We start from the raw sequence: 49,304 nt of genomic DNA, 5'->3' as shown, positions 1-49,304 counted from the left end.
AACACCGCAATCAACTCAGGCGACCGCTCCAACACCACCCCAACCCGATCACCCCGACCCACCCCCACCCCAGCCAGATACGCCGCCCACCGCCCCGACGCCTCCCACAACTCCCCATACGACAACCCACGTTCACCGCCCACGACCGCCAGCGCATCCGATCCCGAAACCACCCGCCCACGGATCAACTCCGGCACCGGCCGAAAGGGCCGGAGTCCCTCGGGGGCCGGGGGCTGGGGCACAGTGGAATCCGCCTGGCCCATCATCGTTCTCCCTTCAGTCGGCGGCCCGGATGCGGGCCACCGCCGCCCAGTACAGGTCCCCCGCCCAGGCCCGGGCCCCCGCCCAGGCCCCCGCCGAGCACGGGTCCGCCGCCCAGTACGGGGCCACCGCCGACGACCGGCCCCCGGAGGACGGGTTCTTCGCTGGGGGCGTCGGCGCCCGAGCCGTTCATCCCGGCCCTGTTGAACTGGGTGTGGTACAGCTCGGCGTAGAGCCCGCCGGCCGCGAGGAGTTCCTCGTGCGTGCCGCGCTCGCGTACCCGGCCCCCGTCGACGACCAGGATCTGGTCAGCTTCGCGGATGGTGGACAGACGGTGGGCGATCACCACGGAGGTCCGGTCGCGCAGCGCGGTCTTCAGCGCGCGTTGGATGGCGACTTCGGACTCGGAGTCCAGGTGCGCGGTGGCTTCGTCGAGCACCACGACCGACGGGGCCTTCAGCAGCAGCCTGGCGAGGGCGAGCCGTTGCTTCTCGCCGCCCGAGAGGCGGTAGCCGCGGTCGCCGACCACCGTGTCGAGGCCGCTGGGCAACGAGCGGATCAGCTCGCCGATCTGGGCGGCGTCACAGGCTTCGAGCAGTTGTGGCTCGGTGGCTTCCGGGAGTGCGTACAGCAGGTTCGCGCGGATCGTGTCGTGGTAGAAGTGCGCGTCCTGACTGACCACGCCGACGACTTGGCGCAGTGAGTCGAGGGTGACGTCGCGCAGATCGTGACCGTCGATGCGTACGCTCCCCGAGGCCGGGTCGTAGAGGCGGGACACCAGATGGGTGGCGGTCGTCTTGCCGCCACCCGACGGTCCGACGAGGGCGGTGAGCTCGCCGGACGGAACCCGGAAGCTCATGTCGTGCAGGACCTCCGGGGTCCCCTTGGCCCGTTCGGCCGGGGAGAGCACATTGGACTCCAGGGAGGCCAGGGACACCTCGCTGGCGCGCGGATAGCTGAAGGACACGTTGTCGAACTGGATCTCGGGCGCGGGGCCGCTGCCCGGAACGGGCAGTGCCGTCGCGTCCGGCCGTTCGGTGATGAGGGGCTTGAGATCGAGCACCTCGAAGATCCGGTCGAAACTCACCAGCGCGGTCAGCGCGTTGGACTGGAGGCTGGACAGCTGCGTGATGGGTCCGTACAGCCGGCCGAGCAGGGTGGCCAGCGCCACCAGGGTGCCGATGCGGAAGACGTCGTTGAGGACCATGCTGCCGCCGACGCCATACACGAGCGCGGTGGTGAGGGAGGCGAGCAGCGCCATGATGATGAACGAGAGCCTGCTGTACACCGTCCAGACGACGCCGATCTGCCGCACTTCACCTGCGCGTGCCTCGAATGCGGCGGCCTCCTGGTCCGGGCGCCCGAAGAGTTTGGCGAGCATGGCTCCGCCGACGTTGAAGCGTTCGTGGATGATGCCGCCCAGTTCGCCGTTGGCCTGCATCTGCTCGCGTGAGTAGTGCTGCAGGCGCCGGCCGACGTAGATGCCGGGCACGATGAACAGCGGCAGCGTGAGCACGGCGATCAGGCTGATGAGCCAGGACAGGTAGAACATCTCGGCGAGGACCAGGGCCACGGTCAGCACGCTGGTCGCCGATGCGAGGAGTGTGGTGAGGGCCTGCTGGGCGAGCATGACGTCGCCGTTCAGACGGCTGGAGAGCAGTCCCGTCTGGGTGCGGGTGAAGAAGGCCATCGGCTGCCGCTGCACGTGCTTGAACGCCTGGACGCGCAGATCGTGGCTGATGCCCTGCCCTATTCGGCCGGAGTAATAGCTCTGCACGAGTTGCGTGAACGCGTCGAGAACGGCGAGCCCGGCGACGACAAGGGAAATCGCGGTGACAACTCCCGCATCGTCCTTGAGTATTCCGTCATCGATGATCTTCTTGAGGAGCAAAGGTGTGGAGACGACGATGAGGGAATCCACCACGGTAAGCAGCAGAAGAAGGAGAAGCGCGTTCTTGTGCGCCTTCATATAGGTGAGGGAGCGGCGCGGAGTGCCTGGCCGAAGGGCCTGCTTTCGGGACCCTGACTGCGGCCCTCCGAGGGTAGGCCCGCCAGGACCTTGGGTGATCAACATGCGACGGAAACCTCCTGCGCTCGAACAATTGCGGCGACTCCGCTCACTCCGCTGACGATACCGGCGATCAATTCCCGTCAACCAGGGCGGAGTTGGGCAGCACAATGCCCGAAAATGGGAATGCTTGCCCGCGCGCGTCGACATCGCACACGCGGGCAGCTGATTCAGTCCCCGCCGTCCAACTGGCCGAATTGCCCACTTGGACGCGGGGGCGTTCATGACACCGCTTCACGAAACCGCCCGACGGGCCTCTTGGCGCTCCGACGGGGCCGCTTCATGAAACCGCCTCATCAGACTGCTTCATGAGGCCGTTTCATGAGGACGTTGTTCATAAGGACGTTGCATAAGGACGTTCCATGAGGCTGCCCTACAGTGCGGACAAAAGCCCTTACGCCGTTTCGGCGACCTTGCGCTGCACGCGCAGCGCGGCGTCCGCCCACATCTGGGCACAGTCGTTGGCCAGACAGGCCACGATCTCTCCGCAGTGCGGCGGCACCTTGTCGATGATCTTGTCCCACTCCGCCATGCTGATCGTGTGCATGGCGAGCAGGCGCAGCAGGGTGCGTCCGGTCTCGCTGAACCGCAGTGCCGGGTCCGCTTTCAGGCGCTTCACGATCGCCGCACGGTCCTCAGCGGGTTCTCGGTCGGGTACGACCGTGGGGCCCCGGCTGCCGTGCGGGGCGGCCGGGGGCTCGTCGTGGCCCGCCTGCCTGCCGCGCTGCGGCAGCGGGTCCTCACCCCGCCGCATCCGGTTGCGTACGTCACGCACGGTCTCCGGAGAGATGGCCGCGACGCGAGCGATCTGCCGGAGTGACAGGTTGGGGTTCTCGCTGATGAGCTGACTGGCGACCCGGCGCCCCTCGTTGCCGTTCAGCGGACGCGCCCGCCCGTCGTGGCCGATCCTGCTCTCCCCGGCGGGCCGGCCGCCCGGGGCCCGTCTGCGGATCTCCGCGACCGTCCCGGGAGCGATGCCGCTCACCGAGGCGATCACCCGGTCCGACCACTGCGGGTGCGAGGCGATGATGCGTGCCGCCGCGTGTTTGCGGTCCGCCGTCGTCAGCGGCATACCGTGCGTGACATTGGACTCGACGGCCAGCACGAAGGCGTCGGCCGCGTCCCCGTCGAAGTACTGCACCGCGATCTTGCGTTGTCCCCGGATTTCGGCGGCCCGCAGTCGGTGCAGGCCGTCTATGACACGCCCGGTCGAGCGGTGCACGGTGATGGGCGGTAGTGGGTTCTGTGCCACCGCGAGTGCTTCGACGTGCTCCGGATCGACTCCGGAGATGCGTGGTGAGTCGCCCGTCGACAGCGATGCGATATCCACTTCGACGACCATGAGATGGTTTGTTTGCGCGTGCCCCTGTGTTGTCAACAACATTTCCCCCTAGTGATCCGACACCGTCCGGGCACGGAGAAGAAGCCGGTCTGCTCGAACCGGTGAACCGTGCTCTTGTGGACAGCGCCGCCCGGCCCGCCGAGTTCCTGTACTCCAGGGCCGAGTGAACGTGACTGCGCTGCGCAGAAAGGCGTGTCCCCCGTACGCCCTCGTCTGCCGTCCTGAAACGATCGGTCCATCAGCCGTGCGGAATCCGAACCGCGCATCCCGTCGATCGCGTAGTTCGTTCCGCGTGCGGCATCGAAATTCCCCCGTCGGGAATCTGTCTTCCAGCACGCTCAAGGGGATCTGCGCCCCCGCTGATCGAGCACGCTCACCCTAACAAGGCGTATTCACGGCAGGTACCCCTCAACCAGCGGAGCGGAACAGCCCTTTCCACCCCTACTAAGCCCTGCTGGTGCCCCTTAATGGGCGTGATCCCCACCCCTACGGGCTGTCCAGTACCGGATCAGCGGACCGCCGCATGCCCCCGTGGGGCCGGCTGGGCGAGAGTACGTCCCATCAGCGGCGACAGGATGGCGATGGCGTCGGCGAGCTCGGGAATCCCGGACGGGGGCACGGCCTGGTCACCGTCGCACAGTGCCGTTCCCGGGTCGGGGTGTACATCGATCAGGACACCGTCCGCGCCGACCGCGAGGGCGGCCCGGGTGAGGGGCAGCACCAGATCGCGGCGTCCGCCCGAGTGGGAGGGGTCCACGATCACCGGCAGGTGGGACAGCCGCTGCACCACGGGTACGGCGCTGATGTCGAGGGTGTTGCGGGTGGCGGTCTCGAAGGTACGGATGCCACGCTCGCACAGCACGATGTCGAGGTTGCCGCGCTGCGCGATGTACTCCGCGGCCATCAGCCACTCCTCGATGGTCGCCGCGAAGCCGCGCTTGAGCAGGACGGGCCGCCCGGCCGCGCCCACTGCCTGGAGCAGCGCGAAGTTGTGCATGTTGCGGGTGCCGATCTGCAGCATGTCCGCGTAGCCGGCGACCAGTTCGACGGTGCCTGGGTCGATGACCTCGGTAATCACCGGAAGCCCGGTCTCCTCCCGCACCTCAGCGAGGATCCGCAGTCCGTCTTCGCCGAGTCCCTGATACGCATACGGGGAGGTGCGCGGCTTGAACGCCCCGCCGCGCAGCAGCGCGGCCCCCGCCTGCTGGGCCATCCGTGCGGCGGCCAGGGTCTGTTCCGGGGTCTCCACCGCGCACGGTCCCGCGATCACGGTCAGTGTGTCGGGCCCGAGGGGCACGCCGCCGACCCTGATCACGGAACGGTCGGGATGGTGTTCGCGGCTGACCAGCTTGTACGGCACGGAGATCCGCACGACGTCGAGGACGCCGCGCCGGTTGGACAGGTTGAGGGCATCGAACGCGTCGACATCTCCGACGAGGCCGACGATCGTGCGGGACACTCCGCGGCTGACGAACGCGTCCCCGCCGGCCGCGCGTACCGACCGGACGACCGCGTCCACGTCCTCCTCAGTGGCCTCGGGGGCCATCACCACCACCATGGAACTACTCCCGTCACTTGGGCCGACAGCGGACGACCAGGTGCTGATCGTGAAGAGGTGCGGGCTTTCCGGCAGACGCGGTTCCGGCGACTCCCGGAACGGGGCGCGCGGTTGTCGGCGGTCTTGCCGCTCACATCCACCGGGCCGGGAAACGAGATGACCGACCGCGGCGCGTCACGTCAACGGTAGAAGTGTCGGGGTCTTTCCTCAACGGCCCCCCGCCGCAGTGTCCAACTGCGCAGTATCCGTACGGCTCCGGTGCGTCGCGGCGGGGGCCGGCGCCAGAAGGGGGATGCCGTGCCGGCCGGGTCGTTCCGTGCGGGCGAGGAACGCGACCTCCACCGCGAGTCCGCCGTCCGGCCGGGCCCGTGCGACGATCACCGCGTTGTGGGCGCCGGCGATCGCGCGGACGATCGACAGACCGAGACCGTGGTGGCCGCCGCTGGCCGTGCGGCCGAGCCGCTGGAAGGGCTCGAACAGCCGCTCGACGTGTGCCGGCGGCACCGTGGGCCCTGTGTTGGACACGGAGACGACAGCGCGTCCGGCGTCGGTGCGCGTCGTGATCTCCACCTGCCCTTCGGGAATGTTGTAGCCCATCGCATTGTCGACGAGATTGGCCACCAGGCGCTGGACCAGGGCGGAGTCGCCCGAGGTGGGGGCGGGAGCGATCGTGGTCTTGAGCCGCAGTCCGCGCCTGGTCGCCTCCGGACGCGAGGTCCGTACGATCTGCTCTACGACGACGGACAGCTCCAGGGGTTCGTGGTGGTCCAGGCCGCGTTCGCTGCTGGACAGGGTGAGCAGCGATTCCAGGAGGCGTGCCTGTTGTTTGCTGATCTCCAGAAGCCGCTCGAAGTTCGACCTGAACGACTCTCGGGTGGCGTGCCGGTCGATGAGCGCCTCCTCCAGCAGCGCGTGCTCCAGGGTGAGCGGGGTGCGTAGTTCGTGTGCTGCGTTGGCGACGAACCGTTTGTGGGAGTCGAGGGCGCTCTCCAGGCGGCCGAGGAGTCCGTCGACCGTGTCGGCGAGCCCCTTCAGTTCATCGTCGGGCCCGGCGACAGCCAGCCGTTCGTGCATGTTGCTCGCGGAGATGCGCCGGATGCTGTCGGTCATCGAGCGCAGCGGATGCAGCACCCGTCCGGCGACGAGCCAGCCGAGCACCATCGAGATCACTGCCATGATGCCCAGGGCGATCCCCGACTGGACCAGCAGATGGTGCACTTCGGCCTCGTGCTGCCGCAGGGCCTGCTGGCGCAGTTCCTGGGTGAAGTCGGCGAGCTGCGCGGAGCCGCTGGGGTCCGGCCCCAGGTAGAGGTTGCCCTGACTGTCCGGTGTCACCACGGGGTTGCCGGCGCCGCTGTCGACGAGGACCAGGCTCGCCGGGGAACCGGTGACGAGCAGATAGGTGATCGCGAGGAGGACCCCGCCCGAGACGACAAACAGCGCCCCGTACAACAGGGTCAGGCGCAGGCGCACCCGTCGGGGCATCAGACGGCGGGCGCAGGCGGAAATCGTGGTGATGAGCGGGGACAGACGCATGGCTGCCTCAAATCCGGTAGCCGCCCCGAGGAACGGTCTCTATGACGGGTGGGTCGCCGAGCTTCGGGCGCAGCCGGTTGATCGTCGCTTTGACGGTGGTGGTGAACGGGTCGGCCGCCTCGTCCCACACCCGTTCCAGGAGTTCCTCGGCCGACACCGCCCGGCCCTGGGCTGCGAGCAGGTACTCCAGGACCGCGAACTCCTTCGGGGTGAGCGCGAGTCGCACACCGGCCCGCGACGCGATCCGCTGGGCGGGGTCGAGCCGCAGATCGCCGTGGACCAGCACTGGAGGGAGCGCCGGCTGGGAACGCCGGGCGAGCGCCCGGATACGGGCGACCAGTTCGGCGTACGCGAAGGGCTTGGGCAGGTAGTCGTCCGCGCCGAGGCTGAACCCCTCCACACGGTGCGCGATCGTCCCGGACGCGGTGAGCATCAGGACGCGGGCGTGCACGGGCTGGCTGGCGAGCGCGCTGCAGACGTCGTCGCCGTGCACGCCTGGCAGGTCCCGGTCGAGGACGACCACGTCGTAGTCGACCACGGTCGTGCGGTCGAGGGCGTCCGAGCCGTCGTAGACGACGTCGACGGCCATTCCCTCCCGACGCAGTACCCTCGCCACCGAATGCGCCAGCTCGGCGTGGTCCTCGACGACCAGTATCCTCATCGCCCACCCCTAGCGGGGCACGTGATCGCTGGGGCAAGGACAGTGCGGCTGAGGCTGCTCATGGGGTGTCACGTTGCCCGACCACACGTCACACACCGGTCACAGCTCCGGTCGCGGCCCCCCGTCGACGCGCCTTCACGTTCGATCCCCTGGTGTCGGAAGGGTACCGCCCGGCTCCGCGCCGCGGTCACAGATTTTCGGACCTTGGTGTGACCGTCCGCCCCGTAGAACGGACCACCGGAGCGGCCACGCCTGCGACACGACCGCGAGGACGAAGGGGTGCTGTCGAGATGCTCGAGATGTTCTACGGCCTCCTCTTCCTGGGCGTCGCCGTGCGGATGCCGGCCCGCGCCGTGCGGACGCCGCTCGTGGACGGGCGGCGCCTACACCGCTCGGAGGCGGTCGCAGCCCTCGCCGTGGACGCCCTCCTCACCGCCGCACGAGACCGCGACGAAGCTCAGGCGCGACGCCAGATCCGCTCGGCGCCGTACGGCGAGTTTGCGGTACGAACGGGTCAGATGCTGCTCGACGGTGCTGATCGTGATGAACAGCTTCTCGGCGATCTGCCGATTGGTGTACCCGTCGGCGGCGAGTGTCGCCACCCGCATTTCCGCGTCGGTGAGTTCGACGGCGGCGCCCTGGGTGTCGTGGGCGTTCCAGGGCCGCTCGCCGGGCAGGGACCCGGTGTCGGCCGCGGGCTTCGTCCTGGGCGCGGGGACACCGCACTCCCGCTCCAGCTGTTGGGCCTTGCGGGCCAGGGCCCGGGCTCGGCCGCCGTCTCCCAGTTCGCGGTGGGCCCGTGCCAGGTCGGCGATGGCACGGGCGAGTTCGAACTGGTGGCCGCGCTCCTGCAGGATCTCTACGGCCTCGCCGATGAGCGGCAACCGCTGCCGGGGGGCGAGCGCGCCCGCCAGGACACGCAGCGAGACGCCGTGCACCCAGGAGCGTCCGGGTCCGGCCAGCGCCAATTCCTCCTCCGCCAGGTTCAGGGCGCGGTCGTCGTCGCCGAGGGAGAGATAGGCCTGGGCTGCGTCGGTCCGCCACGGTACGAGGGCGGGCAGGTCGAAGTTCCAGCGGGTCATCAGGTCCCCGCAGGTATGGAAGTCGTCGAGCGCGGCGTAGGGGCGTCCGGCGGCGAGGTAGTAGTGGCCGCGCGCCTGGAGATAGAGGAGTCCGTCGGGGCTCTGGAACGCCGGGTCCGGTATGGGCACGGCCAGTTGGGCGGCCGCCTCGTCGAGCCGGCCCAGGGCGGTGCTGACGTGGAGGGAAGTGGTGACCGGCGAGGCAATGGCCACGCCCCAGCCCTCGGCGGGTACCAGTGTGAGCGCGGAGCGCGCCGACTCCTCCGCCGCGGCGAGCCGTCCGGCGCGCAGGTCCATGCGTGCCTTGGCCGACGTCAGGAGCGCCTGCCACATCGGGACGCGTCGCTCGGTGGCCTCCTGGAGAAGGGTGTCGCACCAGAGTGCCGCCTTGTCCAGGCGGTCGGCGAGGACCAGACAGCGCAGGGCAACGACGAGCGCCGTCAGGGTGCGGTCGTCGAGGCGGGTGCTCTGCAGGATCTGCTCGGCACGGACGACCACGCCGTCATCGGCCTCCTCAAGCACCGTTTCGATCAGGTTCGCCGTGCGCTGATGGGGGCTTCGCGTCAGATCGCCCGTGTGCGCAGCGTCGTCGTGGCGGGCGGTGCCCTCGCGGCGGGCGGCGACGGAGCCCGGACGCCCCGGGTAGGCGCACGCGATCCAGCGACGGGTGTTGTCGAGCCCAGGCCCTTTGGTCCCGTCCGGGCCGGACGGTGCGCCGTGCTTCTCGGCGGCGTCCACGACGTCGAGGGCCTCATCCACCTTCCCGAACCAGAGCAGGTGCCCGACGAGTTCGTCGACGTGCCGCGTGCCGAGTCGGCCGCCGAGCGCGGCGGCGGTGAGCTCGGGCAGGTTCTGGGCGACGGCGGACGGATTGACGCGCCAGCCGGCCCGCGTCAGTTCCGCCTTGACCGCGAGCGACTGGCGTGCGTCGGCACCGGAGTCTCGTGCGGTGTGCAGGCAGGTGAGGGCGAGCTCGATCTCGTCGTCCGCCAGGGCCCGTTCGGCCGCATCGAGCAGGGTACGCAAAGCCCACGGGGCGTCGACCGGTTCGGCCGCGACCAGGTGCCGGACCACCACGGTCGCCGCCGCGCCGTGTTCGTGCAGCACTTGGGCGGCCCGGGCCTCCAGGTGCGCGTGGTGCGCGGGTTCCATGCTCCTGAGTGCCGCGGTCCGGCCGGCTTCGTGGCGGAACCGGCCGTTGTCGAGCAGCCCTGCCTCGTTCAGGGCGCGCAGACCACGCTGCACGGCTTCCCGAGTGGTACCCAGGACCTCCACCAGCTCGGCGAGCGACCCGTCGGAGCCGAGCACCGCGAGGCCCCAGACGGTGTGCCGGGCCGACGCGTCACTGCGGTAGACGGCGGTGTTCACCGCCTGCGCGAACGCATCACCCGGTACGAGTGCGGGGGCGTCCGAAATGCGTTGGTCCTCGATCAGAGCCTGCGTCAGCAGCGGGTTCCCGCCGCCCACACGGTAGAGGTCGGCGACGAGCTTCCGCCCCTGCGCCAGGTCAGGGCCGAGGGTGGAGACCAGGTCGGCCACTCCCTGACGACGGAGGGGGCGGAGCCTGATATTCCGGACGCCGGACAGCCGCAATAAATCCACCTGCAATTGCTGGCTGCCATCGGGAAATCCACTGTTTCCGGCCAGCACCACCAGAACTCGACTGACGTCGAGACGCCGGGCCAGATAGAGTAGACAATCAAGCGATTGACTGTCGGCGTGGTGCACGGCATCGACGCTGAGCACAACGGGCCTTTTCTCCGCCAATTTCAGCACTGTCCCGCAGAGCTCGGGAATCACTTTCATCGCCAGGGCCGGTGACACCTCCGGAGTGCCGTGCCGTTGTGCGTCCTTCGCGATGAGCTCCACAAGACGGGTCGCACGCTCGGCGTCGGCCTCAGGCAGGTCCGCGCCGAGCAGTAACTGCCCCAGCACTCCGAGGGGCAGGACACTTTCTGATTCTGATGCTGTGGCCTGCAGGAACAGCGCTCCATTCGCGGTTGCCCGCGCACCGAAGGCACGCAGCAGCGCGGTCTTGCCACTGGCCACCGCTCCGCTCACCCAGAGCACGCCACCACGCCCGGCGCCGCAGGCGCCGAGCATGCTTTCCATAATGGATAGTTCTTCCGTTCGGTCCACCAAGTTCATGAGCCAGACTTCTCCCCCGCACCGACGGTTATCTCTCAAGCGGGCGGCCGGTCGGCCGACTCCCATCCATCGACACCGTCGGTCGCCTACACGCCCACTCTGCCATATTTAAAAATCGAATACCACCAACATTTGACTCGATGGGATCGAATAACCGTCGGGAACGCGCCACAAGTTTCGCGGTCGGAGTTCCGAATTCCACATGCGGCAGCCTTCTCCGAATTTCCCGCACACACCGATATCAATGGCCTTTTGAATGCTTCCGGCAGCCCGCGGCCCTGTCGCACAGGGACTGGTGGGGTGGTGGGGACGGCTGAGTCGCCGTAGGGATGGCGCGATCGGCATGGCCGCCCAGGTTCCGCTTGGCGAGAAGACACCGCGCGTGCCCCGGAGCGGGGAGGCAGGGCACGGGTCCCGCCCCCGGTATCGACGGGGATACAGGGAGATGCGGAGAAGCGGGCAGCGAACAGGGCGCGGTCGCCGGGCAAGGCGGCTCGGGTTGGCGGCGGCAGAAAGCGGTCGCCCAGCTTGGCCGGGTCCAGGCCACTGCTGGTGCGGACGCACGCGGTCAGCCGCTACGGTCCGCCACGCACCATCCAGGCGATGGCCAACGACGCCGTCACCTTCATCCGGGCGCTCGGGCTGGAGCGGGGCGACATCCATGGCCGCGGCACCGGTCCCGCGGGTGGCGAGGGCATCAAGAACGTAACGGTGCTGCGAGTTCGCAGCAGGTCGCCGAAACGGGCCGGCGCCGACCGGATTCACGGTTGCGAACGATTCCGAGAGGTGTTTCGTCGCGCCGGGGAGAATGCGCCGCGGATCGCGTCGATGGTTCCGCAGCCGGCCGCCGTCGGCCGCCGAGGGCGCGGGGTTCGCCGGCGCCGGGCCCACACAAGAATTGGACACCACGTCCAACACTATGTCGTAATTACGATATTGAGCGCACTCGTGAGTGCAACGGAGTCCTGTGCAACTGAGGGGAGAGTGTTGTTATCGGTAGTGACTCCTCCAGACGCGGTAAGGAACTGCGTGTCACCGGCTGGAACAAGCGACCCACCATCGCTCGAAGGCGCACGTGCTCACTTCCCAGGAGGTGAGACAGCCCGGCCGGTGGCCTCACATCGGTCACGTAGGTTGTCGGCACGAGGGGTGTACCCACATGCGTTTCGCGGTGCTGGGCCCTGTCAGGGCGTGGCGTGGCGACACCGAGCTGGAGCTCGGACCGCCCAAACAGCGCGGCCTCCTCGCGCTTCTGCTGATCCAGTCCGGCCACCCGGTGGCCGTCCAGGAGATCGTCGACGCCCTGTGGGGACAGAATCCGCCGGACAGTGCGGTCAATGTGGTGCAGCGGCACATCGGAGCTTTGCGGCGGTTGTTCGAACCCGGCCTTCCGGCCAGAGGCACTTCACGGTGGCTGGTACGCCGCTCCGGTGGCTATCACCTGGATGTGGATCCCGACTCCCTTGACCTGCTGCAGTTTCGCGCCATGCGCCAGGAGGCCGGCCGGCTGGCGGAGAGCGGGAAATCGGCCGAAGCCACGGAGCTGCTGATCCAGGCCCTGGCCCTGCGGCGAGGTCCCGCGGCCATGGGGATCCCGCCGGAGGTGAGGGCGCACCCGGGCTTCACCGCGGTGGACCGTGAGCATCTGTTCGCCGTCAAGGAAGCGGCGGACTACGCGTTGGATGCCGGTCCTGGGCTCAGCGCCCGGGTACTGGTCACGCTGAGACAGGCAGCCGCACAGCATTCGCTGGACGAAGTGCTGCAGGCCAAGCTGGTCGTGCTGCTCGCGGCCACCGGCCATCAGGCGGAGGCCCTGGAGGCGTACCGGACGGTGCGCACCCGGCTCGCGGACGAGCTGGGCCTGGATCCGGGTCCTGAACTGCGGGCCGCCCAGCAGCAGGTACTGCGCCAGACCGTTGCCGTGGGCCCGGCGCCGTCGGCCGCCGAGGGCGCGGGGTTCGCCGGCGCCGGCGAACAGGCCGGAGAGCCGGACGACGCAGCGGTGCGATCTCAGCAGGACATCACCATCACGGCGCTCACGGCGCGGCCCGCCCAACTGCCCGTGGACTTTGCGGCTTTCGCCGGCCGAAGCTGCGAACTCACCAGCCTCCACGCGCTGTTGCCCCCGACCGGGGAGACACCCTCGGCGGTGTTGATCAGCGCGATCGGCGGCATGGCCGGGGTCGGCAAGACCACGCTCGCCGTGCACTGGGCCCATCAGGTCGCCGACCGCTTCCCTGATGGGCAGCTCTACATCAATCTGCGCGGATTCCATCCGACCGGTCCGATGGTGAGTCCCGCGGAGGCGATACGGTCCTTTCTCGACGCGTTCGGAGTGGCCGCGCACCGCATTCCCACGTGTCTCGACGCGCAGGCCGCTCTGTACCGGACGCTGCTCGCCGACCGGCGGGTGCTGGTTGTCCTGGACAACGCGCAGGATTCCGAGCATGTGCGCCCGCTGCTGCCCGCGTCCCCCGGCTGTCTGGTCATCGTCACCAGTCGCAACCAGCTCCACGGTCTGGTGGCCGGCGAAGGCGCGCACTCGGTCACCCTGGACCTGCTGAGTGAGGCGGATGCCCTGGAGTTCCTGTCCCGTCGGCTCGGTGCCGACCGGGTCGCGCGCGAGTCCCGCGCGGCCGGCGAGATCGTCGCACTGTGCGGACGCCTGCCGTTGGCGCTGGCCATCGTGAGCGCCCGAGCCGCGGTGAACCCGGCGTTCTCCCTCTCCTCCATCGCGGCCGAGCTGCGTGAGGGCCAGGGCAGCCTCGACGCTTTCGCCGGTGAGGCGCCCCTCGCGGACATGCGCAGCGTGTTCTCCTGGTCCTACAGCGCCCTCACTCCGGAGGCCGCGCGACTGTTCCGACTGCTGGGCATGCACCCGGGACCTGACAGTTCCATCACCGCGGTGGCGAGCCTGGCCGGCCGGCAGCCGAACCAGGTCCGGCCGCTGCTGACGGAGTTGGTACGCGCGCATCTGGTGTCCGAGACCGAGCCGGGTCGTTTCGGCTGCCATGAACTGCTGCGCGCCTACGGCGCGGAGCTCGGCCAGGCGCAGGGCACGGCCGGGGAGCTGAACGAGGCCAGGTGCCGGATGCTCGACCACTATCTGCACAGTGCACAGGCGGCGGACCGGGCACTCGCGCCCACCCGTGAACGCATCGAGCTGCGGCCCCCTGCGGCCCACGTGACCGTGGAGCGGTTCGCCGACCACCGCAGCGCTGTGGAGTGGTGGGACAAGGAGCGTCCCGTCCTGCTCGCGGCCGTGGACCAGGAGGCCAGGCACGGCAGCGGCGAGCACGGGTGGCAACTGGCCGCAACGCTGGAGTCGTATCTGGACCGCAGCGGCCGCTGGCAGGAACAGCTCGCCGCTCAGACGGCGGCGACGACGATGGCGCAGCGACTGGGCGACGTACGCGGCCAGGCGCACGCACACCGGGCGCTCGGTTTCGTCAGCGGGCGGCTGGAACGCTGGGACGATGCGCGTGTGCACCTCTGGCGGTCACTGGAGTTGTTCGGCGAGATCGGTGATCCGGCCGGGCAGGCCCGTGCCCACCGCTACCTCGCGTTCCTGGCCAACAGGCGGAAGCGTCACGAGAAGGCCCTCGATCACTATCTGCACGCCCAGACCCTCTACCGCTCGACAGGGCTGCGGTGCGGTGAGGCGAGTGTCTCCAACGAGGTCGGCTGGACGTACATCCTGATGGGCAAGTACGACAACGCCCTGGACGAGTGCGGGCGCGCCCTGGCGATCCACCAGGAGATCGGTGACTGCAACGGCGAGGCGGCCGCGTGGGACAGCCTCGGCTACGCCCATCATCATCTGCACGACCACGAAAAGGCACTCACGTGCTACGCGCATGCGCTGGAGCGGTACCGAGAGATCCGTGACCGCTACCTGGAGGCGGACACTCTGGTGCATATCGGCGACACACATCACGCGGGCGGTCATCACTCGCGGGCAGCGCTCGCCTGGCGGCAGGCGCTGGAGATCCTCCTTGAGATCGGTCACCCGGACGCCACGCACGTCCGCGGCAAGCTGGAAAGCCTCGACGCGCCCCGCTGATCCGAACACGCCGCAGCGGCACGGCTGTTGCTGAGCAACAGCCGTGCTTCCGCTCGTGCTCCCGAACGTCAGAAATCCGTCAGCGTTCCGGCATTGCCCGCTGCTTACGCTCGCCGAGGACCGCTTCACGGGGCCTTCACCGCGATTGTCACGAACCACGTGTTGGCGGACGGTCATCGACACCCGAACCGGGTCTGGCCGGCCTGCTCACTTCGCGCCGTGCGCCCCAGCGGCACACGTACGACTTTCCCTCTCAGGAACTGGAACATGAACACGATCACCTCTGCGGACGTCTCGACGCCCGCACGCCAGAGGGACCTGCTGCACACGCTGATCTCCGACCACGCGAAGGCAGTGCTCGCCTATGTCGAGAGGTTGCTGAACGATCGCCACGCCGCGGAGGACATCGTCCAGGAAACCCTCATCCGCGCCTGGCATCACCTGGAGCGGCTCTACGGCACCGAGGGCTCGGTACGGGGCTGGCTGCTCACCGTGGCCCGAAACCTGGTTGTCGACCGGCTGCGCAGCGCCGCCCACCGTCACGAGACCGTCGGCGCCGAGGAGCGTGACGCGGTCCGGCCCGACGATGCCGACGCCGTGCTCGTTCGGGCCGAGGTGACAGCCTTGTTGCGGCAACTGCCGCATGAGCACCGGGAGGTGCTGCTGCACACCTATCTGCGCGACAAGACCGTGCAGGAGACAGCACGGATACTCGGCATACCGGCCGGCACCGTCAAGTCCCGTCAGTACTACGCGCTCAACAGCCTGCGCGCGAAGGTCATGACAGAGGCGGGCGTCGCCGTACGGTGAGTCGGCTCTCCGGCCCGGTCCGCCCATGCGGTGCGCGCAGCGCACGGTGTGGCGGGCCGGGCCGTCCGCTGTGCCGTGGGCACGCGATGCATGCCGGCATGACCCATGCTGGTACGACCCATGCCAGTACGACGAATCGTGCCACTCATGCCGGAACGGTCAGCTTCACGTCCAGGACCGGGATGTCCACATCGCCGTCGGCATCGGTGTACCAACGCCAGTGCGCGCCGCTCACTTCGCCGTACACGAGCCCCGTCCAGCCTGCACCGCCGGGTCCGCACAGTGCGGCCAACTCCGCGGCCTCCTGCCCGGTGGGGGTGCCCGCCACGACGACGAGGCCCTTGACCGGGCGGCGTGAGGCGGCAGCGCGCACGGTGCCGTGCACCGCCATGGCTCCCGTGCCGGCCGGAAGTTCGGCCCGGCCGAGCTGTGTCAGGCCGGCAGGCAGGATGGGAGGTGGAGCGCCGTCCGCGCCGCGCAGGACGGTCACCGGTGTTTCCGGCCGGATGCGCGCGATCTCCGCCAGCACGTTCTGCACCACGTCGCGGGCCACGCCGTGATCACCGGTCACACTGAGGACACCGTCGAGTCGGCTGAGATCCACAAAGACGGGTTTACCCTCGGTATCCGTCCCCACCCGCACCAGGCACGCGGCGGAGATCGCCGCCCGCGATGCCGTACCACCGTCCTCCGGGCCGCCGTTCAGCCAGCCGGCCTCGGCGGTGGGGCGTCGCCAGCGCGTGCTGTCGACGTTCCTCCAGGGAGCCTCCAGGGTGTCGGAGGCCGCCAGCCACACCGTCGCACCGGCGTTGTCGACACGCAGTGCGTGCACCGGGGTCTCCGGTCGGCTCCGTACGGCCGCGAATTCGGCGAGCGTGCCGTACGCCCGCCGCACCGAGTCGGCGTCGGTGGCGAACCGTCGGCCCAGCGCACGCCGCAGCATGAGCCGGCGCCGTCGCCTGACCGGGGCACCCAGCCTGCGGACCGCGCGCATCACGGCGCCGTACGCCCCGCGCACCTTGCGCCTGCCCACGATGCCGGCGGTGACCAGGGCCAGCACGATGGCACCGAGCACGGCGACGGCCGCGGCCAGCGGAATGGTGAACATGGTGGACCCGGCGGCTGTCGTGCCGTTGCCGCCGCTCGGCGCTCCCGCCCCGTCCGGGGCGGCGGAAGCGGTGTTCTGGTTCCCGGTGTCCCGAGCCTGTCGTACATCGGGCCCCGAGGCGTCCGGTGGCAGCCGCAGAATCCAGCCCGGACGCAACTGGTCGTCAGCGCTGTTCAGCGCGCCGCCGTCCGGCTGGGCCAGACCGCGGTTGAGTTCGAGGATCTCCCCGGCCCGTGAGGCGTCGCCCAGCGTGCCGGCGGCGATGGACGCCAGGGTGGCGAGCTGTCCCCCGGTCTGGGCGGGGTCCTGGACCACGAACACCTTGATCAGGTCGTCATCGTCCGCCGCGGTCGCGGACGCGGCCACGCCCAGTGCCGCGAAGCAGCCGATCAGGACGACGGCGAGGGCACGCAGCACGGTGCGCGCACCACGGGATGCCTTGCCGATTCTCGGCCTGTGCGGGGGCGGGGCACCGATGCCGTTGCTCATGTCGTCCGTCCATGTCCTCTGGTGTGCCTTTGCCTTCCGGATCCACCCACTACACGGAGCCGCTCGCTCAAATCGTTCACAACAGAATCTGAACCTTCGACAGCCCCCATCCCGTGTACCTCGCGAACCACACCTGAGAGACAGCTCAGCGGGGGATGCACAAATGGCACGCCGGTATTCAAGTCCCGAGGACTTCACGCTCGTCGGAATGGACCGGGATCCAACGCCCGGAGACCCGGACCTGATCCAGGGCGTCATGCAGCGGTACCGGGATGTCGGGGACGCCGCGGAAAAGGCGTTGAACATCCTGAAGAAGGACGGCGTGATTTCGCAGGGCCGTGGTTCGGCGATGGACAAGCTGAAGGAGAAGGTCGGCGACGATCTTCCGGACAAGCTGAACAAGACCATGACGTCCTACCAGGACGCGGCCCAGGCCTACAACGACTACATGCCGCGGCTGAGGGAGGCACAGGAGACCTTCGACCGCGCGGTGGACCAGGCACGGGCGGCCGCGCCGCGAGCGAACCAGGCGCCCCCGCAGCTTGGGGAGAACCCCACGGACGAGGAGCGGGCCGAGGGGAACAGGCAACAGGACGCCATCGACGCGGGCAAGGCCGAGCTGAACGCGGCCAAGGGCCTTGCGGAGCAGGCGAAGGCGATGCGGGAGAGCGCGCAGCGTCAGTGCGAGGACGTACTGGACCGGGCGGCGAGCGAGGCGATTCCGGAGCGGAACGTCTTTCAGAAAATCGCCGACTTCTTCAAGGAGTTTCCGTTCGTCCAGATCCTGCTGAGTGTGCTGGCGGCGGCGGTGGCCGTGTTCTTTCCGGTGGTCGGCGCACTGCTGGGGGGCACACTGTTCGCCGTCACTCAGATATCGGCCATCGCCAGCGGCAACTTCAGCCTCGGAGATTTTCTCACCGGTCTGATCGGGGTGATACCCGGCGCGGGCCTGCTGGGGGTGGGGGGCGCGGTGATCAAGGCCGGCGCCGGGGCGATCGGCAAGCTGGTGCCGGGGGCGGTCAAGACCGTCAGCGGCAGCATCAAGAGCGTCAAGTCCTCGATCGGCAGCAGCATTACCATCGGCCCCCTGGTCAACGGCAACCGCATCAAGGTTGTGGGCGGGGCGGCCCAGGCATTCGGTGAGGGCGCAGCCCAGTCGGCGGTCAGTTCGGCCATCGACGGCGAGCAGTTCGATGTGGGCACCATTGCGGTTGCAGGTCTGCTGGGCGTCGGCGGTGCCATTGCCTTCAAGGGGTTGGGCGGAGGAAAGGGCGCCGGGAGTGCGAGCGGTGGGCCCGTTGGAGCACCTGCCCCGGCGGGAGGCGGCACCTCCCGGTCACTGCCCGACGGTCCGACGCGGCCGCCCGCCACGACCAGTCCGACGCCGCCCACCGGTCAACCGAGTGCACAGCTCGACCCGAAGGTGGATCCGACCCGCATCACGGGCATCCCGACCAGTCCGGAAAACCCGGATGGCGTACCGATTTTCCGCACCGACAACAACCCGCTGTTCCGCGACGACACCCGCTTCCCGGGGGGCTTCCAGGGCACGGATGGTCCCTTCGTGACCGGCTTCGCGCCCAGGAAACCCGCGAACACGAACCTCGCCGACTTCGTCGAGCGGAACACGCCGTCCGCGTTCGTGTCGACCACCAGGCGGGAGGACCTGAACTTCCTCGGCGGCGCCGGCCCCAACGGGGCGCACGTCTTCCGCTTCCGCATCGTGGCGCCCGGCGGAATCGACGTCAACCATACCCTGGGGCCCCATGGCAATGAGGGTCAGCAGGAGGTCGCCTTCCCTGGCGGCATCCGCCCGGAGTTCATCCAGGGAGCCCAGATCGTCAAAAGCGGAGGCGCTCCCTTCATGCCGGTGGTAGTCGGAGATTTCATCCCAAACCCCAACTTCATTCCCCGGCCGACGGCCCCCAACCCTGGTGCTCCTGTGTCTGGGACTGCTGTCCCTCCGCCGGGGCCACCGCCTGGAGGTCCCCTGCCACCACCACCAGGGCCACCACCCGGAGGTCCCCTGCCACCACCACCAGGGCCACCACCCGGAGGTCCCCTGCCCCCACCACCAGGGCCACCACCCGGAGGTCCCCTGCCACCACCACCAGGGCCACCACCCGGAGGTCCCCTGCCACCACCACCAGGGCCACCACCCGGACCACCACCCGGACGACCCCTGCCACCCACACCACAAGGACCACCACCCGTACGACCCCTGCCGCCACCGCCGGGGCCACCACCAGGACCACCGCCCGTACGACCCCTGCCACCCACACCACCAGGACCACCACCCGTACGACCCCTGCCACCCACACCACCTCCCGCCTGACAGCCCACCACCTCAGGGAAGAACGAGATGAGCGAAGAAGCCTCCGCGAACGCCTCCGCGAACGAGCAAGGCGGCAGCCACCCGCTTCCTCCACTCACGGAGGAGATGCGGACGCGCGCGCGGCAGTCGCCGGGGAGTTGGCTCTACTCGATCGACCCGGCGTACGACGCGGAGGGCGCCGTACCCCCGTACGCGATCCTCGGAGCCTGGCCCGTGGACGAGCACGGTGAACCCGGGGTCTTCATGCCCAACCCGGACTACCGGCCCTCACCGCGAAGTCTGCTGCTCGCGGATCCCACCGACCCGGTGGATGCCGCGATGCAGCGTGCGGCGACCGGTCACGGACTGGAGGCCGCGGTGCTCAACGCGTTGCGGGAAGCCACCGTCTACCTCCCGGTCGACGCACAGGGGGAGTTGACCGCCTACCAGGACGAGTCGGGCAGCACCTTCGTCAAGGTGCTGACCGACCCCCGGCACGGACCGCCCACCGCACCGCAGTTGCTGCCGGTCGCGCTCGCCGATCTGCTGACCCTGCTGCCGGACGGCACGGCCATACGGATCAACGCGGACAGCGAGGTGTCCTTGATCGTCGAGAACACGGATCTGCGGGCCGCGCTGCAGAGCCCTGACCCCGGCGACCGGAACGCGGACGCACTCCCCGGTTATGCGGGCGGGGACATACCCACGCCGCCCCCGTCCGCACCCGCCGCCCCAGAGATCCCTCGCAAGGGCCGTGACCGGGGGTAGTTGACCCCCGTGACCGGCCATCACCCGGACTTCCATCCCGGAGCGGGTGGATGCACACCCAAACACACCTGACAAGGAGTACTGACATGCCCGCCTACACCGTCAACTCGGATGAGACCTCCTCCACTTCGCAGGCCCTGCTGACCGACTTCTCGCAGCTGCAGGACAAGCTCAACGAGGTCCGAGGCAAGATCACCAACCTGCTCGCCAACGGCTACAGCACGCCCGCCGCCCAGCAGAAGTTCTCGCCGTTCTTCGAGGAGTTCGCCAAGGGGTTCGACCAGGTCAACCAGTCCCTGCAGGGGATCGGTCAGTACGTGAGGAGCGTCGGTGACGCCTTCTCGCAGACCGACGACCAGCTCGGCGCCAACCTCGGCTGACCCACGGCCCGCCCGCAGCCGAGGCGACCCGTCACCACACCCCTTTCCGCCCGAGAAGCCCGAGAAGCCCGAGAAGAAAGACGATGAGCCGTGCGATTGACCGTCAGCGTTCGTGACCCGCAGGTGGAGGAAGCATCCACCGCGGTCGCCGTCGACACCGAACCCTCCGCACAGGCGGGCCGGTTCGCGGCGGAGCTGGCACGCGCCGTCGGGTATGCGGGGGCCGACGGGACAGGGGCCGCGGAGCCGGCTCTGTACGTCGGTTCCGACCCCGTCGACCCGCAGGTCACGCTGCAGGCGGCCGGGGTGCGGGACGGCATGGACCTCGGGCTCGGCGCCCCGCTTCCCCGGGAGCCCGAGCCCGAGAGCCGCACCGAGGCCCGGGTGGTCTCGGGACCGGGCGCGGGGACGGTCTTCCGCCTCGTGCCCGGCGACTACGACATCGGCAGCGCCCCGACGTGCCGGATCCGGCTGGCCGAGGGCGCACCTGCGCTCGCCGCCCGGGTACGGGTCCGGCTCGACGGGAGTGCCGAGCTGCTGATGACCGACATGGCGCTGCTGGACGGCAAAGCCGTGCAGGGCGCGTCCCCCTGGCGGGAGGGCAGCCAACTGGCTGTCGGGGACATCCTGCTGGAGCTGACGTCTCGCCGCCCGACCGGGGCGCCGTTGACACCGGCCCAGGACGGCCTCGGTCTGGAGTTCAACCGGCCACCACGGTTCCTGCCGCCGGCCACCGGGGCCAAGTTCCGGCTGCCGACACCACCGGTCAAGCCGGACAAACGTCCCATCCCGCTGCTTCCGATCCTGCTGCTGCCGGCGGGCAGCGCGGCGATCGCCATCTTCATCACCCAGCGGTGGTCCTTCGTCTTCATCGCCCTGCTCTCACCGATCGCCGCGCTGGTCACCCAGTTCGGCGGCCGCAAGCAGGCCATGCTCAAGTACCTGGAGAAGAAGGAGGAGTACGAGCAGGCGCTGGCGCGGGCGCGCGAGGACATCGACGCCGCCGTACTCGAAGAGCAGCACAACCTGAGGCTGTCCCTGCCGGATCCCGCCGCGCTGCTGCAGATGGCCTGCCAGCCCTCGGAAAGACTGTGGGAGCGTCGCTGGCAGGACCCCGACTTCCTGTCCGTGCGGGTCGGCACGACCGACCTGCCCTCGGCGCTGAGCGTCGACGACCCCACCCAGGACGAGAACCGGCGTACCACGGTGCCCCTGCTCAACCAGGTGCCCGTCGCCGTACCCCTACGCAGGGTCCGAGTCGCGGGTGTCGCCGGCCCGGGGGCGGTCCGGCTCGCCGGATGGATGGCGGCTCAGGCCGCCGCCCTCCACAGCCCCGCCGATTTGCGCATCGTCGTGCTCGGTGGGCCGGACGGCGAGCAGGACTGGTCCTGGACCCGCTGGCTGCCGCACACCCAGGCGCAGGGCGAGGACGCGTACGCGCTGGTGGGCAGCACCGCGGAATCCCTGGCCCGGCGCATCGGCGAGCTGGGCCAGATCGTCTCCTCCCGCATCGCGGCCGGGCCGGACCTGACCCGGGGCGGGGTGAACGGCTACCCGGACATCCTGGTCGTCCTGGAGCAGGCGCGCCGGGCCCGGTCCCTCCCGGGAGTCATCGCCCTGCTGCGGGACGGTCCGTCGGTGGGCGTCCACACCCTCTGCATCGACCGTGAGGAGCGGTTGCTGCCCGAGGAATGCGGCGCCGTCGTCGTCACCGATTCCGCCGCCACCACCTCCAGGGTCCGCACTGGAGCCGGTGCGGCGCTGGAGAACGTACGCACCGACTCGCCGGAGTCCGGCTGGTACGAACCCTTCGGGCGGGCGCTGGCTCCGCTGCGGGGTGTCGGGGACAGCGACGAGAGCGCGCTGCCCGGCTCGGTACGCCTGTTGGACCTGCTGGACATCGAGCCGCCGACGGCGGAGGCGCTGGTGGCCGGCTGGTCGCTCGGGGGCCGCAGCACCAGGGCGGCCCTGGGCGTCGGCTACGACGGGGAGTTCGCCGTCGACCTGGTCCGTGACGGTCCCCACGCGCTGATCGCGGGAACGACCGGTTCCGGCAAGTCGGAGCTGCTGCAGACCCTGGTGGCCACGCTGGCGGTGGTGAACCGGCCCGACGAGATGACGTTCGTGCTGGTCGACTACAAGGGCGGCAGCGCCTTCGCCGAATGCGCCGACCTGCCGCACACCGTCGGCCTGGTCACCGACCTCGACACACAGTTGGTGGAGCGTGCCCTGGTCTCGCTCGGCGCCGAGCTGCGACGCCGTGAGACGCAGCTGGCGCAGGCGGGCGCCAAGGACATCGAGGACTATCTCGACAAGCGCACGCGCGGCGGCGACGTACTGCCGCCGCTGCCGCGGCTGCTGCTGGTCATCGACGAGTTCGCGTCCATGGTGCGCGAACTGCCCGACTTCATCTCGGGCCTGGTCAACATCGCCCAGCGCGGCCGCTCCCTCGGCATCCACCTGATCCTGGCGACCCAGCGGCCCGGCGGCGCGGTCACCCCGGACATCCGCGCCAACACCAACCTGCGGATCGCGCTGCGCACCACCGACACCTCCGAGAGCCGCGACATCATCGACGCGCCCGACTCCGGCGACATCTCCCCGGCCAACCCCGGCCGCGCCTACGCCCGGTTGGGCCCGTCGGCCCTGCTGCCCTTCCAGGCCGGCCGGGTCGGCGGCCGTCGGCCCGGCGGGGCGGCGGTCCCGGCAGGCGCGGAGGTGCCGATCCAGGCGCAGGTGGTCTCCTGGCGTGATCTCGGTGGCCCACTGCCCGTCGGCCGGTCCCGCGGCGGTTCCGGCTCCGCGCAGCCGGAGGCCGTCACCGATCTGGCGGTCCTGACGGCGGCCATCGCGCAGGCGGCGCGGCTCGCCGACGTGCGCCGGCAGCCCAGTCCCTGGCTCCCGCCGCTGCCCGCGCTGCTGGAGTGGGCAGCGCCGCCCGCTCCCAAGCCCACCGCGGAACGACAGGCCGCGCTGCCGGCGGTGGAGTACGGCATGGTCGACCTGCCGGCGCAGCAGAGCCGTTCCCCGTTGGTGTTCGACCTGGACCGTGCCGGCCATCTGCACATCATCGGGTCGCCCCGCAGCGGGCGTTCCCAGACGCTGCGCACCCTGGCCGCCGCGCTCGGCCAGGCTCACGGCGCCGACGACGTACACCTGTACGGCATCGACTGCGGCAACGGCGCGCTCAACGCGCTGACGGCGCTGCCGCACTGCGGCGCCGTCGTCGACCGCAACCAGGTCGAGCGGCTGGGACGGCTGCTGGACCGGCTGGGCGCCGAACTGACCTCCCGGCAGAGCGTGCTCGGCGGCCAGGGCACGGCCGACCTCACCGAACTGCGCCGGATGCAGGCCGCAGACGAGCGGCTTCCCCATATCGTGCTGATGGTCGACCGCTTCGAGGTCTTCGAGCGCGAGTTCACCGCGTACGACAACGGCAGCTACCTGGAGCGGATGATCCGGCTGCTGCGCGACGGCGCGGGCGTCGGGATCCATGTCGTCCTGGCAGGCGACCGGGTGCTGGGCAACAGCCGGTTCTCCGGTACCACCGAGGACAAGATCGTCCTGCGGCTCAACGACCGCCAGGACTACTCCAGCGTCGGCATCCCGACCCGGTCGGCACCCTCCGACCCCCCACCCGGGCGCGGCATCCGCACCCAGGACCTGAGCGAGGCGCAGATCGCGGTCCTCGGCGACGACCTGTCCGGCGCCGCCCAGGCCGAGTTCCTCCTCAACCTGGGCCAGGAGCTGACCGAGCGGGAGACCGGTGTTCCGGCGGCGCGCCGCGCGCTGGGGCTGGACGTACTGCCCGACCGGATCTCTTACGCCGACGCTCTCACCCTGCATACCCGTGGCGGGCCGATGCGGCCGCTGGTCGCGGTCGGCGGCGACACCCTCACCTCGCTCGGCCCCGACCTCACCGATGTGCCGACCTTCGTCATCGCCGGTCCGCCGCGCACCGGCCGCAGCACCGCACTGCTCACCGCCGCGCACTCGCTGCTGGCCGCCGGTGCGGGCCTGGTCGTGCTCGCCCCGAGGCGATCACCTCTGCGCAGCCTCGAGGGCCGTCCCGGGATCGCCGCGCTCATCACCGACGCGGAGGTGTCGGCCACCGAGTTCCGGCAGGCTCTCAGCAATGTGCCCGAGGAGAGCGGGGTGATCGTCGTCGACGACGCCGAGCTGTTCATGGGGGCCGAGATCGACCCGGACCTCGCGCTGTTCGCCCGAGGTGGCGCGGGCAACGGGTGGGGCCTGCTGGCGGCGGGCAACGCCGAGTCGCTGTCGCTGAGCCTGGCCGGCTGGATGGGCCAGGTCAAACGCAACCGCACCGGCATGCTGCTGTCACCGCAGGGCCTGAGCGACGGCGAGGTCATCGGCGTGCGGCTGAACCGCGGTGTGGTCGGTCAGGCACCGCAACCGGGCCGGGGCCTGCTGCACCTGGGCGACGGATCGCTGCGCACCGTGCAGGTGCCGCGGTCCGAAGCCGATTCCTGACCCCCGTGGGAAGGGGGTGCACCTTCGAACCCCCGCGGGGGTGCATCTCCTCGTTCGCGGGCCCGAGAGTCGTTGGGGCCCGCGACGGCAAAAACCGAAGGGCGGCCGGGTACTCCTCCCCGGCCGCCCTTCGGCCTGTCGTTTCTGGAGGATCAGGCAGCGTCGCCGCCGTCACCGGGCACCGTCGCGACCTGGGAGCCGTCCTCCGCAACGAAGCGGAAGGTGCTGGTGATCGCGTCGAAGAGGTCGTACGCCTCGTTCTTCAGAGGCAGGTTGGGACTGGCGAGGGTGACCACGAGAAAGTCCTCGTCGGTTCCCGGCACCGGCATCATCGTGTGCATCGTCAGCAGCTTCACATCGATGTCCCCGGTCAACCGGGTCACCTCGGTCCCGGTCACGCGTGCCACCGTGCCCACATGCGGCACCTTCACCGAGGTGATGACCCGGTCCTTCGGTGCCACACCCGTCGCCGAGGAGACACCGAGCTGCGCGGACAGTACCGGCAGCGTCAGCTCCTGGCCCTTGGGCGTGGTGACGGCGAAGACCATGCCGTACGCCATGAAGAGGCCCTCCGGATACATCGTCGCCGTCCCCATGGCCAGCAGCGCTCCGTGCCGGCGTGCCGCCCGGGCGATCTCACGGCCCTGCCGGAACATGTCGTTGATGCGGGCCTTCTCCCCCGGGCCCGGGGCCGCTGCCAGAGCCTGTGCGCGGGTCCTGGCCAGTTCCTCTCCGCTCAGGTCGATCTGATCCCACAGATCCGGGACGTCGAGCAGAAAGCGTTGTGCTTGACTCACTGTCCGCCCCCACCGACTTGGAGATTCGCCACGGCGTCCTGATCGGTCTTCTCGAAGGCGTCCAGGATGCTCCCGATGGCGTCCCTGATGCCCTGTACCTGCTTCCGCAATTGCTGTTGACCGTCTTCCCACTTGTTCTCGAAGTTCTGAGCCGCGCCGCGGCCCAGCTCCGTGCCGAATGCCGCCTCGAAGTCGAACGTGTTGTGCCCGATGTCGATGAAGTCGTGCACGAAGCCCAACATGTCCTGGGCCTCCTGGAGTTCGTTTCCGGGTATGTTGACGTCTGAAGCCATCCGAACCCTCTCCCTTGCGGTGCGGTGAGGAATCACCTCCGCGTACGACACGTGTCCGGCGGGCCGGATCGTTCACCACGGGCCGTCCGTTTTCCAGACCTTCACCTGCTGCGTCGAACCTTTGCTGCCTCCCGTCTCGTGTTGCAGGCATGACATCGCTTCGCACAGGCCTGCTGTCCCGTGGCAACACCGCACGCCGCCCCGTCCGCCGCAGCGTCGTCGCGTCCGTCCTGGTTCTGTGCGGCGTGGCGAGTATGTCTGCCTGCGGCAAGACCATTCAGATCGGCGACGCCAGTCCGAGCGCGGCTGCCTCGACCCCCGCTGCGACGCCCGCGACGACGCCCGCTACGACACCCGGTGGGAGCACGGGGAACGCCGCGCTGCAGTTGATCGACACCTCGGCTCAGGAGGCCGGCCAAACCGGCACCGGCGGCACCGTCGTCGGCGCCGCTGTCCAGGAGGCGCCGCCCCGCTGGGTCCAGCTGTCGGCGGTGAAGACACCGACGCTCGGCTCACCGCACCTCATCAACATCAACCAGGCGGCGCTGTACCGCTTCGACGAGGACAACGCCCAGCCGTCTCAGTCGAACTGCAACGACGCCTGCGCCACGAAATGGCCGCCGGTGACCATCGAGAAGGGTGGCAAGGTCTACTTGGCCGGCGTGGACCACGACCAGGTCGGGGCAATCCGCCGCCAGGACGGCCAGATTCAGATCACGGTCGGCGGGTGGCCGGTCTACCGCTTCGCGGGCGACACCGAGCCGGGTGACCTCAACGGCCAGGGCGTCGGCGGAACATGGTTCGCCGTGGGGCCCACTGGCGAGAAGGTCACGCCATAGCGGATCACGTCGGTGGCGTGCGCCCTCCACCGGCCTGTTGCATATCCCTCGCGTCATTCCGGATTGCCAATGTCACGGTTATGTCTCCAAGCGAACTGCGGTGAACCCGGCCGCGACCCGAATTCGTGTCAAGAGTGAACTCGCTTCGGAAACCTCCGTGGCGAGCAATCATCTATCCCTCGGGGGTTTTCTCGATGTTCCGTGCACGTGCGGTGTTTGCTTCCTGTGCCGCGCTGGGCGTTCTGCTGCTGTCGGCTTGCAATGACAACGATGGAAAGAGCGACTCCAGCGATTCGTCTTCTTCCGCCGCCACCGGGGCTGACCTTTCGTTCCAGTCCGGTACCGCGAGCCAGAACAATGCGGATGCCAATACCGGCGACTCGGCGGCCGGTGCCGCACCCGCGGCCGCCGCGAAGAAGCCGGTGGTCCGCAAGTGGGTGCAGTTGTCGGCCGGCAAGGCCGGTGAGCTGGATCCGGTGGTGATAAACGGCGCGGGATTCACGCTGTACCGGTTCGACAAGGACACCGCGAATCCGTCGAAGTCCAACTGCTTCAATGAGTGCGCGACCACTTGGCCGCCTTACCTGGTCGCCAAGGGCGGGCGGGTCTTCCTGGACGGAGTGCCGAAGTCGTCGATTGGTTTCATCAAGCGGGACGGCGCCTTCCAGGTGACCATCGGCGGCTGGCCGGTGTACCTCTTCAGCAAGGACGTCAAGCCCGGTGACACCAACGGCCAGGGTGTGGGCGGCACCTGGTTCGGAGTCACTCCCGATGGCCAGAAGGCCGGCAACACCGGGGGTGACGGTCAGACGGGGGCTGCTCCGAGCCCGACGTCCCCTCCGGCGACCGCCGCGACCTTCTTCGACAGCCCGAACTTCGGTGACCCCGCGGAGGGCCTGGGCGGCCCGGGCTGCAAGCCCGTCAAGTTCTCGGGGTCGCTGCAGATCAGTGGCTTCGCCAAGATCTGGGAGGGCGCCGACTGCACCGGCAAGTCGCTGACCGTCGAAAAGGACGTGGCTGACCTCTCCACCATCGGGTTCAAGGTCAAGTCCATCCGCTTCTCCAACTGAGGCCTGACGGATGCTCCGGGGCGGGCAGGCGGGACGCGACTGCCGATCCGTACCCCGCCCCGGAGCATCCGTTCCCAGAGAGGTACGCCGATGCGCTCGTCACGCCAGTCGCCTTGGCTGTTCGCCGGACTCACGGTCCTGGTCATGCTCCTCGTGGCCAACTGCACCCACGCTCAGCGCCAGTTGCCTGCCTTCTCCAACCCGGTGATCCCCGGTCTGTGGACGCCGGACCGGATGGCGGAGGCCGAAAGTATCGACAGCCCGGTGCCGAACGACTTGGGTGAGGATGCGGGAGTCTCTGACCCGGAGCCCGACGCGGTACCTGCGGCGGCTGAGAAGACGCCCTACCGTGACAACGCGGCAGTGATCGGAAAGCTCTTCTTCGACACCCCTGAGGGCCCCAGTGTCTGCTCCGGATCAGCGGTCGAGGATCCCGCCCGTCCCGGTGCGTCCAGTCTGGTGTGGACAGCGGGCCACTGTGTGCACGCGGGGGCCAAGGGCACCTGGTTCCGCAACATCGTCTTCGTACCGTCGTACAACAACGAGGGTCTGGAGGGTGCGGCGAGGGGCAACGCCGGCCAGGGGCAGGTCGCGCCGTTCGGTACCTGGTGGGCGGACTATGCCGAAACATCGCCCCAGTGGATCGAGCAGGGCGGCCCGTCCGGAGGCGACGGTGCAGCGTTCGACTTCGCCGTGCTGCACGTACGCCCGCCGGACAGTGGTACGGCTTCGCTGCAGGAGGCGATCGGGCAGGCGGCGCCCGTGTGGTTCGACGCACCTTCGGCGACACGGATCCCGGCGATCAAGGCGTGGGGATACCCGGCCTCGTCACCGTTCGACGGTGAACGGATGTTCTCCTGCCAGGACCGGCCCGGGCGGCTGTCGGTCGACGCCGACCAGCCCACGCTGTACCGGATCGGATGCACGATGACCGGCGGCTCCTCGGGCGGAGGCTGGTTCGCCACGAGCCCTGACGGCGCGCTCGCCCTGGTCAGTAACACCTCCATAGGCCCGGCCGACAACACCTGGCTTGCGGGACCACGCCTGGGAGCGGGCGCCAAGAAGGTCTACAGCTCTGTCAGTGACCGGTTCTCCTCCAGCCGTAAGTGAGGCCCGAGACGCTCGGGCAGGACGGCCCGCCCATCAGCGGGCGGCCGCATTTCTTCTGAGGGCCCGGTCAACCGTCAACTGTTCCCACAAGGTCGATGTCGCGCCGGGCGTCCAGTGCGGCATCCGGTCCCTCGGGGCGGCGCCACGAGTGGGCAACAGGAGCGGACGCCGCCCGCCACCAGGGGTCCGCGGGGAGCCACGTCCGGCCGGGTGTCCGGGCGCGGGGCCCGCACTGTGTGTCTTGGTCGGGCCCGGCGGCTGGGAGCCGGGGAGGGTCGTCCTCCGCCGCCGGCTTCTCGGCCTGCTGCGTGGCGTCCCGAGCGCCTCGGGGTCTGCCCGACCGCGCAGCCTGCCGAAACTGCGGCCACGATGCGGACCATTCCCGGGCCACCCAACTGCCACCCGCCTCAACCGCCACCCGCCTCAACGGTACCCATTTCCGCAGTTCACCGGCGTGTTAGGCGTGCACCACCAGCAGACAGCGACGGGACTGGCTCTGGGCTCCTGGGGAGTCCGGGGAGAGACGGCCCGACGCGGCCGCCGCCGTCCGTCACCCAGTGATCCTTTTCCGGCGGTCGGCTCCCAGTCGGGCATAGAAGTCGATGAGTTCGGGTGCGTCCACGCCGGCACGGCTGACGACCTGATCGGCGGGGGCGCCCTGGAGGAGGCGTTTGACGGGGACCTCGAGTTTCTTGCCCGTGCGGGTGTGCGGGATGGCGGGGACTTCGAGGATCTCGTCGGGGACGTGGCGGGGTGAGGCGCCTGCGCGGATCGCGTCGCGGATCCGGTCGCGGAGGGCGTCGTCGAGGGTCACGTCGGCCGCGGGGACGACGAACAGCGGCATCCAGTAGCCGCCGTCCGGTTCCTCCGCGCCGATGACCAGGGCTTCGGTGATCTCCGGGAGGCGTTCGACGACGTCGTGGATGTCCGCGCTGCCCAGGCGCACGCCGTTGCGGTTGAGGGTGGAGTCGGAGCGGCCGTGCACGATCACCGAACCGTGGGAGGTGAGCGTGATCCAGTCGCCGTGCCGCCACACTCCCGGATACGCGCCGAAGTAGGCGTCGCGGTAGCGGGTGCCGTCGGGATCGTTCCAGAAGTACAGCGGCATCGACGGCATGGGGCGGGTGACGACCAGCTCGCCGACCTGGTCCACGACCGGGAGGCCCTCGGTGTCGTAGGCGGCCAGGGCCACGCCCAGGTGGGGGGCGGACAGCTCTCCCGCCCATCCAGGGGTGGTCGGGGCGCTGCCCGCGAAGCCGGAGACGACGTCGGTGCCGCCGCTGATGGAGGCGAGCTGAACGTGGTCGCCCACGTGGTCGCGGACCCAGGGATAGGCGGAGGCGGGCAGTGTCGAGCCGGTGCAGCCGACGGCACGGACCGCCGACAGGTCGTGCACGGACGGGTCGATGCCGAACTTGGCCATGCCCAGCAGATATTGGGGGCTGGTGCCGAAGAGGGTGACGCGGTGGCGGGCCGCCAGCTCCCAGAGGACGTCCGGGCGCGCGAACGGGGCGGGGCTGCCGTCGTACGTGCAGGTCGTCGCGCCGGTCAGCAAGGTGGAGACGACCAGGTTCCACATCATCCAGTGGGTGGTGGTGTACCACAGGAGGCGGTCGCCGGGACCGAGGTCCGAGTGCAGGCCCAGGGTTTTCAGATGCTCCAGCAGGACGCCGCCGTGGCCGTGGACGATGCCTTTGGGCAGGCCGGTGGTGCCGGAGGAGAAGACGACCCACAGGGGATGGTCGAACGGCACGGGGACGCAGGTGAGGTGCTCGGTTCGGGTGGACGCGTCCTCCCAGGGGATGACGAGCGAAGGGTGGGCGCCCTGTGGCCGGCGCAGGCCCAGGTGGTCCACGAGCACCGTGGCCTTCAGGGTGGGCAGGGCGCGGGCCAGGTCGAGGGTCGCCTCGCGGCGGTCGTGCCTGGTGCCGTTGAAGAGATAGCCGTCGGCGGCGATCAGGACGGAGGGCTCGAGCTGGGCGAAGCGGTCGGCGGCGGCGTTGGGGGCGTAGTCCTGGCCGCACACCGACCAGACGGCGCCCAGGCTCGCGGCGGCGAGGAAGGCGACGACGGCGTGCGGGGTGTTGGGGAGGTAGCCGACGACCCGGTCGCCCGGGCCGACGCCCAAGTCGCGCAGGGTCGCGGCTACGGAGGACACCTCGGCGCGCAGCCGCCCGCCGGTCACTTCGCATCCGGAGCCCGTCTCGTCCAGCGCGATGATCGCCGGGTCGTCGGACGGGAGGTTGCGCAGGACGTGGTGGGTGTAGTTGAGGGTGGCACCGGGGAACCAGTCGGCGCCGGGCATCCTCTCCTCGGCCAGCACCCGCTCGTACGGCGTCCACGCCTCGATGTCGAAGTACTCCCAGACCGCGCCCCAGAAGCCTTCCAAGTCGGTGACGGACCATCGGTGCAGGGCGGCGTAGTCGGTGGGCGCGGCGGCTTCGAGGCCTCGGTGACGGGCGGCCCGGCGGGCGAAGTCCGCGATGCGGCTGCGTTCGGCGGACTCCGGGTCCGGGGTCCAGAAGGGGTCTGCGGACGGCGCGGTCATTGCGTGATGCTCCTCAACGCGGGTTCAGGGGCGGGCTGTTCGGTCGGGGCGACGGGGCGACGGGCGGTGCACAGCAGGGGCGCCCAGGCGGCAGTGCCGGTGAAGTCGTCGCCGCCCGGCGCGAGGACGTCCAGGACGACGCGGTCGGGGCGCAGCAGGACCGCGCCCGTACGGCCGCTCCGCAGCCAGGCGGCGAGGGTGCCGTCGTCGCCGACCTCCCGCACATCGACGATCCGCGCGCCGAGACCCTCGGTGAGCGCGCGGAGCGAGGGCGCGAGCGGCACCGCGGTCAGCACGGCGAGGGAGTCGCCGAGCACGTCGTCGAGGCGGGTGCGCCGGCCGTCGACGGTCGACCAGGGTTGCGGGCAGAAGGTCCCCGCAAGGCCGGGGAAACGATTGCGCCGCCGTATCAGGGGGCCCGCGGACAGGGCGGGACTGAGGCCCCGGGTCGCCATGCCCGTCACTGCGGGTATGCGGCAGACCGCGCCCAGGGCCCTCCGACGCAGTGCGGCGGCGCGGTCCTGGCCGCCGGTCATGGCCCAGCCGGTCGCGACCGCGAGACGGATCACATGACGGGCGTGGGGCTTGCGTTCGGCCTCGTACGTGTCCAACAGCCGTTCGTCGGCGCCCTGTTGGAGGACGCGTGCCAGCTTCCAGGTCAGGTTGTAGGCGTCCCGCAGGCCTGCGCACAGCCCCTGTCCCACGAACGGCGGGGTGAGGTGCGCGGCGTCGCCGAGCAGGAAGACACCGCCCCGGCGCCACCGGTCGGCGATGCGGGCCCGGAAGGTGTACCGCGCCTGCCGGACGACGTGGAAGTCGTCACCGTGGGAGATGTCCACCCAGGGGGCCACCAGCTCGCGCAGCCGCCCGTGATCCAGTTCCGACTCGTCACTCAGCCGGAACTCCCAACGGTAGCGGTCCTCGCCGATGCGCATGAAGGTCGCCGGCCGGTGCGGGTCGCAGACCTGGTCGACGCCCTCCCAGCAGCGAACCGGGGCGCTGGTGCGCACATCGATGACGGTCCAGCGTTCCTCGAAGCGCAGGTCCTCCCATGCGGCGCCGATGGCATCGCGGGTGATGCTGCCGGCGCCGTCGCAGCCGAGGACCGCATCCGCCCACAGCAGGTGTTCACCCGCGTTGTCTCGGTAGGTCACCCGGGCCGGCCCGTCAGCGTCCTGCTGCACGGCGGTCACCTCCACTTGGCCCCGCAGCTCGCACTCCGGGCGGCAGGCCAGGGCGTCGCGCAGCAGCCGCTCCAGCTCGGGCTGGTCGAACATGCTGGTCTGCGGGAAGCCGTGGCGGCCGTGCGGGGACCGCCGGAACTCGGCGATCACCCGGTGCCGGGCATCCAGCAGACGCAGACCTCCGGCAGGACGGGCGATGTCCGCGAACTCCTCGTGGACACCGGCGGCTTGGAGGATCCGGCGGACCTCGTCGTCCATGGCGACGGCGCGTGGCAGGGGGTAGACGTCCCGGTGTCGTTCGAGGACGACGGTGCGGACTCCGCGCCGGGCGAGCAGGAGGGCGGCGGTCACGCCCACGGGTCCTGCCCCGATGATCACGACGGGTACCTTCTGTGCCGACCCGGGCGCGGTGTCCCGTGATCCGGCCTGGTCGGCGGTCATGTGCGGCTCACCTCGGGTCTCAGTTCGCGTCGGTCACGGGAGTGCGCTGCTCGCCGAGGTCGATCAGCCCGTCCGGTGTGGCGATCGTCGCGGTGATCAGGTCGCCCTCGTGCAGATAGTGCGGGTTGCGGGCCTGGCTCTTGAAGAACGCCTTCCACTTCACGGCGGGCGGCAGCAGCGCACCGATCTTCTCGACGGCCTTGGGCGGGGCCTTCAGGGCGGTGCCGCCGGGGGTGCCGGTGAGCAGCAGATCGCCCGGGTCGAGCTTCTGGAAGCGGGCCAGCAGCGTGAGCGCCTCCGCGGGGCGGACGATCATGTCGGCCAGGGTGCGGTCCTGGCGCAGATCACCGTTGACCGACAACTTCAGCCGCAGCTCGAGGAGATGAGCGAACTCCGCCGGCTCCAGCAGGGAGAGGTACGGACCCGTGGGCGTGAAGGTCGGGTACGACTTGCTCTCGTAGAACTGCGTCTTCGTCAGCTGTACGTCCCGGGCGCTGACGTCGTTGGTGATCACGAGCCCGGCGACGTACGAGGGCAGGTCCCGCTCTTCGACCACGGTGCCCACCGGCAGGGGTGCGCCCATGACCAGGCCGAGTTCGACCTCGTAGTCCAGGAACTTTACGTGCGGCGGGCGGACGACGGCCTCGCCCGGGCCGCTCACCGAGCCGGAGGCCTTGCGGAAGAAGGCGGGCGGGATGTCGCCGGTGAAGCCCGAATCGCGGGCGTGACTGTGGTAGTTGACCATCTGTGCGACCACGCGGCAGGGGGTGGTGACCGGGGAGAGTGCCGCCAGGTCGGCGACCGGCGTACCGGTCTCGTCCGAGGCGGCGGCCTCCTGGACGGCGGCCCGGTCGGCGAGCAGTTCGGCGGTGGTCTCGGCCTTGGTCTCGATGCGGACGGCGCGTGAGGTGGGGGTCTCCCCTGCTCGAGCGGAGTCGAGAGTTCGGGGACGCACTACCCACCAGCCGTCGGCGGTACGCAGGATGTTGGTGCTCATGTCATTGCCTTCGTCGGGGTTGAGGAGGTCAGGAGTTCGCGGCCTTGAGCAGGCCCAGGAGGCGCGCCGGGTCCATTTCGTTGTCGCCGCGCAGAGCCTGGATGACGTCGCGGACCCTGGCGGGGGAAGGACTGGCGCCGAGGAAGTCGCGGGTGGCCGGCGGCCCCCACTGGGCGAGGCCGCTCGTCGACATGGGCGCCCAGCCGGGTTCGAGGTCGCAGGAGAACAGGTCGCCGTCGGAGAAGTGCTCCAGCATGAGGCGGTCGGGGTCGCGCCAGTAGTCGAAGAGCTGGCTGCCCTGGATGTGCCGCCCGATGCCCCAACTGCGCTGGTAGCCACGCTCGGCCAGGTACTCGCCGCCGGCCGCGATGGCGTCCAGATCCGTGACCTGGTAGGCGGAGTGGACGTAGCCGTTGGCGGGGCCGAGATGCATGGCCAGGGTGTGGTGGTCGACGGCGAGACTGCCCTGGTCGCAGCGGATGAACGCCATCGTCGGACCGCGCCCCCGCTGCCCGTCCAGGAACAGGAAGTCGGACACGATCATGCCGAGCGTATCCAGGTACCAGTCCAGGGCACGGGCGAACACCCGTGTCTCCAGGACCACATGCCCCAGCCGCTGGATACGGGACGGCTCGCGCGGCGGCCGCTGCGTGGCGTTCGTACGGCGCTGATCCGTCCCGTGGTTGAGCGTGAGCGGCCGCTGTCCGGGCAGTTCGGGCAGCTGCTCCGCGCAGTGCACGACACGAACCGGGAAGCCGGACGGGTCGAGGAGGCCGACCACCCTGCCGCCGCCGGGAACGTCGGCGTCCTGGACGGCTGTGCCGGTGGCGCGGGCCAACCGGTCCAGGTCGGCCCGCTCGGCAGCGCGGAACACCGGGCCGATGAAGCGGGAGGTGCGGCCCCGCCGGATCACCATGCAGGGCGAGCCGGCGAAGGTGCCCCGCAGCCACAGCTCGCGCTCCGTGCGTGCCGCGACTCCGAAGCCGAAGTCGCGGGCGAAGACCTCGGCCCGGTCCAGGTCGGGCTTCTCGAACTCCAGCCAGGCCAGGTCGGCCACCTTGATCACAGGATTCCTGGCGCGTCCCGGATGCTCTCCGCGCAGCGCGCCCCGCTCGCTGTGGAGGTCCTGGTGGGCCGTCTTGGCATCGGTCCCGTTGACGCGGGTTTCGGACATGGCGCCCTCCAAGCAACATTGCCGTAATGATGAAATCATCAAGTTTGATGTTCTCGTCGTCAAGAGGCGAACATCAGGAAATGATGGATCCATCAGAACTGCTGTCGCCTTCACCGTCGCGACTAGACTCTCCCCATGCCAACGTCAGCCCCGCCCAGCAACCGGTTCGAGCGACGCCGTGCCGAGACCCGTCACGCACTCGTCCGCGCGGCCCGGCAGATCCTCGCCGAGACCGGAGACACCAGCGCGAGCATCCAGGCGATCGCCGAGCGCGCGGACGTCGGCTTCGGCTCCTTCTACAACCACTTCGAATCGAAGACGGAGCTGTTCGACGCGGCGGTGGTGGACGCCCTTGAGGAGTTCGGCCAGACCTTCGACGAGCGGCTGCGGGGGGTCGACGACCCCGCCGAACTGGTCGCCGCGGGCTTCCGGCTCAGCGCCCGGATGGCCGAATCCCATCCTGAGCTCATGCAGGTCCTGCGCCACCGCGGACTCGGCTACGTCCACTCGGACCGGGGCCTCGCTCCCCGCGCTCTGCGCGACCTGGAGGCCGGTGTCGACTCCGGCCGCTTCTCCCTCGTCGATCCGACCGTCGCCCTGTCCGCACTGGGCGGGACCCTGCTGTCCCTGGTGGAGCTGAGGTTCGCCCGCCCCGATCTGGATGGCGACGAGGCCGCGGCGAATCTCGCGGAGATGGTTCTGCGCATGCTGGGTGTCCCGCCGGACGACGCCCGTGAGGTCGCCCGGCGCCCCCTGCCCGACCTCGACCAGCGAGGCCGGTCAGGATGACCGGACGGCGTCCGTGTACTGCTCCTCGCGGCCGGCGTCCGCTCCCGCCGGCTCCTGCGAGCGGTGCCGTCCGGACGCCCGGCGGCCGGGCAGCACCGCGAGGACGATCATCGTCCCGGCAGCCATGATGATCCCGCCGACGAGGCTCGTCGTGGCGACGCCGTGGGCGAAGGACTGGTGCACGGCGTCGACCAGGGCCTGGGCCTGCTGAGGGCCGGCGGAGGGGGTCTTCGCGATCTGCTCCGCCACCGCCAGGCCGCTACCCACCGAGTCCTTGGCGGTGTCCATCGCGGTTGCCGGGAGATGGCCGCCGACCAGGTCGCTCAGCTTGTCGCGGTACGCGGTGGAAAGGAGCGAGCCGAGCACGGCGATCCCCAGGGAGCCGCCGAGTTCCAGCGCGGTGTCGTTGGCGCCGCCACCGACGCCCAGCTCGCTCTCCGGGAAGGAGTCCATGATCGTGTCGGTGGCCGGGGAGACGCTCAGGCCGATCGCGAAGCCGAGCATCGTCAACGTCGGCAGGAAGTCCGTGTACGTCGAGCTCTTCTCAACCTGCGTGAGCAGGAAGACACCGACGGTGCCGATCACCATGCCGACCACCACCATCGGCTTCATGCCCAGCTTCGGGGTCAGCCGGCCGGTCACCGCGGCACCGGCGAAGACTGCCCCGGCCAGCGGCAGCAGCCGTACGCCGGTCTCCAGCGCGCCGTAGCCGAGGACGAACTGCAGGAACTGGGTGGCGTAGTAGATCGCGCCGAAGGTGCCGAAGAAGAAGAACAGCACCGCCGTCATCGAGCCACTGAACGGCCGCTGGGTGAACCTGCGCACGTCCAGCATGGGGTGCGGGTGCCGCAGTTCCCAGGCCACGAAGACGAGCAGGCCGACGCCGGCGACCACGGCGGCGGTGACGGGGCCGGCGCCCCAGCCGAAGTGCGGACCCTCGATAGTCGCGTAGACCAGGCTGCCGACGGAGACGATCGAGAGCAGGCCGCCGACGTAGTCGATCCGCCCCATCCGCTCCGCCTTGGACGGCGGCACGAGCACCAGTGCGCCGACGACGGCGACGACCGCGATGGGGACGTTGATCAGGAAGGTGGAGCCCCAGGCGTGGTCCTCGAGGAGCCAGCCGGCCACCAGGGGCCCGACGGCGATGGCGAGGCCCGAGGTGGCGGTCCAGGCCGTGATGGCCCGGGCCCGCTCACGCTTGGGGAAGATCGCGACCAGCAGTGACAGCGTGGCCGGCATGACGACGGCGGCACCGACGCCCATGATCGCGCGGGCCGCGATGACCAGTTCGGTCCGGTCGACCGTGCTGCCCATCACCGAACCGCCCGCGAAGATCACCAGGCCCGTGATCAGCGCGCCGCGGCGGCTGTACTTGTCGCCGATCGAGCCCAGCACGAGCATCAGCGCGGCGTACGGGACGGTGTAGCCGTCGATGACCCACTGCAGATCACTGCTGCTCAGGCCCAGATCCTTCGTCATGTCCGGCGCGGCCACGATCAGGGACGTGTTCGCCATGACGACGATCAGCAGGCTCAGGCACAGCACGAGCAGGGCGAACCAGCGCCGCGCGTACGGCCCGGTCATCTTCTCGACAGGTGTGGCGGCAAGGAAGGGCATCGAAGGCTCCTAGCGGGACGAGTTAATTGCCCATCGACGTGCAGGCTAGTTTATTGCCCACCGGTGTGCAAATATTTGTTCTCCGCTTCCACCCCGAGGCACCGAGGTACAGATGTGACCGGCCGACCAGCCCCGCACCCACCACGCCGTCGCACGGCGCGCTCCACACGCACCCGCATTGTGGAAGCGGCTCGGCGGGAGCTGGGCCGCGATCCCGACTGCAGCCTCGGCGACATCGCCGCGGCGGCCGGTGTGGCGCGTCGCACGGTCTACGTGCACTTCGCCGGCCGGGCCGCACTCATCGAGGGGCTCACCGCGGAGGCGGCGGACGCCCTACGACTGGCGATCACTGTGACGCGCACCCCGATGCCGGATGCCGTCACCGCCCTGGCGCGCTTCGTCCTCACCCTGTGGCCGGTCGGCGACCGCTACCGCACACTCATCGGCCTCTCACGGCAAGGTCCTGGGCCCGACCGGGTGAGCGAGCTCCTCGCCCCGGCCCGCGACACGGTCGCCGGAATCCTCGCCCGCGGTCAGCAGCAGGGCGTCTTTCACACCAGCGTCCCGCCCGGCCCGCTCAGCAGAGCCCTCGAAGCGCACCTGCTGGCGCTGCTCGACAGCGTCAACTCGGGGGTCTGGGCCGACGACGGCACCGGCGCCGCCACCGCGGCCCTGATCGCCGCGGGGGTCGACCACGGCGTCGCGGCCTCCGAGGTCCACCGGTTGCACGGCACCGGGCAGGCACAACCACCCCACTGAAGGAGAGCTCATGCCACAGCCCCCGTACGCATACGGTGACGGCGACACGTACCAGTCCTACGAGCCGTACGAACCGTATGAGCCGCCCGCGCCCCCAAGGCGCCGACGACCGGTCTTCATCGCCGTCGCCGCCCTGCTCACGTTGGCCGTCGTTCCCGTGGTGGTCGACCGTGTTGCGACGGCGCGCGTGGAGGCGCGGACGGCCAAGGCGTTCCAGCAGGGCATGGACACTCCCGAGCGGCCCGAGGTCCACGTCCGCGGCTTTCCCGTCCTGACCCAGTTGGCCTCCGGCACCCTGCGGCACGTGGACATCACCGCCCATGACATACCGGCCGACGGGTCGGCGCGCCCGCTGCCCCTGTCCGAACTCGACCTCCGGCTGAACGGGTTGCGGAAGTCCGACAACGGCCAAGAGGCGCGGGCCAGTTCCGCGGAAGCGACCGCCCACCTGTCGTACACGGACGTGTCCGACGCCCTCGGGATCGAGGTGTCCCAGGGCACCCGTCCCGGCCAGGTCGGCGCACGCGTCCTGCTGCCGTTCGGCGACGAGGTCACTGTGACGACAACCGTCTCGGCGGTGTCCGGCAACCGCATCAGGTTCCGGAATTTCCAGGTCACGGGCGGTGTGCTGCCCACCGCCGGAAAAGCGCTGCTCGACAAGGTCTTCGAGAAGCCGATCCAGCTGCGGAACATCCCCGAGGGCCTGCAGCTGCGTTCAGTCACCACCACGGCGCACGGCCTCAGCGCCCGCTTCTCGGGCGAGTCGGTCACCTTTCACCCCGACGGCGCGTCGAAGACCGACTTGTCGCAGGACAACTCGTCGTATCGGAACGCGTGACGCCCCTCGGGGGCCCTCAGGCCTGCGCAGCGGACTCCGCGACCGCCGCGGACTGGACCTCGTCGACCACGACGCGCGCCTGCTTCTCCGGCACACCCGCCGCGATGAGCGTGGCGACGGCGACCCGGGTCCCGTCGTCCTCCAGCACTCCGCTGTTGACCTCCTCCAGGAGAGCGAGCGTCATCGCCTCCAGGCCGGCGCTGAGCACGGCGGGCGGCAGATGTGCAGGGAAGACGCCGTCCCGCTGCCCTCGTTCCAGGATGGCCGTCACCTCGTCGCGGGCCGGTGCCAGGATCTCGGCCACGCGCTCCGCGCCCAGATCGTGCCGGGCCAGCGCCAGGAGCATCCGGTAGCGGTCCCCCACCGGCCACATCGAGAACACGAAGTACGCGAGCGCACGCTCGGCCGGCTCCGTCGGCCTCGCACTGGCGGCCAGCGTGCTTCGAAGGGTCTCGGAGGCTTCCTCGGCGAGGGCCTCCAGCAACGCCGCGCGCCCGGGGAAATGACCGAAGAGGGTGCGCCGCACAACGCCGGCGGCCCGGGCCAGCTCCTCCAAGGTGATGTCCGGGTTCCGTCCGAGCTCACGGCGGGCCGTGGCCAGGATGCGCGCCCGGTTGGATCGCGCATTGCGTCGCAGCGGCTCACGGGCGACGGGCTTGGTCACGGGAAACCTCGGTGGATCGGTGCGGAGATCGACGGAGCGGGAGGAGCGGGCATCCATTCTGGCACGGAGCATCTCCGGGCGGTCCGGCGCAGGAACTGGACCGGACCGCCCTGGCCCCCGGGCTTCGCCAGTGACGGACAGCGAGGACTGCGGGGTACCGCCCAGCGCGGCAAGGACGCCACCCGAGGCGACGACGCCCCTCCGTGCCCGGTGCCATGGCCCCAACACGGGCCTGACGCAAAGTCAGCGATCACGCTCACCGAGCGCGCGCCACGCGTCCCTCACGCGTCCCTCACGCGTCCCGCGAGCTCAGCAGCCACCCGCCCGCGGCCATCGCCCCCGCCGCCCACAGAGCCACCACACCGAGGCCCTGCCAGGGGCCGATGGGAAGGTCGTCGACGCCGACCGTCGTCTGGACGGCGAGGCCGGCCGTCATCGGCGATATCTGTCGGAGGTGGCGCTGCCAGTCGGGGTCGGCGACCACCTGCGCGAGGATCGGGAAGACGAACAGCAGGGCGAGGACGATCCCGACGGCGGTCGCCGAGCTCCGTACGACCAGCGCGATGCCGAGGCTGAGCAGGCCGATCAGTACGAGGTAGCAGACCGAGCCCACGGCGGCCCGCAGCGTCGGCGCGTCGGTCAACGACAGGGCCGCGAAGCCGTGTTGCTCGGTGAAACCGCGGCCCGGCTGCACGAGGCGGCCGATCAGCAGGGACCCGAGTACGGAGACGGCCCCGGCCACCAGCGTCACCGCGCTGAGTACGGCCGACTTCGAACAGAGAACAGTCAGCCGTCGCGGCATCGCTGTGAGCGTGGTGTGCATCATGCCGGTGCTGTATTCGTTGCCGACCATCAGAGCCGCCACGACGGCGACGACGACCTGTCCGACCATGACCCCGGTGAGACTGAGCCGCGCCGGGTCCCCGGCGCAGCCGGTGGCGTCGCATCTGGACGTCATGGCCACCGCCGCGCCGACGGCCACGGTCAGCGCGATCATGCCGAGCGTCAGCCACCCGTTGCTCGCGTCCGTCCGCAGTTTGGTCCACTCGGCACGTCCCGCGCGTGTCATGCGTCCCTCCGGCACATCGGGAGCCTTCATACGTCCCTCCGGCGCAGCAGGACCACGGCGGCACCGAACGAGGCCGCGGCATAGGCGCACAGGACGGCGAAGCCCGCCCACGGGGCCAGCGGGAAGTAGCCGGACGACGGCGCGTAGACGGTGACGACCTGGTCGTAGCGCTCGACGCTCTGCTGGACGGCGAACCCGGCGGCCGGAGTGACCCGCAGCAGCCACTCCGAAGCCCCGTCGGGCAGCACGGACGCGGCCGCGAGGAGGTAGGGCAGGACCATGCCGACGACGACCAGGGTGATGGCCACGGCGCTGCGCCGCAGGATGGTGCCGACCCCGAGGGCGAACACGCTCGCGACGGCCAGGAGCAGGCCCGTGCCGACAACGACGCGCAGTTCCGTCGCGGTCGGCACCGTCAGCACGGGGAAGCCGTTCGCCTTCGACCTCACTCCTCCGAAGGGGACCATGACGGCGGCGGCGACCAGCCCGACGGCAAACGCGACCGATCCCATCACCAGGGCCTTCGCCACCAGGACGCGGCCCCTGCGCGGACTCGCCGCCAGGGTGACGCCGATCATCCCGCGCCGGTACTCGACGGTGATGTACCCCGCGCCGACGACGGCCATGATGATCAGCCCGGCGAACGCGCCGACGAGGAAATTCTCGATGGTCCGCACGCCGCTCGTGGCCGGCCCCGCGACGACCGGTGCGATGTCGCCGGCCCCGGTCACCCGGAAGCCGCTGCCGGAGACGGTGGCTCCGCCCTTGTTGTCCTGGGTGTAGCTGCCGGAAGTGCCGGCGTCCCTGCCCACTTGGCCGCGCTGCCAGGACCCGTCGGTCCACCGGCCGCCGAGGGAAACCTCGTCGAAGGAGCCGGTGGCGACGGCCGGGGCGAAGCCCGTTCCGGTTCCGGTCCCTTCCTTGACCGACGGGGAGGTCACGAACAGCCCGACCTGGGGTGTCGCCGACAGCCCGGGGAGATGCGCGTGCCCCACCTCGGTCCACCGGGACCCGTCCGCCGACTGGTAACCGGTGAGCGTGTCACCGGAGCGCCGCAGCCGCAGCCAGCGGGGCGATTCCTGGGTGGCGGCGCCGGACCTCCCGGCCCTGTCGTGCCGGTAGTTGTACTGCATCCGCACGCCATGGGCGCCGGTGACCATCATCGCCGCGTACGCCGATCCCTGGTCGAGGCTGTCCTTCACGATGATGCCGGCCTTCGCCCAGGGCGCGAGACCGGCCTTGCTGTCGGTCGGACCGGTCGAGACGACACCGGTCAGCGAAGACACGGAGACGGAGAGAGTGCCGTCGCCCCGCAGCTGCTGGTGCACGAAGTAGAAGTTGTCGTTGACCGCTTCACCGTCCGGGCCGACGGGGAGCGCGGAGCTGCCGTTCGGATGGGACTCACTGGCCGGCGCCGTGGCCAGCAGGCCGACCAGGCAGATGATCAGGACCGCGCCGACCGTGCTCAGCGTCCAGCCGCGCACCGTGCGGAACTTCGTCCATTCCGCGTGCAGCAGCCGGCCGAAGCCGCCTCGTCCCGGCCGGGCCTCGGCGCGCGGCCGTGTCATCGTGGAGGTCATCGACCGGCCTCCTCGGGAACGACACCCCGGTACTGCACGGCATCCCGAGTGAGCTCCATGTAGGCCTCCTCCAGCGACGCGCGGTGCTCGGAGATCTCCGAGAACGGCACCGAGTTCGCGCCGAGCAGCGCCACCACGTCCTCGGCCGGCAGCCCGGTCACGCTGATCGTCTCGGCTTCCGCGGAGCTCACCGTGGCGCCCTCGCGCGCCAGCACCGTCATCGCCTGTGTGAGGGCCGACGTCCGCAGGGTCACCCGCCCCTGGGACACCGACGCCAGCAGGTCGCGCACGCTCATGTCCGCGATGACCCTGCCGCGCCCGACGACCACCACATGGTCCGCGCTGTCCTGCAGTTCGCTCATCAGATGACTCGAGACCAGCACCGCCCGGCCCTGTTCGGCCAGCGACGCCAGGAAGCCGCGTATCCACCTGAACCCTTCGGGGTCCAGGCCGTTGAAGGGTTCGTCGAGCATGATCACCGGCGGGTTGCCGAGCAGCGCCGCCGCAATGCCCAGGCGCTGCCTCATGCCCAGGGAGAATCCGCCCGCCTTGCGCCCGGCCACCTCCTGAAGGCCGACCTGCCGGATCACCTCGTCGACCCGCCCCGCGCTCAGCCCCTGGGAGTGGGCCAGCCACAGCAGATGGTGGCGGGCGGTACGGCTCGGCTGCACGGCCGCGGCGTCCAGCAGGGCCCCGATGTGCGTCAGCGGGGTGCGCAGCTCCCGGTACGGGCGACCGCCGACCAGCGCGGCCCCTTCGTCCGGCCGGTCCAGGCCGAGGATCACGCGCATCGTGGTGGACTTGCCCGCGCCGTTCGGACCCACGAAGCCGGTGACCTGCCCGGGATGGACGGTGAACGTCATCCCGTCCAGCGCCCGGGTGCTCCCGAAGCGCTTGTGCACGTTCCTGACCTCGATCGTCGCCCGCGAACCGTCGATCGTCTTTTCCATGCCAGCAGATTAGGAAGAAGGCGGTGCCCGGGTCGTCACGACGCAGAGCCAAGTCCGACGGCACTCACAGGAGCCACGACGCGGACCGTCCGTCCCCCACGCGAGGGACGCGCGCTGCCCTACCTGGGGATGACGGCGAGCCGCGGACGGCTAGGGGGCTTCTGATGGATCCTGTCGGAGACGCGGGCCTGGCACGCCCTCCCCCAGAGGAAATGCCCCCAGCGGCGTAGTCGTCGGTTCCCGACTCCCCCAAGCTCTCGGCTTCGCTCGAGCAGGGGGGACCCCCATCGCGTCGTCGCCCTCCTCCGCCTTGCAGCCGGACGCAACAGGCCCCGCTCACCTGTGCTGATGAGGCGCCGGGGCTCTCCTCCGACCTTATCCGCCGGACAGTCCCTGGGCGGATCCGCGGGAGCGGGGGACGACAAGTCCCGTCTCGTACGCGGCGATGACGGCCTGGGTCCGGTCGCGCAGCGCCAACTTGCCGAGAATGCGGCTGACATGGGTCTTCACCGTCTCCTCGCTGACGACCAGCCGGGCGGCGATCTCGGGGTTGGACAGGCCCTCTGCGACCAGCAGTAGGACCTCTGTCTCGCGCGCGGTGAGCGACCTCATCTCGGGCGGCGGCGGGACATCGGCCTTGGTGGGCATCAGGGCGAACTCTTTGATGAGCCGTCGGGTGATGCCGGGCGCGAGCAGCGCGTCCCCGGCCGCGACGACGCGCACGGCGTCGAAGAGCCGTTCGGCGGTGGCCTCCTTGAGGAGGAAACCGCTGGCTCCGGCACGCAGCGCGTCGTAGACGTACTCGTCGAGGTCGAACGTCGTCAGGATGAGGATGCGTGGTGCCTCCGAGCCGTCGGGCGAGGAATCGACGAGTTGTCGGGTGGCCTCGATGCCGTCCATCTCGGGCATGCGGATGTCCATGAGGACGACGTCGGGCGACACGTCGCGGCAGACGCGTACCGCTTCGGCTCCGGAAGATGCGGTCTGCACGACCGTGAAGTCCGGCTGGCTGTCCAGCAGCGCGGAGAACCCGGTGCGGACGACCACGTGGTCGTCGGCGACGACGACGCGGATGGGCGAGGACGGGGCACTCATGGGGTCCCTTCCGTCTTGGCGGGCAGGCGCGCCTCGACGACGAACCCGCCGCCGGCGAACGCCGAACCGGTCCGTACGTCTCCGCCGACCGCGGCCGCGCGTTCCCGCATGCCGAGCAGGCCGTGTCCGTCCACGGGTCGGTCGGGTGGCGGCCCCGGTCCGTTGTCGCGGACGCGTATGCGCAGGGTGTCGTCGTCGGTGTAGGTGAGTTCCACGTCGACGGCGGCGCCGGTGGCGTGCTTGCGGGCGTTGGTGAGAGATTCCTGGACGATGCGGTAGGCGGCGAGTTCGATGCCGGGCTCCAATGCGCGCGGGGGTCCGCTGAGGATGAGGCGGATGGTCGTGGCGGACGCCTTGCGGGCCTCGTCGAGCAGTGCGTGGAGCTGCCGCAGGTCGGGCTGCGGCCGGCGGTCGCCGCCGGTGACGGACTCGGTGTCCTCGCGCAGCACGCCGAGCAGACGGCGCATCTCGGTGAGGGCGGCGCGGGCGGTGTCCCCTATGCCGAGCAGCCGTGCGGCGCCCTCGGCGGGCATGCCCGCGGTGGCTACGCGGGCCGTCTCGGCCTGCACGGCGATCATGGAGATGTGGTGGCCCACGACGTCGTGGAGCTCACGGACGATGCGTACGCGTTCCCCGCGTGCGGCGTACTCCCACCGGGCGCCGTCCATGTCCTCGCGGATGGCACTGTGTTGCCGGTTCTGTTCCTTCGACCGGCCTGCGAGTCCGGTGAAGGCCGCCAGCGGGGCCAGCGCCGCGACCAGGACGAGTCGTACCTGGTGGTCGGTGTCGGACGTCGTCAGGGCCAGGACGAGGAAGGGCGCGGCGAGCAGCGCGGCCGGCAGGACGGAGCCGCTGCGACCGAGCCGGTACTGGGCGATGAGCTGCGCGGCCAGGCCCGCCAGCGTGAGCGTCTGAAAGATCACGAGTGAGCCGACGCTCGCCGCGGTGACGGCGATCCCTGCCGTCAGAGGGCGCAGAAAGGCCAGGGGCAAGGCGGTAGACAGGCACAACAGGCCTACCACCATGGCGAATTGCACGCCGGCGGCGCTGCCGTGCGGACCGGTGTGTGTGGTGGCGTCGGCGAACATACGGGGAATCGACCCATGGGCGGCGACGAATTCGGCGAGCGATTCCAGGACGGCGAGCAACCCGAGCAGTGTCCCGAACGCGGCACCCACGTACGGGAGTTCCGCCGCCCACCGCTGCATTCCGCTCCAGGTGTCACGCCAAGCCGTCGCACGGTGCACACCGGTCATTATGGCAGCGGGTGCCGTTCGAGATCGTCCCTCCTCCGAGCCATGACGCCGTCCCCCGTGCGAGGGACGGCGCCGTCCGCGGCGCGAGGAAGCCTGATCGTGAAGGCCGTCGAGCCCGGGCGGCTGCTGACGTCGACGGTGCCGCCGTGCGCGCGCACCAGTGAGCGCGCGACCGCGAGGCCGAGGCCGCTGCCCCCGCGGTCGCGGCTGCGCGCCTTGTCGACGCGGTAGAAGCGGTCGAAGACGCGTTCCTGCTCGGCGGCCGGGATGCCGGGGCCCGAGTCGGCGATCCGTACGACCGCCGCGCCCGAGGAAACGGACAGCTCCACGCTCACCTTGGTACCGGCCGGGGTGTGCACGGCGGCGTTGGTGAGCAGGTTGTCCAGCACCTGCCGGATGCGCAGGGAGTCCAGCCTGAGCCGCACGTGGTCCGGGCCGATGCTCGCTGTCAGCTCGCGGTCCGGGTGGCCCGCGCGGAAGGCGTCCGCCGCCTCCCGTGTCAGCTCCGTCAGGTCCGCGTCCTCCAGCCGCAGCGGTGTCTCCACCTCGGCGGCGTCGAGGCGGGCGAGCAGCAGCAGGTCGTCGAGGAGTACGCCCATCCTGGCCGCCTCGGCGCGCAGCCGGGCCAGGTGTTTGTCCCGCTCCTCGGGGTGGTTGGCGGCGGCGTACTGGAAGAGGTCCGCGTAGCCCCGTACGGACATCAGGGGCGTGCGGAGTTCGTGCGAGGCGTCCGCGACGAACCGGCGCAGCCGCTGCTCGGCCTCCGCGCGGACCGCGAGGGAGTCGTCGATGTGCTCCAGCATCGTGTTGAAGGCCGTGCGCAGTTCCTCGACCTCCGGGCCGCCGCCCCGCTTGTCGGCGCGCAGCGGCAGCCGGGCCGCCGACTCGGTCAGGTCGTGCGAGGTGATGCCGTGGGCGGTGTGCGCCATGTCGCTCAGCGGCTTGAGACCGCGGCGCAGCAGTCTGCGGCCGAACACCACCAGCGCCAGCAGCGCGAGTCCGAAGGCGACCACCTGGATCGTGATCAGCTGCCTCACCGTGCCGTCGATGTCGTCCATCGGCGCGCCGCTGACCAGGACCACACCGGGCTCGACCTCGCAGCCGCGCAGCCGGTACTCGCCCTCGCCCGTGATGTGCTCGGTGCGCAGCACCTCGGTGCCCGCGGAGATCTGCGCCTCGGCCACGGAGGTGAGGTCGGCGATGTCCTCGGGCAGGTCGCCGGTCTCCTCGGGCTTGCGGAGCACAGCGGTGCCGTCCGACACGTCGTACACGGCGTAGTACCAGCGGTAGTACTTCTTGCCCTGGAGCGTGCCGTGCTCCGCGATGCTCTTGGACTGGGCGACCTGGGCGAGCCCCAACTGGTCGTCGAGCTGGGCCGACAGATAGTCCCGCATGTAGGTCGTCAGAGCCGTGCCGACGACGGCGAACGCCACCAGGGCCAGCACCCCGAGGCCCAGCGCCAGCCGGGTGCCGAGCCGCAGCCTCCGGTACGCCCGCCGCAGCCGCCCGATCACTCGGCCGCCTGTCGTATGACGTACCCGAATCCCCGCACGGTGTGGATCAGCGGATCGCCCGTGTCGTCGAGCTTGCGGCGCAGCCGGCTGACGACCAGCTCGACGACGTTCGAGCGGCCCCCGAAGCCGTACTCCCACACATGGTCGAGGATCTGCGCCTTGGTGAGCACGGTCGGCGACTTGCGCATCAGATAGCGCAGCACCTCGAACTCGGTGGGCGTGAGGGTGAGCAGCTTCTCGCCGCGGCGCACCTCACGGGTGTCCTCGTCCATCGTCAGATCCGCCACCCGCAGCACGGAGCGCTGGAAGCCGGGTCCGGCGGTGCGCCGCAGCACCGTCCGCAGCCGGGCCATCAGCTCCTCCACAGCGAACGGCTTGACCAGGTAGTCGTCGCCGCCCCGGGTCAGCCCGGCCACCCGGTCGGCGACCCCGTCGCGCGCCGTGAGGAACACCACGGGGACCATCGTCCCCGAGTGTCGCAGCCGGTCGAGCACGCCGAACCCGTCCAGGTCCGGCAGCATCAGGTCGAGCACCACGATGTCGGGGCGGAACTCGGCGGCCCGGCGCAGTGCTTCCTCGCCGGAGTAGGCGGTGACGGCCTCCCAGCCCTCGTATCGGGCGACCGTCGCCACGAGATCCGCGATGGGAGGGTCGTCGTCCACGACCAGAAGGCGCACTTTTTCCACCCGCCCATAGTGCTTCACCTGTCTCCGGACGCCATACCCGCGGTCGCCCCTGATCAGCATCGATAAAAACTTGAAAGTCGACCGACAGGAAAACGACAGTTCCCACCGGGCAGGCTCGGTGTCCCCACTCCCGAACGAGGAGCTGCCCTCCGTGACCACTGTCGAACGTGTCCAGCCGCCTCCCACGGCAATACGCCCCAAGGTGGTGGCCCGCGCCGGCCTGTACGCCGTGCTGGCGGCGAACGGGGGCGTGGTGACCGTGTTCTTCTTCCAGGCCGGACTCGGCTCGAGCACCCTGAGCGCGATCGGCCGGCTGGCCGGGCTGTACGGCGCGCTGCTGATGGCGTTCCAGTTGCTGCTGGTCGCCCGGCTGCCGTGGCTCGACCACCGGATCGGCATGGACCGACTGACGTCCTGGCACCGCTGGGTCGGCTTCGGCCTGCTGTGGACGCTGCTGTCGCACGCGGTGTTCATCATTCTCGGCTACGCGCAGCCGGCGTCCATCTCCTTCGTGGACGAGCTGGTGGAACTGGCCACGACGGTCGAGGGCGTACTGCGGGCCGTCGTCGCCCTGACCCTGATCATCGTGATCGGCGCGGTGTCGGCGCGCTTCGCCCGGCGCCGACTGGCGTACGAGACCTGGCACTTCATCCACCTCTACACATACGTGGCGGTGGTGCTGGCCTTCACGCACCAGGTCGCGGTGGGCACAACCTTCACCACGTCGTCCGCCGCCACCGCCTATTGGTGGGTGCTGTGGGGAGCGGCGCTCGGCTCGGTGTTCCTGGGGCGGCTGGTGCTTCCGGTGTGGCGGAATCTGCGCCACCAGCTGCGGGTCTCGGCCGTGGTGCCGGAGTCCGCCGACGTGGTGTCGATCTACATCACGGGACGGGACCTGGACCGGCTGCCCGCGCGGGCGGGCCAGTTCTTCCTGTGGCGGTTCCTCACC

36 protein-coding genes (1 of these 36 only partly in view) are annotated in these 49,304 nt (G+C 70.2%); 13 read left to right on the top strand and 23 right to left on the bottom strand.

The window, feature by feature from the left end; genetic code table 11:
* The 7 genes from IEY95_RS50945 to IEY95_RS50315 all read right to left on the bottom strand — a co-directional run.
* On the bottom strand, nt 1–263 hold a 263-nt coding region (locus IEY95_RS50945), incomplete at its 3' end, for an AMP-binding protein (protein WP_373294687.1).
* Entirely contained in the window at nt 263–2,335 is a 2,073-nt protein-coding gene (locus IEY95_RS46610; RefSeq protein ID WP_189192407.1) for an ABC transporter ATP-binding protein, read from the bottom strand. The genes IEY95_RS46610 and IEY95_RS50945, both read right to left, overlap by 1 nt.
* Nucleotides 2,336–2,723: 388 nt before the next feature.
* Nucleotides 2,724–3,659: a ParB/RepB/Spo0J family partition protein gene (locus tag IEY95_RS46605; protein ID WP_229703829.1), complete on the bottom strand. Its 936-nt coding sequence runs from the start codon at nt 3,657–3,659 to the stop codon at nt 2,724–2,726.
* A 520-nt stretch (nt 3,660–4,179) separates the two neighbouring features.
* Entirely contained in the window at nt 4,180–5,229 is a 1,050-nt protein-coding gene (aroF, locus tag IEY95_RS46600; protein WP_189192405.1) for a 3-deoxy-7-phosphoheptulonate synthase, read from the bottom strand.
* Between the two features lie 207 nt (nt 5,230–5,436).
* On the bottom strand, nt 5,437–6,765 hold the full coding sequence (locus IEY95_RS46595; protein ID WP_229703828.1) for a sensor histidine kinase: 1,329 nt from the start codon (nt 6,763–6,765) through the stop codon (nt 5,437–5,439).
* A 7-nt stretch (nt 6,766–6,772) separates the two neighbouring features.
* The gene (locus tag IEY95_RS46590) at nt 6,773–7,426 is read right to left on the bottom strand and encodes a response regulator transcription factor (RefSeq protein ID WP_189192404.1); all 654 of its coding nucleotides are present in this window, start codon (nt 7,424–7,426) and stop codon (nt 6,773–6,775) included.
* 383 nt (nt 7,427–7,809) lie between these two features.
* Complete coding sequence (locus IEY95_RS50315) at nt 7,810–10,656, bottom strand: AAA family ATPase (protein WP_268240559.1); 2,847 nt, start codon at nt 10,654–10,656, stop codon at nt 7,810–7,812.
* A gap of 1,159 nt (nt 10,657–11,815) precedes the next feature.
* Between IEY95_RS50315 and IEY95_RS46580 the strand changes: the two genes are divergently transcribed.
* A complete protein-coding gene (locus IEY95_RS46580) occupies nt 11,816–14,719 on the top strand; it encodes an AfsR/SARP family transcriptional regulator (RefSeq protein WP_189192402.1) in 2,904 nt (967 codons plus the stop codon).
* A 267-nt stretch (nt 14,720–14,986) separates the two neighbouring features.
* Complete coding sequence (locus IEY95_RS46575; RefSeq protein WP_189192401.1) at nt 14,987–15,529, top strand: sigma-70 family RNA polymerase sigma factor; 543 nt, start codon at nt 14,987–14,989, stop codon at nt 15,527–15,529.
* A 145-nt stretch (nt 15,530–15,674) separates the two neighbouring features.
* Here the strand turns inward: IEY95_RS46575 and IEY95_RS46570 are convergent, their stop codons facing one another.
* Complete coding sequence (locus IEY95_RS46570; RefSeq protein ID WP_189192400.1) at nt 15,675–17,126, bottom strand: hypothetical protein; 1,452 nt, start codon at nt 17,124–17,126, stop codon at nt 15,675–15,677.
* A 163-nt stretch (nt 17,127–17,289) separates the two neighbouring features.
* On the opposite strand from IEY95_RS46570, the gene IEY95_RS50310 reads away from it, so the two are divergent.
* The 4 genes from IEY95_RS50310 (at nt 17,290) to IEY95_RS46550 (ending at nt 25,082) form a co-directional block, all read left to right on the top strand.
* Nucleotides 17,290–19,461, top strand: coding sequence for a scabin-related ADP-ribosyltransferase (locus IEY95_RS50310; RefSeq protein WP_189192399.1), 2,172 nt, complete (start codon nt 17,290–17,292; stop codon nt 19,459–19,461).
* Nucleotides 19,462–19,488: 27 nt separating this feature from the next.
* Complete coding sequence (locus tag IEY95_RS46560; protein ID WP_189192398.1) at nt 19,489–20,208, top strand: type VII secretion system-associated protein; 720 nt, start codon at nt 19,489–19,491, stop codon at nt 20,206–20,208.
* An 86-nt stretch (nt 20,209–20,294) separates the two neighbouring features.
* Entirely contained in the window at nt 20,295–20,588 is a 294-nt protein-coding gene (locus tag IEY95_RS46555) for a WXG100 family type VII secretion target (protein WP_189192397.1), read from the top strand.
* Between the two features lie 96 nt (nt 20,589–20,684).
* The gene (locus IEY95_RS46550) at nt 20,685–25,082 is read left to right on the top strand and encodes an FtsK/SpoIIIE domain-containing protein (RefSeq protein ID WP_189192396.1); all 4,398 of its coding nucleotides are present in this window, start codon (nt 20,685–20,687) and stop codon (nt 25,080–25,082) included.
* A 152-nt stretch (nt 25,083–25,234) separates the two neighbouring features.
* On the opposite strand, the gene IEY95_RS46545 is transcribed toward IEY95_RS46550, so the two are convergent.
* Both IEY95_RS46545 and IEY95_RS46540 read right to left on the bottom strand, forming a co-directional pair.
* Nucleotides 25,235–25,879 (bottom strand): hypothetical protein, encoded by a 645-nt coding sequence (locus IEY95_RS46545; RefSeq protein ID WP_189192395.1) that lies wholly within the window; start codon nt 25,877–25,879, stop codon nt 25,235–25,237.
* Entirely contained in the window at nt 25,876–26,172 is a 297-nt protein-coding gene (locus tag IEY95_RS46540; protein WP_189192394.1) for a hypothetical protein, read from the bottom strand. The genes IEY95_RS46545 and IEY95_RS46540 overlap by 4 nt, the downstream gene beginning before the upstream one ends.
* Nucleotides 26,173–26,321: 149 nt before the next feature.
* Here IEY95_RS46540 and IEY95_RS46535 point away from each other — a divergent pair, with 149 nt between their 5' ends.
* The 3 genes from IEY95_RS46535 (at nt 26,322) to IEY95_RS46525 (ending at nt 29,191) form a co-directional block, all read left to right on the top strand.
* Nucleotides 26,322–27,011 (top strand): hypothetical protein, encoded by a 690-nt coding sequence (locus IEY95_RS46535; RefSeq protein ID WP_189192393.1) that lies wholly within the window; start codon nt 26,322–26,324, stop codon nt 27,009–27,011.
* Between the two features lie 194 nt (nt 27,012–27,205).
* The gene (locus tag IEY95_RS46530; RefSeq protein WP_189192392.1) at nt 27,206–28,081 is read left to right on the top strand and encodes a hypothetical protein; all 876 of its coding nucleotides are present in this window, start codon (nt 27,206–27,208) and stop codon (nt 28,079–28,081) included.
* Between the two features lie 90 nt (nt 28,082–28,171).
* Nucleotides 28,172–29,191 (top strand): trypsin-like serine peptidase, encoded by a 1,020-nt coding sequence (locus IEY95_RS46525; RefSeq protein ID WP_189192391.1) that lies wholly within the window; start codon nt 28,172–28,174, stop codon nt 29,189–29,191.
* Between the two features lie 550 nt (nt 29,192–29,741).
* Here IEY95_RS46525 and IEY95_RS46520 read toward each other — a convergent pair.
* From IEY95_RS46520 to IEY95_RS46505, 4 genes are read right to left on the bottom strand one after another with little or no spacing between them, the layout of a single operon-like run.
* A complete protein-coding gene (locus IEY95_RS46520; protein WP_189192390.1) occupies nt 29,742–31,739 on the bottom strand; it encodes an acetoacetate--CoA ligase in 1,998 nt (665 codons plus the stop codon).
* Entirely contained in the window at nt 31,736–33,364 is a 1,629-nt protein-coding gene (mhpA, locus tag IEY95_RS46515) for a bifunctional 3-(3-hydroxy-phenyl)propionate/3-hydroxycinnamic acid hydroxylase MhpA (protein WP_189192389.1), read from the bottom strand. The genes IEY95_RS46520 and mhpA overlap by 4 nt, the downstream gene beginning before the upstream one ends.
* A 19-nt stretch (nt 33,365–33,383) precedes the next feature.
* A complete protein-coding gene (locus tag IEY95_RS46510; RefSeq protein WP_189192388.1) occupies nt 33,384–34,361 on the bottom strand; it encodes a fumarylacetoacetate hydrolase family protein in 978 nt (325 codons plus the stop codon).
* Nucleotides 34,362–34,389: 28 nt separating this feature from the next.
* On the bottom strand, nt 34,390–35,535 hold the full coding sequence (locus IEY95_RS46505) for a VOC family protein (protein WP_189192387.1): 1,146 nt from the start codon (nt 35,533–35,535) through the stop codon (nt 34,390–34,392).
* 135 nt (nt 35,536–35,670) lie between these two features.
* On the opposite strand from IEY95_RS46505, the gene IEY95_RS46500 reads away from it, so the two are divergent.
* Nucleotides 35,671–36,324 (top strand): TetR/AcrR family transcriptional regulator, encoded by a 654-nt coding sequence (locus tag IEY95_RS46500; protein ID WP_189192386.1) that lies wholly within the window; start codon nt 35,671–35,673, stop codon nt 36,322–36,324.
* Here the strand turns inward: IEY95_RS46500 and IEY95_RS46495 are convergent.
* Nucleotides 36,316–37,944, bottom strand: coding sequence for an MFS transporter (locus tag IEY95_RS46495; RefSeq protein WP_189192385.1), 1,629 nt, complete (start codon nt 37,942–37,944; stop codon nt 36,316–36,318). The two genes, IEY95_RS46500 and IEY95_RS46495, sit on opposite strands and share 9 nt — an antisense overlap.
* A gap of 114 nt (nt 37,945–38,058) precedes the next feature.
* Between IEY95_RS46495 and IEY95_RS46490 the strand changes: the two genes are divergently transcribed.
* Entirely contained in the window at nt 38,059–38,703 is a 645-nt protein-coding gene (locus tag IEY95_RS46490) for a TetR/AcrR family transcriptional regulator (RefSeq protein ID WP_189192384.1), read from the top strand.
* 10 nt (nt 38,704–38,713) lie between these two features.
* Nucleotides 38,714–39,541 carry an LmeA family phospholipid-binding protein gene (locus IEY95_RS46485; protein WP_189192383.1) on the top strand — a complete coding sequence of 276 codons (828 nt, stop codon included), beginning with the start codon at nt 38,714–38,716 and terminating at the stop codon, nt 39,539–39,541.
* 16 nt (nt 39,542–39,557) lie between these two features.
* Here IEY95_RS46485 and IEY95_RS46480 read toward each other — a convergent pair whose 3' ends face one another.
* The 8 genes from IEY95_RS46480 to IEY95_RS46445 all read right to left on the bottom strand — a co-directional run bounded on the left by IEY95_RS46480 (nt 39,558) and on the right by IEY95_RS46445 (nt 48,355).
* Nucleotides 39,558–40,205: a TetR/AcrR family transcriptional regulator gene (locus IEY95_RS46480; protein WP_189192382.1), complete on the bottom strand. Its 648-nt coding sequence runs from the start codon at nt 40,203–40,205 to the stop codon at nt 39,558–39,560.
* A gap of 292 nt (nt 40,206–40,497) precedes the next feature.
* Complete coding sequence (locus IEY95_RS46475; RefSeq protein ID WP_189192381.1) at nt 40,498–41,274, bottom strand: ABC transporter permease subunit; 777 nt, start codon at nt 41,272–41,274, stop codon at nt 40,498–40,500.
* 26 nt (nt 41,275–41,300) lie between these two features.
* Nucleotides 41,301–42,854: a DUF1349 domain-containing protein gene (locus IEY95_RS46470; protein WP_189192380.1), complete on the bottom strand. Its 1,554-nt coding sequence runs from the start codon at nt 42,852–42,854 to the stop codon at nt 41,301–41,303.
* Complete coding sequence (locus IEY95_RS46465; RefSeq protein ID WP_189192379.1) at nt 42,851–43,804, bottom strand: ATP-binding cassette domain-containing protein; 954 nt, start codon at nt 43,802–43,804, stop codon at nt 42,851–42,853. The genes IEY95_RS46470 and IEY95_RS46465 overlap by 4 nt, the downstream gene beginning before the upstream one ends.
* A 375-nt stretch (nt 43,805–44,179) precedes the next feature.
* Entirely contained in the window at nt 44,180–44,899 is a 720-nt protein-coding gene (locus IEY95_RS46460; RefSeq protein ID WP_189192378.1) for a response regulator, read from the bottom strand.
* Nucleotides 44,896–46,146 (bottom strand): sensor histidine kinase, encoded by a 1,251-nt coding sequence (locus tag IEY95_RS46455; RefSeq protein WP_229703827.1) that lies wholly within the window; start codon nt 46,144–46,146, stop codon nt 44,896–44,898. The genes IEY95_RS46460 and IEY95_RS46455 overlap by 4 nt, the downstream gene beginning before the upstream one ends.
* An 8-nt stretch (nt 46,147–46,154) precedes the next feature.
* Nucleotides 46,155–47,669 (bottom strand): sensor histidine kinase, encoded by a 1,515-nt coding sequence (locus tag IEY95_RS46450; protein WP_189192377.1) that lies wholly within the window; start codon nt 47,667–47,669, stop codon nt 46,155–46,157.
* Nucleotides 47,666–48,355 carry a response regulator transcription factor gene (locus IEY95_RS46445; RefSeq protein ID WP_189192376.1) on the bottom strand — a complete coding sequence of 230 codons (690 nt, stop codon included), beginning with the start codon at nt 48,353–48,355 and terminating at the stop codon, nt 47,666–47,668. Before IEY95_RS46445 ends, IEY95_RS46450 begins: the two co-directional genes overlap by 4 nt.
* A 151-nt stretch (nt 48,356–48,506) precedes the next feature.
* On the opposite strand from IEY95_RS46445, the gene IEY95_RS46440 reads away from it, so the two are divergent.
* A protein-coding gene (locus IEY95_RS46440; protein ID WP_189192375.1) for a ferredoxin reductase family protein crosses the window boundary here: on the top strand, nt 48,507–49,304 show its 5' portion. 540 nt of this gene lie beyond the right edge of the window; 798 of the gene's 1,338 nt are visible here — the first part of the coding sequence; the start codon lies at nt 48,507–48,509; its stop codon lies beyond the right edge, outside the window.

Origin of the sequence: Streptomyces albiflavescens (assembly GCF_014645835.1) — a bacterium.
In the GTDB taxonomy this organism is placed as follows: domain Bacteria; phylum Actinomycetota; class Actinomycetes; order Streptomycetales; family Streptomycetaceae; genus Streptomyces; species Streptomyces albiflavescens.
Note: the sequence above shows the minus strand (reverse complement) of the source record. Positions and strands in the feature narration are given on the sequence as shown.

Excerpts from the sequence above, each read along its gene's own strand:
- IEY95_RS46610 (WP_189192407.1), bottom strand. The coding sequence starts at position 2,335 with ATGTTGATCACCCAAGGTCCTGGCGGGCCTACCCTCGGAGGGCCGCAG.
- aroF (WP_189192405.1), bottom strand. The coding sequence starts at position 5,229 with ATGGTGGTGGTGATGGCCCCCGAGGCCACTGAGGAGGACGTGGACGCG.
- IEY95_RS46595 (WP_229703828.1), bottom strand. The coding sequence starts at position 6,765 with ATGCGTCTGTCCCCGCTCATCACCACGATTTCCGCCTGCGCCCGCCGT.
- IEY95_RS46590 (WP_189192404.1), bottom strand. The coding sequence starts at position 7,426 with ATGAGGATACTGGTCGTCGAGGACCACGCCGAGCTGGCGCATTCGGTG.
- IEY95_RS50315 (WP_268240559.1), bottom strand. The coding sequence starts at position 10,656 with ATGAACTTGGTGGACCGAACGGAAGAACTATCCATTATGGAAAGCATG.
- IEY95_RS46580 (WP_189192402.1), top strand. The coding sequence starts at position 11,816 with ATGCGTTTCGCGGTGCTGGGCCCTGTCAGGGCGTGGCGTGGCGACACC.
- IEY95_RS46575 (WP_189192401.1), top strand. The coding sequence starts at position 14,987 with ATGAACACGATCACCTCTGCGGACGTCTCGACGCCCGCACGCCAGAGG.
- IEY95_RS46570 (WP_189192400.1), bottom strand. The coding sequence starts at position 17,126 with ATGAGCAACGGCATCGGTGCCCCGCCCCCGCACAGGCCGAGAATCGGC.
- IEY95_RS50310 (WP_189192399.1), top strand. The coding sequence starts at position 17,290 with ATGGCACGCCGGTATTCAAGTCCCGAGGACTTCACGCTCGTCGGAATG.
- IEY95_RS46560 (WP_189192398.1), top strand. The coding sequence starts at position 19,489 with ATGAGCGAAGAAGCCTCCGCGAACGCCTCCGCGAACGAGCAAGGCGGC.
- IEY95_RS46555 (WP_189192397.1), top strand. The coding sequence starts at position 20,295 with ATGCCCGCCTACACCGTCAACTCGGATGAGACCTCCTCCACTTCGCAG.
- IEY95_RS46540 (WP_189192394.1), bottom strand. The coding sequence starts at position 26,172 with ATGGCTTCAGACGTCAACATACCCGGAAACGAACTCCAGGAGGCCCAG.
- IEY95_RS46535 (WP_189192393.1), top strand. The coding sequence starts at position 26,322 with ATGACATCGCTTCGCACAGGCCTGCTGTCCCGTGGCAACACCGCACGC.
- IEY95_RS46530 (WP_189192392.1), top strand. The coding sequence starts at position 27,206 with ATGTTCCGTGCACGTGCGGTGTTTGCTTCCTGTGCCGCGCTGGGCGTT.
- IEY95_RS46525 (WP_189192391.1), top strand. The coding sequence starts at position 28,172 with ATGCGCTCGTCACGCCAGTCGCCTTGGCTGTTCGCCGGACTCACGGTC.
- IEY95_RS46520 (WP_189192390.1), bottom strand. The coding sequence starts at position 31,739 with ATGACCGCGCCGTCCGCAGACCCCTTCTGGACCCCGGACCCGGAGTCC.
- mhpA (WP_189192389.1), bottom strand. The coding sequence starts at position 33,364 with ATGACCGCCGACCAGGCCGGATCACGGGACACCGCGCCCGGGTCGGCA.
- IEY95_RS46510 (WP_189192388.1), bottom strand. The coding sequence starts at position 34,361 with ATGAGCACCAACATCCTGCGTACCGCCGACGGCTGGTGGGTAGTGCGT.
- IEY95_RS46505 (WP_189192387.1), bottom strand. The coding sequence starts at position 35,535 with ATGTCCGAAACCCGCGTCAACGGGACCGATGCCAAGACGGCCCACCAG.
- IEY95_RS46500 (WP_189192386.1), top strand. The coding sequence starts at position 35,671 with ATGCCAACGTCAGCCCCGCCCAGCAACCGGTTCGAGCGACGCCGTGCC.
- IEY95_RS46495 (WP_189192385.1), bottom strand. The coding sequence starts at position 37,944 with ATGCCCTTCCTTGCCGCCACACCTGTCGAGAAGATGACCGGGCCGTAC.
- IEY95_RS46485 (WP_189192383.1), top strand. The coding sequence starts at position 38,714 with ATGCCACAGCCCCCGTACGCATACGGTGACGGCGACACGTACCAGTCC.
- IEY95_RS46475 (WP_189192381.1), bottom strand. The coding sequence starts at position 41,274 with ATGACACGCGCGGGACGTGCCGAGTGGACCAAACTGCGGACGGACGCG.
- IEY95_RS46470 (WP_189192380.1), bottom strand. The coding sequence starts at position 42,854 with ATGACCTCCACGATGACACGGCCGCGCGCCGAGGCCCGGCCGGGACGA.
- IEY95_RS46465 (WP_189192379.1), bottom strand. The coding sequence starts at position 43,804 with ATGGAAAAGACGATCGACGGTTCGCGGGCGACGATCGAGGTCAGGAAC.
- IEY95_RS46460 (WP_189192378.1), bottom strand. The coding sequence starts at position 44,899 with ATGAGTGCCCCGTCCTCGCCCATCCGCGTCGTCGTCGCCGACGACCAC.